Annotated in this window: 45 protein-coding genes; 26 read left to right on the top strand and 19 right to left on the bottom strand. The window is 36.5% G+C overall.

What is annotated here, in order from left to right; genetic code table 11:
* Nucleotides 1-55 precede the first annotated feature (55 nt).
* From GFU89_RS05995 to GFU89_RS05980, 4 genes are all read left to right on the top strand, one after another.
* Entirely contained in the window at nucleotides 56-3,403 is a 3,348-nt protein-coding gene (locus tag GFU89_RS05995) for a methylmalonyl-CoA mutase family protein (protein ID WP_318846293.1), read from the top strand.
* A 175-nt stretch (nucleotides 3,404-3,578) separates the two neighbouring features.
* Nucleotides 3,579-3,779, top strand: coding sequence for a hypothetical protein (locus GFU89_RS05990; RefSeq protein ID WP_318846292.1), 201 nt, complete (start codon nucleotides 3,579-3,581; stop codon nucleotides 3,777-3,779).
* Nucleotides 3,780-3,858: 79 nt separating this feature from the next.
* Nucleotides 3,859-4,914, top strand: a complete 1,056-nt coding sequence (locus GFU89_RS05985; protein WP_318846291.1) for a hypothetical protein — start codon at nucleotides 3,859-3,861, stop codon at nucleotides 4,912-4,914.
* A gap of 42 nt (nucleotides 4,915-4,956) precedes the next feature.
* Complete coding sequence (locus GFU89_RS05980; protein ID WP_318846290.1) at nucleotides 4,957-5,667, top strand: diphthine--ammonia ligase; 711 nt, start codon at nucleotides 4,957-4,959, stop codon at nucleotides 5,665-5,667.
* A 35-nt stretch (nucleotides 5,668-5,702) separates the two neighbouring features.
* Here the strand turns inward: GFU89_RS05980 and GFU89_RS05975 are convergent, their stop codons facing one another.
* On the bottom strand, nucleotides 5,703-7,112 hold the full coding sequence (locus GFU89_RS05975) for a pyridoxal phosphate-dependent decarboxylase family protein (RefSeq protein ID WP_318846289.1): 1,410 nt from the start codon (nucleotides 7,110-7,112) through the stop codon (nucleotides 5,703-5,705).
* Nucleotides 7,113-7,287: 175 nt separating this feature from the next.
* On the opposite strand from GFU89_RS05975, the gene GFU89_RS05970 reads away from it, so the two are divergent.
* Complete coding sequence (locus GFU89_RS05970; protein WP_318846288.1) at nucleotides 7,288-8,400, top strand: serine hydrolase domain-containing protein; 1,113 nt, start codon at nucleotides 7,288-7,290, stop codon at nucleotides 8,398-8,400.
* A 66-nt stretch (nucleotides 8,401-8,466) separates the two neighbouring features.
* On the opposite strand, the gene GFU89_RS05965 is transcribed toward GFU89_RS05970, so the two are convergent.
* Nucleotides 8,467-9,186, bottom strand: coding sequence for a hypothetical protein (locus GFU89_RS05965; protein WP_318846287.1), 720 nt, complete (start codon nucleotides 9,184-9,186; stop codon nucleotides 8,467-8,469).
* Nucleotides 9,183-9,506, bottom strand: a complete 324-nt coding sequence (locus GFU89_RS05960) for a PadR family transcriptional regulator (protein WP_318846286.1) — start codon at nucleotides 9,504-9,506, stop codon at nucleotides 9,183-9,185. Before GFU89_RS05960 ends, GFU89_RS05965 begins: the two co-directional genes overlap by 4 nt.
* Before the next feature lie 79 nt (nucleotides 9,507-9,585).
* Between GFU89_RS05960 and GFU89_RS05955 the strand changes: the two genes are divergently transcribed.
* Nucleotides 9,586-10,110, top strand: a complete 525-nt coding sequence (locus tag GFU89_RS05955; RefSeq protein ID WP_318846285.1) for a 2'-5' RNA ligase family protein — start codon at nucleotides 9,586-9,588, stop codon at nucleotides 10,108-10,110.
* A 30-nt stretch (nucleotides 10,111-10,140) separates the two neighbouring features.
* Here GFU89_RS05955 and GFU89_RS05950 read toward each other — a convergent pair whose 3' ends face one another.
* Together GFU89_RS05950 and GFU89_RS05945 are read right to left on the bottom strand one after the other, a co-directional pair.
* Nucleotides 10,141-11,499, bottom strand: a complete 1,359-nt coding sequence (locus tag GFU89_RS05950; RefSeq protein WP_318846284.1) for a M64 family metallopeptidase — start codon at nucleotides 11,497-11,499, stop codon at nucleotides 10,141-10,143.
* Nucleotides 11,500-11,501: 2 nt separating this feature from the next.
* Entirely contained in the window at nucleotides 11,502-11,993 is a 492-nt protein-coding gene (locus GFU89_RS05945) for a hypothetical protein (RefSeq protein WP_318846283.1), read from the bottom strand.
* Between the two features lie 102 nt (nucleotides 11,994-12,095).
* Between GFU89_RS05945 and ruvC the strand changes: the two genes are divergently transcribed.
* The 5 genes from ruvC (at nucleotide 12,096) to GFU89_RS05920 (ending at nucleotide 15,631) form a co-directional block, all read left to right on the top strand.
* Nucleotides 12,096-12,650 (top strand): crossover junction endodeoxyribonuclease RuvC, encoded by a 555-nt coding sequence (gene ruvC, locus GFU89_RS05940; RefSeq protein ID WP_318846282.1) that lies wholly within the window; start codon nucleotides 12,096-12,098, stop codon nucleotides 12,648-12,650.
* A 151-nt stretch (nucleotides 12,651-12,801) separates the two neighbouring features.
* Nucleotides 12,802-13,872, top strand: a complete 1,071-nt coding sequence (locus GFU89_RS05935) for a DUF4407 domain-containing protein (protein ID WP_318846281.1) — start codon at nucleotides 12,802-12,804, stop codon at nucleotides 13,870-13,872.
* Nucleotides 13,873-14,045: 173 nt separating this feature from the next.
* On the top strand, nucleotides 14,046-14,639 hold the full coding sequence (locus GFU89_RS05930; RefSeq protein WP_318846280.1) for a phage tail protein: 594 nt from the start codon (nucleotides 14,046-14,048) through the stop codon (nucleotides 14,637-14,639).
* Between the two features lie 5 nt (nucleotides 14,640-14,644).
* Nucleotides 14,645-15,337, top strand: coding sequence for a T9SS type A sorting domain-containing protein (locus GFU89_RS05925; RefSeq protein WP_318846279.1), 693 nt, complete (start codon nucleotides 14,645-14,647; stop codon nucleotides 15,335-15,337).
* Nucleotides 15,338-15,421: 84 nt separating this feature from the next.
* Entirely contained in the window at nucleotides 15,422-15,631 is a 210-nt protein-coding gene (locus GFU89_RS05920) for a KTSC domain-containing protein (protein ID WP_318846278.1), read from the top strand.
* Between the two features lie 54 nt (nucleotides 15,632-15,685).
* Here GFU89_RS05920 and GFU89_RS05915 read toward each other — a convergent pair whose 3' ends face one another.
* From GFU89_RS05915 to GFU89_RS05875, 9 genes are all read right to left on the bottom strand, one after another.
* A complete protein-coding gene (locus GFU89_RS05915; protein ID WP_318846277.1) occupies nucleotides 15,686-17,551 on the bottom strand; it encodes a GEVED domain-containing protein in 1,866 nt (621 codons plus the stop codon).
* Between the two features lie 347 nt (nucleotides 17,552-17,898).
* Nucleotides 17,899-19,359, bottom strand: coding sequence for an IMP dehydrogenase (gene guaB, locus GFU89_RS05910; RefSeq protein ID WP_318846276.1), 1,461 nt, complete (start codon nucleotides 19,357-19,359; stop codon nucleotides 17,899-17,901).
* A gap of 188 nt (nucleotides 19,360-19,547) precedes the next feature.
* Entirely contained in the window at nucleotides 19,548-20,252 is a 705-nt protein-coding gene (locus GFU89_RS05905; protein ID WP_318846275.1) for a hypothetical protein, read from the bottom strand.
* Nucleotides 20,253-20,277: 25 nt separating this feature from the next.
* Complete coding sequence (locus tag GFU89_RS05900; RefSeq protein WP_318846274.1) at nucleotides 20,278-20,781, bottom strand: DUF4252 domain-containing protein; 504 nt, start codon at nucleotides 20,779-20,781, stop codon at nucleotides 20,278-20,280.
* Nucleotides 20,782-20,792: 11 nt separating this feature from the next.
* A complete protein-coding gene (locus tag GFU89_RS05895) occupies nucleotides 20,793-22,085 on the bottom strand; it encodes a DUF4252 domain-containing protein (RefSeq protein WP_318846273.1) in 1,293 nt (430 codons plus the stop codon).
* 16 nt (nucleotides 22,086-22,101) lie between these two features.
* Complete coding sequence (locus tag GFU89_RS05890) at nucleotides 22,102-22,779, bottom strand: hypothetical protein (protein ID WP_318846272.1); 678 nt, start codon at nucleotides 22,777-22,779, stop codon at nucleotides 22,102-22,104.
* Complete coding sequence (locus GFU89_RS05885) at nucleotides 22,754-23,263, bottom strand: sigma-70 family RNA polymerase sigma factor (RefSeq protein ID WP_318846271.1); 510 nt, start codon at nucleotides 23,261-23,263, stop codon at nucleotides 22,754-22,756. The genes GFU89_RS05890 and GFU89_RS05885 overlap by 26 nt, the downstream gene beginning before the upstream one ends.
* A gap of 100 nt (nucleotides 23,264-23,363) precedes the next feature.
* A complete protein-coding gene (locus GFU89_RS05880; RefSeq protein ID WP_318847152.1) occupies nucleotides 23,364-24,524 on the bottom strand; it encodes a GlmU family protein in 1,161 nt (386 codons plus the stop codon).
* A gap of 104 nt (nucleotides 24,525-24,628) precedes the next feature.
* Entirely contained in the window at nucleotides 24,629-24,880 is a 252-nt protein-coding gene (locus GFU89_RS05875) for a type B 50S ribosomal protein L31 (protein ID WP_047489008.1), read from the bottom strand.
* A 184-nt stretch (nucleotides 24,881-25,064) separates the two neighbouring features.
* Between GFU89_RS05875 and GFU89_RS05870 the strand changes: the two genes are divergently transcribed.
* The 5 genes from GFU89_RS05870 to GFU89_RS05850 all read left to right on the top strand — a co-directional run bounded on the left by GFU89_RS05870 (nucleotide 25,065) and on the right by GFU89_RS05850 (nucleotide 30,180).
* Nucleotides 25,065-26,474, top strand: coding sequence for a hypothetical protein (locus GFU89_RS05870; RefSeq protein ID WP_318846270.1), 1,410 nt, complete (start codon nucleotides 25,065-25,067; stop codon nucleotides 26,472-26,474).
* Complete coding sequence (locus GFU89_RS05865; RefSeq protein ID WP_318846269.1) at nucleotides 26,474-26,800, top strand: nucleotide pyrophosphohydrolase; 327 nt, start codon at nucleotides 26,474-26,476, stop codon at nucleotides 26,798-26,800. The genes GFU89_RS05870 and GFU89_RS05865 overlap by 1 nt, the downstream gene beginning before the upstream one ends.
* A 71-nt stretch (nucleotides 26,801-26,871) precedes the next feature.
* Nucleotides 26,872-28,098 (top strand): 3-phosphoshikimate 1-carboxyvinyltransferase, encoded by a 1,227-nt coding sequence (locus GFU89_RS05860; RefSeq protein WP_318846268.1) that lies wholly within the window; start codon nucleotides 26,872-26,874, stop codon nucleotides 28,096-28,098.
* Between the two features lie 75 nt (nucleotides 28,099-28,173).
* Nucleotides 28,174-28,854 carry a hypothetical protein gene (locus GFU89_RS05855; protein WP_318846267.1) on the top strand — a complete coding sequence of 227 codons (681 nt, stop codon included), beginning with the start codon at nucleotides 28,174-28,176 and terminating at the stop codon, nucleotides 28,852-28,854.
* A gap of 327 nt (nucleotides 28,855-29,181) precedes the next feature.
* The gene (locus GFU89_RS05850; RefSeq protein ID WP_318846266.1) at nucleotides 29,182-30,180 is read left to right on the top strand and encodes a phosphatidylinositol-specific phospholipase C; all 999 of its coding nucleotides are present in this window, start codon (nucleotides 29,182-29,184) and stop codon (nucleotides 30,178-30,180) included.
* A 137-nt stretch (nucleotides 30,181-30,317) separates the two neighbouring features.
* Here the strand turns inward: GFU89_RS05850 and GFU89_RS05845 are convergent, their stop codons facing one another.
* The 3 genes from GFU89_RS05845 to GFU89_RS05835 form a co-directional block, all read right to left on the bottom strand.
* On the bottom strand, nucleotides 30,318-32,144 hold the full coding sequence (locus GFU89_RS05845; RefSeq protein WP_318846265.1) for an alkaline phosphatase: 1,827 nt from the start codon (nucleotides 32,142-32,144) through the stop codon (nucleotides 30,318-30,320).
* 124 nt (nucleotides 32,145-32,268) lie between these two features.
* On the bottom strand, nucleotides 32,269-33,777 hold the full coding sequence (locus tag GFU89_RS05840) for a RagB/SusD family nutrient uptake outer membrane protein (protein ID WP_318846264.1): 1,509 nt from the start codon (nucleotides 33,775-33,777) through the stop codon (nucleotides 32,269-32,271).
* A gap of 26 nt (nucleotides 33,778-33,803) precedes the next feature.
* The gene (locus GFU89_RS05835) at nucleotides 33,804-36,692 is read right to left on the bottom strand and encodes a TonB-dependent receptor (RefSeq protein WP_318846263.1); all 2,889 of its coding nucleotides are present in this window, start codon (nucleotides 36,690-36,692) and stop codon (nucleotides 33,804-33,806) included.
* A 395-nt stretch (nucleotides 36,693-37,087) separates the two neighbouring features.
* Here GFU89_RS05835 and GFU89_RS05830 point away from each other — a divergent pair, with 395 nt between their 5' ends.
* From GFU89_RS05830 to GFU89_RS05785, 10 genes are all read left to right on the top strand, one after another.
* On the top strand, nucleotides 37,088-37,882 hold the full coding sequence (locus GFU89_RS05830; protein WP_318846262.1) for an SDR family oxidoreductase: 795 nt from the start codon (nucleotides 37,088-37,090) through the stop codon (nucleotides 37,880-37,882).
* A 101-nt stretch (nucleotides 37,883-37,983) separates the two neighbouring features.
* The gene (locus tag GFU89_RS05825; RefSeq protein WP_318846261.1) at nucleotides 37,984-39,588 is read left to right on the top strand and encodes a hypothetical protein; all 1,605 of its coding nucleotides are present in this window, start codon (nucleotides 37,984-37,986) and stop codon (nucleotides 39,586-39,588) included.
* Nucleotides 39,589-39,795: 207 nt separating this feature from the next.
* Complete coding sequence (locus tag GFU89_RS05820; RefSeq protein ID WP_318846260.1) at nucleotides 39,796-42,954, top strand: SusC/RagA family TonB-linked outer membrane protein; 3,159 nt, start codon at nucleotides 39,796-39,798, stop codon at nucleotides 42,952-42,954.
* Between the two features lie 20 nt (nucleotides 42,955-42,974).
* Nucleotides 42,975-44,495, top strand: a complete 1,521-nt coding sequence (locus tag GFU89_RS05815) for a SusD/RagB family nutrient-binding outer membrane lipoprotein (protein WP_318846259.1) — start codon at nucleotides 42,975-42,977, stop codon at nucleotides 44,493-44,495.
* A gap of 82 nt (nucleotides 44,496-44,577) precedes the next feature.
* Nucleotides 44,578-46,923 carry a phosphocholine-specific phospholipase C gene (locus tag GFU89_RS05810; protein WP_318846258.1) on the top strand — a complete coding sequence of 782 codons (2,346 nt, stop codon included), beginning with the start codon at nucleotides 44,578-44,580 and terminating at the stop codon, nucleotides 46,921-46,923.
* 189 nt (nucleotides 46,924-47,112) lie between these two features.
* Nucleotides 47,113-47,691, top strand: a complete 579-nt coding sequence (locus GFU89_RS05805; RefSeq protein ID WP_318846257.1) for a hypothetical protein — start codon at nucleotides 47,113-47,115, stop codon at nucleotides 47,689-47,691.
* 103 nt (nucleotides 47,692-47,794) lie between these two features.
* Complete coding sequence (locus tag GFU89_RS05800; RefSeq protein ID WP_318846256.1) at nucleotides 47,795-48,601, top strand: WxL protein host-binding domain-containing protein; 807 nt, start codon at nucleotides 47,795-47,797, stop codon at nucleotides 48,599-48,601.
* Nucleotides 48,594-51,347, top strand: coding sequence for a hypothetical protein (locus tag GFU89_RS05795; protein ID WP_318846255.1), 2,754 nt, complete (start codon nucleotides 48,594-48,596; stop codon nucleotides 51,345-51,347). Before GFU89_RS05800 ends, GFU89_RS05795 begins: the two co-directional genes overlap by 8 nt.
* Complete coding sequence (locus GFU89_RS05790) at nucleotides 51,344-51,868, top strand: hypothetical protein (RefSeq protein WP_318846254.1); 525 nt, start codon at nucleotides 51,344-51,346, stop codon at nucleotides 51,866-51,868. Before GFU89_RS05795 ends, GFU89_RS05790 begins: the two co-directional genes overlap by 4 nt.
* Before the next feature lie 9 nt (nucleotides 51,869-51,877).
* Nucleotides 51,878-52,447: a hypothetical protein gene (locus GFU89_RS05785; RefSeq protein ID WP_318846253.1), complete on the top strand. Its 570-nt coding sequence runs from the start codon at nucleotides 51,878-51,880 to the stop codon at nucleotides 52,445-52,447.
* A gap of 140 nt (nucleotides 52,448-52,587) precedes the next feature.
* On the opposite strand, the gene GFU89_RS05780 is transcribed toward GFU89_RS05785, so the two are convergent.
* On the bottom strand, nucleotides 52,588-54,483 hold the full coding sequence (locus GFU89_RS05780; protein ID WP_318846252.1) for a SusD/RagB family nutrient-binding outer membrane lipoprotein: 1,896 nt from the start codon (nucleotides 54,481-54,483) through the stop codon (nucleotides 52,588-52,590).
* A 15-nt stretch (nucleotides 54,484-54,498) separates the two neighbouring features.
* Nucleotides 54,499-57,396: a SusC/RagA family TonB-linked outer membrane protein gene (locus GFU89_RS05775; RefSeq protein WP_318846251.1), complete on the bottom strand. Its 2,898-nt coding sequence runs from the start codon at nucleotides 57,394-57,396 to the stop codon at nucleotides 54,499-54,501.
* Nucleotides 57,397-57,671 lie beyond the last annotated feature (275 nt).

Raw genomic sequence — 57,671 nt, 5'->3', positions numbered from 1 at the left:
CCAGGTTCTTTTTTTATTGTTATATTTGAAAACTTAGAAACTTTCTAGAATTTTTATGGAAACCCAAAAATATACTCCAACCAACAAGGTAAGAATCGTAACTGCTGCCTCATTATTTGATGGGCATGATGCTGCGATCAATATTATGCGTCGTGTTATTCAGGGAACAGGATGCGAAGTGATCCATTTAGGACACGATAAATCAGCAGAGGAAGTTGTCAATACAGCGATCCAGGAAGATGCCAATGCTATTGCATTAACTTCATATCAGGGAGGTCACAATGAATATTTCAAATATATCTATGACCTTTTGAGAGAAAAAAATTCACCTCAGATCAAAATTTTTGGCGGCGGCGGCGGTGTAATCTTACCCGAAGAAATCGAAGATATCATGTCTTACGGAATCGACAGGATTTATTCTCCAGACGACGGCCGTGAACTTGGTTTGCAGGGAATGATTGATGATTTGGTTAAAAGATCAGATTTTGCAACAGGGAAAGATGTAACAGCAAGTGATTTAGATTCAATTAGTTTTGAAAACTCTACAAGTATTGCTAAAATTATTTCTGCTGTTGAAAACTTTTCAGAAGACAAACCTGAATTAGTAAAAGCCATTGACGAAAAATCAAAAGATTTAAATATTCCGATTATTGGTATCACAGGAACTGGTGGTGCGGGTAAATCTTCTTTAACAGACGAATTGGTAAGACGTTTCTTACGTTCCAATACGGATAAAAAAATTGCCATTATTTCTATTGACCCTTCGAAAAAGAAAACCGGAGGTGCATTATTAGGAGACAGAATTCGTATGAACGCGATTAATGATTCCAGAGTGTATATGCGTTCGATGGCGACGAGAGAAAATAACGTTTCAGTTTCTCCGTTCATCCATTCAGCTTTGAATGTTTTGAAATTGGCTCATCCTGATGTCATCATCCTTGAAACTTCGGGGATTGGACAGTCTGGTTCAGAAGTTTCAGACTTTGCCGATGTTTCTATGTACGTAATGACTCCTGAATATGGAGCTTCTACACAGCTGGAAAAAATCGATATGTTGGATTATGCAGATTTAGTTGCTTTAAATAAATCTGATAAAAGAGGAGCTCTTGATGCCCTTCAGGCGGTAAGAAAACAGTTCCAGAGAAACCATTTGCTGTGGGAAAGCCCATTGGATGAAATGCCGGTGTATGCTACAAAAGCTTCACAGTTTAATGATCACGGAACAACTGAATTATACAACAGATTAGTTTCTAAAGTAAACGATAAATTTGCTGATTTAAATCTACAAAGTTTTGTTGAACAGGAAGTTACAGACGAAGTAACCATCATTCCTCCAAAAAGAGTGCGTTACCTTTCTGAAATTGTAGAAAACAATAGACAATACGATGCTACTGTTGAAAAACAAGCTGAATTAGCAAGAAAAATGTATCATATTGAAGGAGTGAGACATTTCCTTTCCAATGAAACATTAGACGCTGAATATCAAAAAGCGGAAAAAGATCTTCAACAGGAAAATATCGACTTCCTAAAAACTTGGGACGATACGAAAAAAGCGTTCCATGCAGAGTTCTACTCTTATTTCGTGAGAGGAAAAGAGATTAAAGTTGAAACTTCAACAGAATCTTTATCTCATTTAAGAATTCCAAAAATTGCATTACCAAAATACAACGATTGGGGTGACTTGATCAAATGGAAAGGACAGGAAAACCTTCCGGGAGGATTCCCATATACTGCAGGAATTTATCCTTTCAAAAGAACAGGTGAAGATCCAACGAGAATGTTCGCTGGAGAAGGAGGCCCTGAAAGAACCAACAGAAGATTCCACTACGTGTCTGCAGAAATGCCTGCAAAACGTTTATCCACAGCTTTCGACTCAGTAACATTGTATGGACAGGACCCAGCTTTACCACCAGATATTTATGGTAAAATTGGAAACGCGGGAGTTTCAATTGCGACGTTGGATGATGCTAAGAAATTATATTCAGGATTTGATTTAGTGAATGCATTAACTTCGGTTTCAATGACGATCAACGGTCCGGCTCCGATGTTGTTAGCTTTCTTTATGAATGCAGCTATCGATCAAAATGTTGAAAAATATATTATTGAGCATAAATTAGAAGCTAAAGTTGAAGCTGTTTTAAAAGCAAAATTTGACGACAAAGGTTTAGCAAGACCAAAATATAATGGAGAATTACCTCCATCAAACAATGGTTTAGGTTTAAAATTATTGGGAATCACCGGAGATGAAATTATTCCTGCTGATGCGTATGCTGAAATTAAAGCTAAAACAATTGCTACCGTTCGTGGTACCGTTCAGGCTGATATTTTAAAAGAAGATCAAGCTCAGAATACTTGTATTTTCTCTACTGAATTTGCCTTGAGATTGATGGGTGACGTTCAGGAATATTTTATCACAGAAAAAGTAAGAAATTTCTATTCGGTTTCTATTTCAGGATATCACATTGCTGAAGCAGGAGCCAATCCGGTTTCTCAGTTGGCATTTACTTTAGCAAACGGGTTCACTTATGTGGAATATTACTTAAGCCGTGGAATGGACATCAATGATTTTGCTCCAAACTTATCTTTCTTCTTCTCTAATGGTATCGACCCTGAGTACTCAGTAATCGGACGTGTAGCAAGAAGAATCTGGGCAAAAGCAATGAAAATAAAATACGGAGCAGACGAAAGAAGTCAGATGTTGAAATACCATATCCAGACTTCAGGACGTTCTCTGCACGCTCAGGAAATTGATTTCAATGATATCAGAACCACTCTTCAGGCGCTTTATGCAATCTATGACAATTGTAATTCACTTCACACCAATGCTTATGATGAGGCGATCACAACTCCTACTGAGCAATCTGTAAGAAGAGCAATGGCAATTCAGCTGATCATCAATAAGGAATTAGGATTGGCTAAAAACGAAAATCCACTTCAAGGTTCATTTATTATTGAAGAATTAACGGATCTTGTGGAAGAAGCTGTGTATGCAGAGTTCGACAGAATTACGGAAAGAGGTGGAGTTCTTGGAGCGATGGAAACGATGTATCAGCGTTCTAAAATTCAGGAGGAATCAATGCATTACGAATGGCTGAAACACACTGGTGAATATCCAATCATCGGGGTAAATACTTTCTTAGGGAAGGATGGTTCGCCAACGGTACGTCCGGGAGAGGTTATCCGTTCTACTGAGGAAGAAAAGCAGGTTCAGATTGAAACATTACATAACTTCCAGAAATCTAATGAAGCTAAATCTGAGGAAGCTTTGAAAACATTGCAACATGCAGCTATCAACCAGCAAAACTTATTTGAAGTAATGATGGATGCTGTAAAATACTGTTCTTTAGGACAAATTACCAACGCTTTATTTGAAGTGGGTGGTAAGTACAGAAGAAATATGTAATCCTTAACTGGACAGACATTTTTTATAAATCAAACCTCAAAGAAATTCTTTGAGGTTTTTTTGTATTTTTAATATGAAAAAAATCTAAATTTTGGCCGGTTTGTTTATAATGTTTGTTAAAAATTAAAAATAAACTGCTCTGACCCTATATATTTGCCACCAAAAAAAAATTCAAATGAAAACATATATTAAAATTATTTCGGTGTTTAGTCTTTTTATGGCCCTAGGTTCTTGTAAAACCTCTACTGTAGATACCTCTCATAAAAGCGACATGACTAGAAATGTGGAAGAACTACAAAAAAGAGAACAGGCAGAAAAGGAAAAACTTGATATTACAAGCCCCTTCAATAACTATGGAAAGCCTGCTTCAAAATAAGTAAATCTTATTGATAAATAATAACTCCTGATGTATTTCAGGAGTTTTTTGTATTTTTAGGTTCAATAACTAATTACCCATGAAAAAAACAGCAGTGAAAAGTTTCAATAAATCCCTTTTCTTAGTCCTCATTTTTCTTACATCTGCTTTATGGGGCCAGAAACGTACCGAACCATTTACCATAAGCCTTTCCAACCATAAGCTAGAGAAAAGCTATTATAAAACGATAAAACTTATTGATAAAAGAGAAGACACTACTTCTTTAGGAATCGTACAACAGGGAATGTTGAACGCCAAAGCTAAAGTAATTCCCACCTCCAGTATATCAAGCCAATTTCAGAGTATTCTGAACAGCATCAATGGAGATGATACCGAAGACGGAACAATGGTTCTGTACCTGAAGCAACTCTACTTTGCAGAGGTTACAGCGAAACTCAGTGAACATGGATACTGCTATTTTCAGGGATTTTTATTTTCAAAAAATAATGATGGAACCTATTCTTTAATGGATCAGACTGATACAGTAATTGATATCAAAGCAACTGATGTTACCACAAAAACTCTTGAAAAAGGGAGCGAAATGCTTGTAGATTTCATCAGCAAAAATGCATCTAAAAAGCCTGAAACCAACACCCATTATACGATGGAGCAAGTCATGAACTTTGATGATACAGCCAAGCAGTCAATCAACTTTTACAATTCACCTCAGCTGAAAGACGGAGTATATAAAAATTATAACGCTTTAAAAAATCAACAGCCGGACCAGGAAATTACAAATGTCAAATTCTACGGCAATGCTCCAAAAATTGTAAGAATCTATGAAATGGCAGACAGCAAAGAAAAAGAAATTAAAAAAGACGATATTTATGCTGTTGTGTATAAGGGAGAACCATACATCTACCTTTCCATAGAAAACCTTTTTACCAAAGCGGTAAAAAAAGATAATGATTACTACTTTATCGGAAAAATCAGGTCAAATCCTAATGCAGGAAGCATGATGGTAACCGGAGCTGCATTTTTTGGAGCAATTGGTGTTCTGATCATGACCAATCCGGCCTATCCTTTTGAAATGAAGATTGATTACTTCAATGGTGGATTTATTCCAATCAAAGAAATTCAAAACAAAAATTATTAAGCCATAAAATCTCCTTATTTTTGGGAGATTTTTATTTTTACAATGAAACCAAAAGCTTTATTCAACTGGAGCAGCGGAAAAGATTCTGCCCTGGCTCTCTACAAAATACAACAGGAAGATCAATATGAAATTTCTACACTGCTTACAAGTATTAATGAAGAATTTCAAAGGATTTCCATGCATGGTGTTCATGTTTCTCTGTTGGAAAAACAAGCTGAGAGTCTCGGAATTCCATTGATTAAAATGGAACTGCCTAAAGAGCCTTCAATGGAAGAATATCAGCAAATCATGAGTAAAACAATGACCGGAATTCAGGCTCAGGGCATTACCCATTCCGTTTTCGGAGATATTTTCCTGGAAGATCTGCGAAAATACAGGGAAGACCAATTAAATACCATTGGTATGAAAGCCGTATTTCCCCTTTGGAAACAAGATACCTCCAATCTCATCCGTGAATTTTTAGATCTTGGTTTTAAAACTATTGTAACCTGTGTGAACGGAACTTATCTGGATAAAAGCTTTGCCGGACGAATTATTGATCAGAAATTTATAGATGATCTCCCTGAAAATGTAGATCCATGTGGAGAAAACGGAGAATTTCACACCTTCACTTTTGATGGGCCTATTTTCAAAAATCCGGTTCAATTTGAAATCGGGGAAACCGTCAAAAAGACGTATCCTAAACCTAAAGCAACACCCGAAGAGGAAGACAGCGAATATGTTTTCTGGTTTTGTGACCTGCTGTTAAAATAAGCCTGTGAATATTTATCCACAGGCTTTTCAATATATTATTTTATTTCAGTAATAATTTCATTCATGAGATCAAATACCTGTCTGATATCTTTTTCACCGGTCATCCAGTTTACAAAAGCAGCTCTTATTCCTTTATGCTGATTATAAAAAGTAGGCGTCATAAAGACTTTTCCAGTATTATTAAGCTTTTCAAGAAATTGTCCTACCTCATCCTGTTTTGCATGATCTTTTAATGTAAAACAAACCGTATTCAATCTTACCGGAGCCAGCAGTTTAAAATCATCACTGTTTTCTATCAGCTCTCCAAACTGCTTTGCCCATGCTATATTCTTATCTACAATCTCCTGATACCCTTTTTTACCATAAGCCATAAGAGAGAACCATGCCGGAAGTGCCTTTAGCCTTCTTGAATTTTCGGGAAGAAAATTTAAATAGCTAAAATTATCCAACGGATCACCCAGATAAGGAGCATTGGAGTTCTGAAAAGTTTCTACCTGTAAAATCTTATATTGATCTTTAATCAAAAATACAGCACTTTCATAAGGTACATTCAGCCATTTGTGACAGTCTACTGTAATACTGTCAGCATATTCCCAGCCCTCCACAAGATGTTGATGAGTTTCCGAACACGCTGCAAAACCACCGAAAGCAGCATCAATATGCCACCAGAAATTGTATTTTTCTTTTAATCTGCTGATCGCTTTGAAATTATCAAAATCCACCGTATTTACTGTTCCACCACTTGAAATCAATATAAATGGCTCACCATTAAGCTTCAGAATGTTTTCTTCCAGATCTTTAATATGAATTGCTTCGCGGTTTCCTTCTTCCGTTTTAATCTTAATGATATTACTGCTGCCAAGTCCCAACAGTGACAATGATTTTATAGAAGATGAGTGAGGTGTGGCTGTAAGTACCTTTATCGTTCCGGAAACGCCTTCTTTCGCAATATCTCTCCCCTGCTCTTTTCCCAGCCATTGACGCCCCACAGCCAAACAAGTAAAATTAGACATCGTAGCTCCTGATACAAAACCACCCAGAAAGCTTTCCGGAAGCTGAAGAAGTTTCAGCAAAAGCTGTATGGTTTCCATCTCTACATTTGCGGAAATATCTCCCTGTCCTGTTACAGACTGGGTATTCTGATCATAAACCGTCGCCAGCCAGTCACCTGCTATGGATGCCGGTGTAGCACCTCCCGTTACAAATCCCCAATATCTTGGTCCTCCGGATCCAACCATGATCGATTCAAATTTTTCATTGAAAATCCGTAAAGTCTCTTCTGTTCCGAATCCGGATTCCGGGAGTTCCTGTTTTTTGGAAATATGGTGATTGATTATTGACGTAGGTCTCTCTTCAATGGAATTTAGATATTCCGTTCCTTGCTCTTTAACAATATTCAGTAGATACTCTATGTTTACTGAATCGCTTTTCAAATGTTCATTCATAATAATTGTGATCAATAATCTATATCAAAAGTATTAAATACTCCTTAAAGATGCATCAAATCTATATTAAATTGATCCTAAACCCCGTCCTAGCACGCAATTTGCATCCTTTACCGCTCTCTGAATATTTTAGTATCTTTAAGAGTAACAACCATCATTTAAAAATACAACACCTGTGATCAAAAATTTAGTATTCCTGACCCTATTCTGCGTTTTATTTTCTTGTACAACAACTGAGGCTCCAAAAGCTACTCCTGTTGATAAAAAAGCCATTATTGATTCTACTGTTGCAGCTTTTCAGAAAACACTTTTAGAACAACAGATTGATTCTACTTTCAAAAAATATCATTTCAATGGAAGCATTGCCGTTTTTAAAGACACCATTTCTCTTTACAGAAGGGAAAACGGATATTCTGATTTTAAGAAGAAAACTAAAATTGACAGCAATACCATTTTTGCCATAGGTTCGGTAAGCAAACAGTTTACCGCTGTTTTGGTCTTACTTCAAATGGAACAGGGGAAACTGAATGTGACAGATAAAGTTTCAAAATATCTGAAGGAATTCCAGACCAAAGAGTATGAAAACATTACCATTCATCAATTATTAAATCATACTTCAGGATTGAATATGGTGGGAGGAAAGCTGATGTTTAAGAGCGGTTCCGACTTCTTCTACTCCAACGATGGATTCAATACTCTTGGAAAGATTGTGGAAAAAGTTTCCGGAAAGTCCTATGCTGAAAATGTTCAGGAACTCTTTAAAAAAGCAGGAATGATACATTCTTCAACGGGAGATATTTTTAAAGGGAATAATTTTGCCAGTGCATATCTTGGTACACCTGCCAAATTCCAGGAAGTTCCCAACATGCCGAAAAGATTAGGCGGGCAGGAAATCGGAACTCCAGCTGGCGGAATATTATCTACGATTCAGGATCTTCATTCATGGAACAACGCTTTGTATGGCGGAAAAATTTTAAAGCCTGAAACCCTAAAGCTATTCATGGCAAAAAGCGCAGAAAGACGTCATGCAATCTTTGGAAAAATGGGCTACGCTTACGGTATCATGCTTAATATTGGCCAACCCAATTCTTATTTCCACAGCGGTTATATAAAAGGTTCTCCTTCATTAAACATTTACTATCCGGAAACCAAAACTTCCGTAATCATTCTATCTAATATTGCCGATGAGGAAAAAGGAAAAGGAGTGATCTTCAGACCTCATATTGAAGTAAAAAAGATCACAGATCATCTTGAGAACACTCTTACACACCTTAGATCACAACATTAGTTGAATGGTGTATTATAATTCCCCAATAGATAGGTGATATCATAATCAGGAATAATGGTGTATTATTTATGCAGGCTTAAGAAACTCTCTCATTTTCATCAAGTTCTTCTTGTGTTCTGTAAAATTAAATACAGCAAAAATAAGTGCTGTCTGCAATATAAACGGAAAAATCAGGGTCACTAAAGTCGAAAAAACTTCAGAATGATTATTTTCTCTGAAAAACTGATAAGCATAATTCCCGTTTTTCATAACAACCTGAGCCATTGAAAAAGTACAAACTACCATCGATCCAATATTCTGCTGATACATTGTATAAAGGCTTTTTCCCTTGTATTTGAAATCCGCTTTCAGGTATTTCCAGATCTTATAATTAAGAGCCAATACTAATACTGAACCCAATAAAAATGATCCGTTAAGCAGTTTGAAAAATAAATTATAATCGTCCTGATTTCTTGCGATAAAGATCAACAATAAGTTAATACCAAAAGCCAGCAGTCCTATCATTAAAGATTTTCTGAAAAGCCCGGCATATTTTTCCTGTATAATTCTTTTGGCAATCAGAGGGATTGTCGTTGGATAAAACAGCAGATAGTTAACTAGCTTAAATTCTCCGTTCCAGGATTCTTTTATTTTTAAAAAAGCTTCCTCAAAACTGATATTCTCATTAAACTGAAGATCTGAAATCTGGCTGATCATATGATCTCTGATTTCTACCAGAATATCTAATGAGAGCTGTTGAGCTATCAGATAATCCGTAATTTTATTTTCCTGTTCTCCGGTTATCATATATTGAATATGGTTTGTAGGTTTAATAAGTAACTTTTCATCTCAGTTTCTTTTTCTGCCTGTTGTGTTTTTCCTTTTTCAGTCAGCAGATAATATTTACGGTCTCTTCCGTTGATTTTCTGAATTTCAGAAATAATCATTCCGTCACTCTCCAGTTTGTGCAGTAATGGATAGAGTGCGCCTTCCGTCATTTCTAGCTCACCTTCCGTGAGTTCTTTGGCTCTTTGAGTAATCTGATACCCGTACATTTTGATTTCTTTGGAAAGAAGCTTCAAAATAATATTCTGCAGGGTACCTTTATAAAGACTATTCTTTTTCATAGAATGATTTATACCTTGCAAACATATGCATAATTTTCTTATGTATGTAAATTTAATATAAAAACTTTTAATTTGCTTTATGAAAAAAATGTACTTCATAGCAATTTTCCCTCCTCAGGAGATCATTGAAGAAATAAAAATATTTAAAGAAGATCTGGCAACGAATTATGCCAATTCCAAGGCTTTGAAAAATGAAGCCCATATTACATTATTCCCTCCTTTTTCAAGAGAAATTGAACTGGAGGAAGACATTCATGTTGCTTTTCAGAAAATCAATACGGAAATCACACCTTTTGAAGTAGAACTGGATGGCTTTGGAAGCTTTGCTAATCCTAAAAATCCTGTACTCTATATTCAGCCAAAGGAAAATATTCATTTAACTGAGCTTTATCATAGGGTAAAAGAGTATTTTAATTTTATCACGTATTCTTTTAGTCCTCACGTGACTGTAGGATTCAGGGATCTGAGTTGGGAAAATTACCTTAAAGCCTGGGAAAAATATGAAACAATGGAATATAAAACTAAATTCTTAGTTGATAAAATAATCCTTCTCCGTCATGATGGACAATGGGTTCCTATAGCAGAGAAAAAACTGGAAAAATAAAACCGGCTGCTGGAGCCGGTTTTGTTCAATTTATTCTTTTATGATTTTCTGGGAGAGAATCAGATTTTTGTTTTCTTTTACATTCAACAGATACGTGCCTGTCGGAAAGTTTTTAATATCAATCTTAATTCCGGCATCTTTAAATTCAAATCTGGATGGGATCAGTTTTCCGGAAGTATCATAGATTTCTACTTTTACATCTTTTGAAAAATCCTGTTTTCCTTTAATGAAAAATTCTCCGTCTGTAGGATTCGGATAAACACTGAACCGTCTTTCTTCAGCTTTTACTTCTGAAAGTTTAAGAGTAGATTTACTCAAAGTCCAGGAAACAGTAGTAACATGCAGAGTACTGTGGTTATCAACTTTCAAAAGCGGATTATTATCTACTACGGACAATGTTAAGGTATTATTTCCATTGTTGAGTTGCCCAGGAGTAATGATAACACTGCTCGCTGTTGACCCAAGTGTTGTTCCATTTAAGATCCAGGTGTTGACCAATGTATTAGGATTGGGAAGAATTTCAGTAGCTGTAAAAGTGACATTAGATGTAGCATCTACTGTAGTATTATTGGCAGGTGTATAGGAATCTATAGGGGACACTAAACTATGGATTTTTTCGATAATTGCCTCTTTACATACAGAGCAGAACTGCTGGTTAAGATACCTCATCTCACAACTCTGATGCGGACGGAACCAGCTAGGGCTTTCAGTATAGGGATATACACCTACTCCATTTAATCCTACCCAATTTTTCCATTTGATGGTTGCAGGATTAGAATTCTGTGTTTTATTGGGAGATTCCAGTGAACCTGAAAACCAATATTCATCAGCTAATTTTCCAAAGGAATGTCCTAGCTCATGCACTACAATTTCATTTGAAGATCCATTTAATGAAGCAAAGGCATACGTTCCTCCGCAGCCTCCATATTCTGTAGAATTCCCCAATACATAGGTGATATCATAATCAGGAATATTAGCAGCCAGCACCTGTCCTACTTTATTGGTTGTATTACTGTATATACATCTGTGAACTCCTACATCGAAAGTAGATCCCAGATAGTTGTTAGGATTGGTAACCGGGATTACAGGTTCGGTAACATCCGTTGCTGTCCCTGGGTGTTTCACTCCTGATTCTGTGGAAATCACCTTTACAGCATAGGCATTAAAGTAATTTTTATATTCTGTATAAGGACTTTTTGTAAAAAGATAATTGACTGTATTCTGAGCTGATGTTGTAAAAGCGGCTTGCTGTGCAGCGGTAAATCCGTCTCCTAAAACAGCAATAATAATCCTTTTACTGTTGTCTCCGTTCTGTAAAAGCGGAACAGTATCGAATGTCTGGGCAAAACAACTGCTTCCAACTAAAAGGGATAATAGAACTTTTTTCATAATTATAGTTTTTTGGTGAATAATAGTTGTACTCCATCATCAGTTGCCCTTTCAACCTTTACAGTCTGAACATTTTCAGAATAGGAAAAACGGGCACTGAATTCTGTGCTTTGAAGAGAAGCTTTATGTCTGGAAATCCCCTCTTTTTCATAAACTTCCAATTCAGGATTAAAAGGATCTCTTACAAGCTGTTTAGCAACTTCTTTCCCGTCTGATTCTGACAGCGTGATGATAAAGTCTCCTTTATGAGCTTCATTTCTTTCAAACGAAGAGATATGCTTCAATCTGCCATCCGCAATTTTAGTGTTCTGAAGGATCACTTTTGCATTCCCCGATTGATCTTTGTCTGCTTTGAAAAACAAATAAATAATACGATCGCCTTTTCTTGTCATAGTTTCAGAAAGCGATTGCCTGTTTTGAGTTAATCCATTCTCTTTCTGGAAGCTACAGAACAGAAAAACGGGAACAATGAGTACATTAAATACATTTTTCATAATCATTTTTGTTTAAAGGTACTAAAGTTTTAGATATAAATAAAAGTCATTTCCAATACTTTTTCACTCCTGAAAAACTTAGAAATTCCTATCTTTGGGGCAATGATTTCAGAGAAAATAATTTTAGGTATAGACCCAGGAACAGCCATAATGGGATTTGGTATCATCTCCGTAAAAAAAGGAAAAATGGAGATGGTTTCTATTCATGAACTGATCTTAAAAAAATATCCCAACCACGAAACCAAACTCAAATATATTTTTGAAAGAACGCTGTCTCTTATTGACGAGTTTCATCCTGATGAAGTAGCTCTTGAAGCTCCTTTCTTTGGAAAAAACGTACAAAGTATGCTTAAACTTGGGCGTGCTCAGGGAGTAGCTATGGCTGCCAGCCTTTACAGAAATATTCCTATCACCGAATATTCTCCAAAAAAAATCAAAATGGCCATCACAGGAAACGGAAACGCCAGTAAAGAACAGGTAGCAGGTATGCTTCAGAATCTTCTTAATTTAAAAGAATTCCCTACCAAATATCTGGATGCCTCCGACGGACTTGCCGTTGCGGTATGTCATCATTTCAATTCAGGAACTATAACGGACACAAAATCGTATTCCGGCTGGGAAAGCTTTTTGAAGCAGAATCCGGATAGGTTGAAATAATTTTTGCCTTTTCTTATATTCTTTCAAACTACTGTTTTAAACCTCTAAAAAACATTGTTTTACAAAAACCCGCACAATTACTTGGTAAAACATAATACTATCTTTTACATTGGTATGATTTTTAGTACTACCTTTGTATAAATTTTCAGTTATGAAAACAAACCAACAAACTATAAATCAAGGGACTCATAAAATAAACTGGTTCCAAAAGTTTCTGATGGTGTGTTCCGGCGGGAACATCCATATCTTAAGAAAGACTCCGAGTGAATGGAATAAGTTTTCCGGGATTGGAGGGATCGTACTTTTCACTGCAGTATTCGCTACTTTGTCTGCAGGCTATGCTATGTATACGGTATTCGACAATATCTGGGCTTCCATAGGATTTGGAATTCTCTGGGGGCTGATGATTTTCAATCTTGACCGTTATATTGTTTCTTCCATCAAGAAAACAGGGACCTGGTGGAATCAAATTCTGATGGCCATTCCCCGTCTTATCCTCGCTACATTTTTAGGCATTATTATTTCGAAACCATTAGAGCTTAAAATTTTTGAGAAAGAAGTAAACAAGCAGTTGAATACAATCATCCAAAGGAATAAAAAACAGCTTCAGGGTGAAATGAATGGAAGGATTCTTCAACAGAGTGGACCTTTTGAAACAGAAAAACAACAGATTTCAGGAAAAGTAGCACAGTATCAGAAAGCCTATGATTCTGCGTCAGTAGAACTTGAGAAGGAAATTTTGGGAAAACAATCGGGCTTAACCAGTGGAAAAGAAGGTTACGGACCGAATGCAAAGCGTAAACAGGAATTAAAAGAGCAACGCAGACAGGATCTTGAGAATTATCAAAAACAGGCATCTCCAAGACTTGAATATCTGGATAAAGAAATATCTAAGGTATATACCAACCTTGAAACTGAAAGAAAATCTACAGAGACATTTGAAGATAAATTCAATGGGTTTGCAGCAAGACTTCAGGCATTGGATGAACTGGGAAAAAATTCAGCGATTATAGGATTAGCAGCAGCTTTTATTATGGGACTGTTTATCTGCCTTGAAATATCTCCGGTTCTGGTAAAATTAATTTCCCACATAGGACCCTATGACTATCTTTTAGAAAAAACGGAAAATGATTTCAGATTGTATTCTAAAGAGAAAATTGAAAAAGGAAATGCTCTGACAGATTTCAGGATTGAAGATTTTAAAGATAATTTGAAAAATTAATTATCATATGTTTTGACTATTGAGTAATTTAAACATTAGAGAAAAAATCTATAAATAATTAATATTTAATTAATAAAACCAACCTTTCATTAAATTAATGAAAGGTTTTTGTTTTTATCATTGATTATATATTAAATATTTTCTAATTTTATATTACTTAAAACCTTGTCATCATGAAAAATTTATTTTTTGCATGCACGCTGCTGATATGCAGTGCATTTGCTCCTGCCTTAAAAGCTCAGGCATCAGAACCTTTTTTAGGGCAAATAGCCTTTGTACCTTATAATTTTGCACCAAAATACTGGGCAGAATGTAATGGGCAGATCCTGCCTATCGCTCAAAATCAAGCACTTTTTTCATTGCTAGGAACTACTTACGGAGGAAACGGAACAACCACATTTGCTTTACCTGATATGAGGGGAAGAGTACTTGTTCATAACGGACAGGCTCCAGGAGGACCAACGACTTATACAATGGGACAAACCGGAGGTGCTGAAAGTGTAACACTATTGATAACACAAATGCCAGCCCATAACCACACGGTAAATGCCGTAACGGCGGAAGGAAATCAGAATTCTCCAACAAATAATCTTCCAGCAGACACCAAAGTTCTTGATAAAGAATATTCCGATGCAGCCGCTAACACCATCATGAAAAGCACAATGGTAGGAAACACAGGAGGAAATCAGCCTCATGAAAACAGACCTCCTTTTATTACTCTGAAATGCATCATTGCATTAGCAGGAGTCTTTCCATCACAAAATTAATAGTTATGAAAATTCTTTATTTATTATGTCTGATAGCCGGAAGCTCAGCTTTTGCACAGACCATAACATTTAGTGGATGTCCTAATCTGTTTGATAGCCCGCCTAATACTTACGTTTTTAACAAAACGGGAATAGATGCTTTTAGTAAAAATATTTATATGACGACTCCTGTTGATGGCGGACAAGATTGTAGTGGGTTAGGTACCTGTGAGTTTAAAATCCAATGGAATAACACCCTTACGAGATGGGAATTTCTTGGCGATGAAGGAAACGGAACTTTTACTACTCCTTATCTGATTTATTATAATTCAACGGGAAACAATTCTGTTCCGATACCTCCAGGTAACAGCATCGGAAGTTGGGTTGAAAATACCGTAATGACCAACGGACAATGTGGCGGAAACCTTACTGCAGTCAATTCCACCATGACGGGTGACGTACAGACCACAACATTGGGAACTTCAGATCTTTCTAAAAATAAAATTCAGATTTTCCCAAATCCTGTAACGGATTTCATTCGTATTTCGGGAATTGATGACGGCCTCTCTATTCAAATTTACAATATGGATGGACGTCTTATAAAATCTGAAATGTTTGATTCAAAAATTGATGTCTCACAACTTATTCCAGGCGGTTATATTTTAAAGATAAATACCCGGAATTTTCAAACTCACCAATTTAAATTCGTGAAAAAATAATCTGCTATTTTAAAAAGAGTAAATCTTTGAAGCTTTCGGAATTTCCGGAAGCTTTTATTTTTCCTGACAAGGAACATTTTTTGTATGAACTGTAGTATGCCTTCAAGTGTTGTACATCATTTCATTTATTTCCCGGATACTGAAATATTGAGAATTATATATCAGTCAGGAGGAGTTTATGACTACCTTAAAGTACCACCTTACATCATAGAAAAATTCGGAAAGGCAAGATCTAAAGGACAATTTTTGAACAAAGTCATTAAACCAAAATTTAAATACCGTAAAATTGAATAAAAAAATGTCTCCATTTCGATGGAGACATTTATAATATATTAAACTTTGATCAATTTATTTGATGATCAATTTTGAAGTTTTAGAATCTTTTCCGTTAGAAACCTGAATCATATATACTCCTTTTTCTAATTGCTGCTCAACTTTGAAAATACCATTTCCTTCTTCAGTTGCAGATGGGCTTGCTACCAATCTTCCTGCCATATCAGAAATAGAAACTTTCAGGTTTTTACCATTTTTAGCTTTAATGAAGATTTTATCTCCTGTTGCTACTGGATTAGGATAAACTGTTAAATCATTATTATCAGCTTTTACTTCGTTTGTTCCTAAGTTCGTAACAAATTTCACTGTATAGTCCTCAACCTGTCCGTACATTAATTGTCCACAAGGAGTCATGTTAGGATTCTCATCATCTACAAGAACTCTCATTCTTAATGGTGTATTCAACACTACTGAAGCAGGAGCTGTAATCGTAGTGCTGTAAGTACCTATTTCCGTAACTGGATCAGCTATAATATTATCAGCAGAAGCTACAAGTTCAGAAGCTTCAAACGTTCCATTATTATTATAGTCAAGCCAAACTCTTAGATCATTATTTGAAGCTGATACATTTACCTGAAGGTTATGTGTTCCTGTTGCTGAAAGTTCTGTAGAGGTAGCCTTCAGACAGCTTGCTCCTGTATAATCTTCATAAAAACTTGCATTATTCTGCCAAAATCCAGTAGTAGCGTTATTAATAGCACCTAATTTTACTAAGGTTGGTCCCACAAAATAATTATCCGGATTGGTTACTCCGGTTGGATTACATGTAGCAGCAATAGGAGTTCCTATAGCAGCGGCTGCAGAAGGTGCTGTTGCTCCTAATGAAGTACTTAGAGATCCCCTCATTAAGAAGAAATAAAGAGCAGCTCTGTCATGTTGTCCATTGGTAAATTTAAATGCTATAGGATTGGTATAGTTCATCATGTTGTACTGTACTCCCTGATAGTTTGCTCCTGTACAATAATTCATATCATTGTTAGTAGGTGCAGGATCATTCAGTAAGCTTCTTGATCTTTCTGTATCGCACACCTGATCATCGTCTACAGCACAGTTATTAGTTGTTGCGGGACAAAAATTTGTGGTGGCATCTCCTTGTGGCGCATCAGGATCTGCATCTCCAAAAGTATGAAGTAATCCCATACTATGTCCAAATTCGTGAGCCAAAGTAATATCATCCTGTAATGTAACCACAAAAGATTTCATGAATGATTCGTAGTTAGCATCAGCATTCTGAGGCAACCCAGCCCAGCCCATAATACCATAGGTTCCACCACCATCTACTTTATTCATAATATAGATATTAAAATAAGATGCTTCCGGCCAGTGTGGAGCAATAGTCTTTACTTGTGCTGTAGTAACTCCATTAGCACCACTACGCTTTACTCCATAAGTATCATATCCAGTAAGAGCCCCTCCGTTATATCGAACAATCCCTGTAGTTGCATTACAGCTAGGATCCCTTTTAGCCAATACCAATTTAATTGGCATAGTAGCAGCATTACCAAAATCTGCTGGAATTCCCTGAGCCCACTGATAAGTACCTGCGTACATTTGATTACAATGATCCAACCATGCTTGAATTTGTGCATCACTCTTATTGTAAGCTGTACCAATAGCAGCACCTGTAGGTGCTATTACGTGTACAACCACAGGAATTTCATAAACTCCATTTACAATTTTGTATGCACTTCCATTCTTACCAGCAGCATCTTGATTACCGCTAATAATTTTGTTACGGATATTGCGAACCATTGCATCAATTTCCGCGTTCTGTCTTTGGTGTACTCTCTGTTCATTATCAAAGTCACACCAATCTTTTTTTTGCTGTGCTGATACTGAAAGGGATAGTAACAATGCCCCACAAAGGATAGTTTTCTTCATTACAATATTTCAAAAAATTAATAGATTAAAAATTTACAATTTCAAGCATCAATCAATAGTATTTATTATCAATAGTCAGTATAAAATTTAAAATTTTATTACAGTTAGTAGAAAAACATTTATAATTGTTACATTTTAAACCAAAAATAAAATTAACGTAATTACAAACAGTATCTAATTATTTTATATTATTACTAATAAAAGACAACAAAAACAATAAATAAATTAATCATCAAAAACAAAAATACAAAACTAACCCACTACCAATCAACATATTAAATCAAAATTGCAAAATAAAAAAACCGCACGAATTGTGCGGTTTTTACTATATAAATTCAATGATGATTTTATAAAGAATAATTCGGAGCTTCCTGTGTGATAATTACATCATGCGGGTGAGATTCTTTCAATCCGCTTCCTGTAATCATTACCAGTTTAGAATCTTTTTGAAGTGTTTCAATATCTTTAGATCCACAATATCCCATACCAGCTCTTAAACCTCCTGTCAATTGGAAAATTACATCTTCCAATTTTCCTTTATGTGGAACTCTTCCTTCAATTCCTTCCGGAACGAATTTTTTAGCTTCACTCTGGAAATATCTTTCTTTACCTCCTCTCTTCATAGCGGAAAGACTTCCCATACCCTGGTAAGATTTGAATTTTCTTCCCTGGAAAATAATTTCTTCTCCCGGAGCTTCATCTGTACCCGCTAAAAGAGAACCAAGCATTACCGCTCCTGCTCCACTTGCAATAGCTTTAACGATATCTCCTGAAAGTTTGATTCCACCATCAGCAATTACCGTTACATTTTGTGACTTAGCATATTCGTAAACGTTATAGATTGCAGATAACTGAGGAACTCCCACTCCTGCAACCACTCTGGTTGTACAGATAGAACCGGGACCTACACCCACTTTAAGTACGTTAGCTCCAGCTTTAATAAGATCTTCTGCAGCTTCTGCAGTTACAATATTTCCACCTACAACATCAAGGTTTGGATATGCTTTTCTGATTTCTGAGATTTTGTCTAAAACTCCTTTAGAATGACCGTGTGCCGAATCAATGGCTACGATATCAACTCCTGCTTTTACCAAAGCCTCAATTCTTGCTAATGTATCTTCTCCAACTCCAACTCCTGCTCCTACGATAAGGCGGCCGTTCTGGTCTTTATTAGCATTTGGATATTCCAATTGATTATCAATATCCTTGATGGTAATTAATCCTACAAGCTTATTATCTTTATCTACAATTGGAAGTTTTTCAACTCTATTTTTAAGAAGGATTTCTTTTGCCTTTTCAAGATTGGTATCTTTGTCTGAAGTGATCAGATTTTCTTTGGTCATGATCTCTTCCACTTTCATATCAAGATTTTCCTGATATTTCACATCTCTGTTGGTAATAATTCCAATCAGAACATTATCATGATCTACTACCGGAAGACCTGAAATCTTATATTTTGACATAAGACTTTTCGCTTCTCCTAAAATATGATCTTTAGATAAAGTTACCGGATCAGAGATCATTCCGTTTTCGGAACGCTTTACACGGTTTACCTGAGCAGCCTGCTCAGCGATTGTCATATTTTTGTGAATAAAACCTAATCCTCCAACTCTTGCTAATGCAATAGCCAGATCAGCTTCAGTAACTGTGTCCATCGCAGCAGAAACAATCGGAACATTCAGCGTGATTTTGTCGGTAAGTCTTGATTTTAATGAAACTTGGTTAGGTAAAACTTCTGAATAAGAAGGGACTAGAAGAACGTCATCGAAAGTGATGGCTGCCTCTACAATTTTGTTATGAATAGACATCTTTACTTTCTGTGCAAAATTAGGTTATTTTAGTGAGATATGAAAATCCTTTTTAATAGTTTAAATAAAAATTAATAATCAATAACTTAAATCAAAAAACCGCTCTTTTGTCAGAACGGTTACGGTACAAAATAATTGAATATGTAGAAACTACTTGTTAAATTTAATTAATATGGCTGTTAATAGGTCTATTTTACCGGATTTCCATTTTCATCTAATTTCTCAATATGGGTCTGATTATTTTTATCGATGTAAACTTTTAATCTTACTTTCCCTTTTGTATCACGGATAAAAATCCCTACATCTCCATTAGCCATTTTACCGGCAAAAAATCGCTCATATCCCAGCTTGCCTTTTTCCTGCAGTTTTGCAAATGCTTTTTTTGAAGCTTCCGGATTATTAATTTTTTTGATAGAATCTCCAGCCTTAATAATATCTTCCAACAGAAAATCATCCGGCCTGTCCCAGAGTTTTAAACCATAGACTCTTTTTTTATCATTCCCTGCTGATTCAGAATATTGCAGCTGCATAATCTGATCTGTATTTCTCTGGTCTACAGAATATGCCATCCCTGATTCTTTTTCATCACCATCATATACAAGGCCGCCACATTCGTCTCCCATAGAATTGAAGAAAATAAGTCCTGCTTCTCTTTCACGGGGTTTCATTTGTTTGTGATTCACCAATCCGGGGTGCTGGCGTTCCTTATTACTGATCACCATTTTTAAAGTTCCATCCTTCTCAACGATATTGATACGTTCTACATCTATTTCCTTAAAACGTTCGTTGGAAGATGAGTTTTTGAATGCGAGAAAGAAAAACATCGCACAGAGTATGGTAAGTACAACGGCATAGATTTTAAGGATACGGACTTCTCTTATCAGTTTTTCCATGCTGTGAATTTTAGGGGATTAATGATTATTTAACGGAAACAGAATTAATCATTTTTGAGATATCATCAGGAGTAAAGTTTCCTTTCACATCTACAAATACCATATCATTATTATTGGAACCTACGGTGATCAGCATATTTTTAATAGCGTCTCCTTCTTGTTTTACCCTTATATTGACGTTATCTCCGTCATGCTTTATGGTAGCCCATTCTTCATAATGATTGTCGTTCAAATATTGAGTATAATCATTCAGCATTTCCTTACTTCCGTTTGTTACGGTAAGAACTTTTATTTTTGAAGTTTTTTTTACCAGATTAATCGTTTCCTCACTTTCTCCATCTTCTCTTAAAGCCTTCTTAATATAAGATTTAGCAAGAGCCGTGGGTACATTAATACTTGCAAACCGGGCTCCTTTGAAATCATATTTTGAGTTCTGAAAAAAGTCGATATTCGGTTTTTCTGAAACGATGCATGATTGAAGCATACCCAGCATCAGAATAGCGAGAAAAAAATGTTTAAGAGTCTTCATAGGTTAGTTTTTTATTTGATTTGTCTTAAGCTTCCCCCTGAAATTTTATCTACTTTAGCATCCAGCTCAGGGTTTCCTCTCAACCTTACAGAAGCTCCTGAAGAAACACTTACTTTTAGTTTATCTGTAACCAGCAGAGAAAGACTTGCACCTGAGGTAGATTCTACCACTGCTGTAGCAACCTTAAGATCATCTGCTTTACAAGATGCTCCACTGCTGATATCAATTACGGCAGAGGCTGCCTCTCCGGATATACTCACACTTGCACCACTTGAAGTATCCAGGGCCAATTTTGGAGTCTTAATATCAACATCCAGTACAGAACCTGAGCTCACAGCTACTGCTGCTGTCTGATTCAGATTGAATGTTCCTTTAATAATAGAACCAGAGTCTGCTTCAATTGCCAAACTGCTTTCTGTAACAGGATTCACTGCTGTAAAGACACTTCCTGATGATGTTTTTATAGCGCTAATACTAGGAGCGGAGACATTGACATTAAGATTTTTAAATCTCAGGTTTCGAACCCCTTTATTGTCGACATATATCTTTAAAACTCCGTTTTCCACTTTTGTGATGACGTACTGAAGCTTATCTGCATCCGCAATTACTTTTACACTTCTTGTATTTTCCTGTTTATAGGTAACATTTACCCCTACGCTGGCATCTATTTTTGAGAATTCACCTACGTTTCTGTTATCTCCATTCAGGTAAGATGATGTATTACCCGAAGTGAGATCATTTCTAACGGAGGTGGTTACCGTAGAAGTAGAAGTGGTTGTTTCACCAGAATTAATGATCTTGTTTACATCTGATAATTTCATTTTTCCGTTAAGAATAAAAATAATATTCTCTTCTTTGGAATCTACGTTGAACACCAAATTTTCAAGATAGTTATCTTTCTCTTCTTCAGCCAAGAATTTCATAGAAGTTCCATCACTGCTCATAGACATCAGCTCGTTGAAGTTTAAAGATTTTAAGGCATTGTTTACTCTTGCCGTTTTATCTTCATTCATTTTTATATTGGCAAGATTCTCATCTTTTAAACGATCCGGAAAAGTGATTTTAGGGATAATCAGAATCTTAAGCCCATCCACTTCGTTCAAAATAGGTTTTATTTTTCCGATATAAGCATCATCAACATCAATGGTATTCAGTAGCTTGAACATCGGTTTTTTAATATTGATAGAGGTTACTCTTCCATTTTTTTCAAAATCCTGAAAAAGCTTGTCTAATTTCTCAGTCTGTGCAGAATAAGTTGCAAAGCTGCTTAGCATTATGGCTATTAAAAAAAATATTTTTTTCATGGGATTGTTCTGATTTTTAGTATTCGCTGTCAATATTTTCATTTTTCTGAGAAGATGCTACTGTTTTTTTAAACTCAGTTCCTAGTTTCATAAAGGAATATTTGGCAACATCTATGGCTTCTTTTTCACTGCTGATTCTTTTGCCGTTTACAATTACATAGGAGTCATTGTATGCAGATGCAGAATCATTTAAACTTTTGTTATTTGAGGTATTGCTGACATATCTGGGTCTTGTTTCCTTTTTAAGTCTTCCTCTTTTTGGAAGGATTTCATCCATTACATCCTTTTCTGCTACCTGATTATCCTGAAAAACAGAATCTTTTTTCACTCCGGAAATAGAATCAGTATGATTCAAAGCAACCTGTTCCTGGTGATCACTGTTTTCTTCAATGAATCTGGACTTTTGCTTTAAGATTTCATCTTTTACCAGTTTTTCTTTATCCTGTGCATCTTTATTATTGTTATTCAGGAAGAATCCGATACTGAAAACCAGCATCACACTGGCGGCCATCCAGAACCATTTAGGAAAGGAGGGTTTCTTCTTTTCTTCCAATGGAATAACAGGCGCAATATGCTGTTCAGGCTCTGCACCTTCTGCAGTCTGAAGAAAGTCTTCAAAACTCCAGTCCATTTTTTCTTCCTTGATATTCTGGAAGACTTCGTTGTATTTATCTTGTAATTGATCTTTTTTCATAGCTCATCAGTTGTGAGATTTGTTCTTTTACTTTTTGTCTCGCACGCATCAGGTTTACCCTTACTGCATTTTCCTCCATTTCCAGCATTTCAGAAATTTCGGAAACATCATACTCTTCTACATCTTTCAAGTGGATGACCATCTTCTGTTTTTCGGGGAGCTGATTGATAAATCCTATAATATATTCCTTAAGGTTATCAACTTCCATACTATAAAGCTCCGAGCGATGAAGCTGCATATCCGCAAAGCCGATCTTGACATCGTGATGCTTCAATCTGTTCAGGCATTCGTTCCGGACAGACTTCAGCGCATAGGATTTAAAATTCCCGAATTGCCCCAGCTCATCCCTCTTCTGCCAAAACTTTATCATGAGATCCTGTACTACATCTTCTGCTTCATCACTGCTCATGACAAACCGCTTCGCAAAACGATACATCTCGTCTTTGAGAATAAACACCGTATTCTTGAAAGTTTCTTGGGTCATGAGTTTTGTTTCTTATAGGTAAGACAATTGCCGTTACAGATCTATTACATCAAAAATAAAAAAACTTCAAAAAAAATTGAAGTTTTTTATTATAATCGAATTAATACGTATCAAAAATATGTTTCAAAATTGCTTTATCCTCTTCTGTTAAAGGGATTTTTCTCCTTGCCATGGCTCTTTCTGCCACTTCATATACTTTATCCAGCCTGAATTTTTCATCATCTTTCAATCCGCCCCATGAATAGTTTTCCACAAGGTTTGGCGGAAAACCTGGCTTGAATATATTGGAGGCTACCCCAATTACTGTTCCCGTATTCAATTGGGTATTGATAGCTGTTTTGGAATGATCTCCCATGATCAGACCTGCAAACTGTAGCCCTGTATCTTCAAAAGCTTTTGTTCTGTAGTTCCAGAGTTTTACGTGGCTGTAATTATTTTTAAGGTTGGAAGAATTGGTATCAGCACCGAAGTTGCACCATTCTCCTATGACAGAGTTTCCAACGAAACCTTCATGTCCCTTGCTTGTATAACCGAAAATGATAATATTATTCACTTCCCCGCCTACTTTACAATGTGGACCGATAGTGGTTGCGCCATAAATTTTAGCGCCAAGGTTAAACTTTGAATCTTCTCCAAGAGTGATAGGTCCACGAAGATGACAGCCTTCCATTACTTCAGCATTTTTACCGATGTAAATTTTACCGGTCTTAGTATTCAAAGTAGAGAATTCAATTTCGGCGCCTTCTTCGATAAATAAGTCTTTCTTATCACCTAAAAAGCCATTGGTTGAAGATAGTTCTTGTGAAGTTCTTCCTTTGGTAAGCAGATCAAAGTCAAAATCAATAGCATGATGATTGTAGGTAAACAGATCTTTTGGTCTTTTAAAGAAAATAAGATCTTCCTTGATATCTGTCATTTTTTCAATCTGATGGAGAGAAAAATCTTTCATATTGATTTTAGCAGCGATCAATTCGTCTTCATACACCAACGCTTCTCCCTGCTTAAGATCCTTAATCTGTTGAATTACAGTTTCTGTAGGAAGGAAATTCGGGACTAAAAAGAGACTTTCTCTTTCCTCCGGACTTTTAAATTTATCCTGAAGATACATTTCCGTAAAGTAGGAAATCTCTGTATTTTCCAGGATTTTCTGCCATCTTTCAGAGAATGTAAGAATTCCGCATCGCATTGCAGCAACGGGGCGGGTAAAAGTAAGCGGAAGAAAGTCTTCCCAATATTGTGCGTCTGAAAAAACTAACTGCATCATTCAGTTTTTAAGTTTAAGGTTTAAAATTCAAGTTTAACAAATTTACAATAAAAAAAGTCTCCCAAAAATTGGAAGACTTTAATATTTTAAGTGTACAAAAATTACTTAGCGAATTTTTTGTATTTGTTCATGAACTTATCAACTCTACCTGCAGTGTCAACTAGTTTTACTTTACCAGTGTAGAAAGGGTGAGAACTAGAAGAGATTTCCATTTTGATTAGAGGATACTCTTGTCCTTCATACTCGATAGTGTCTTTTGTTTCTGCAGTAGATTTGCAAAGAAACACCTCGTCGTTACTCATATCTTTGAAAACAACAAGTCTATAATTTTCTGGGTGGATTCCGTTTTTCATAATACTATTTTTAAAAAAATTAAGTTTGCTTCCGAAATAGTAATGGATATTTCTCTGCTAAATTTTAGGTTGCAAAAATACAACATTTTTTCTAATTTCCAAATACTAGATTCAATATTTTTTTATTGATAAGAAATTCAAAGTATTTTCGTTAAATTTGGAACTTACTTAAACTTCAATTTCAATGAAATTCAAATTATTACTGGCTTTTTCCTTCTGGATGTTACTTGTAGCAGTATCATGTAATAAGGATGATATTACGTTTGACAGCCCTACACAGCAGCTAAGGTTCTCAAGAGACACGGTATTCTGTGATACGGTATATCACCAGGTGCGTTCAGAAACCTACGTTGTAAAAGTATATAATAATGAAGATAAGGATATCATGATCCCAAGAGTAAATCTTGAAAAAGGTTCTTCTTCATTATATAGAATCAATGTGGATGGAAAACCGGGTTATGATTTTCAAAATGTTCCTTTAAGAAAGAAAGACAGTCTTTATATTTTTGTTGAAATTGCTCCTCAAGCTACCGGACCAGAAGCGATTGCTGAGGACAAAGTTATTTTTACAGGACCTGCAGGACAGCAGCATGTAACGCTATTCTCTGTGGTACAGGATGCTGAATTCTTCATTCAGACTCCCGGCAACCCGAATGTGATTACCAATTCCACTACATGGAATAATAATAAAGCAAAGATCATCTACGGAAATCTTACCATCAATCCAAGTGTAACCCTAGATATAAATCCTGGAACTAAAGTATATTTCCACAAAAACAGCGGAATGAAAGTTTCTTCCGGAGCTGTTTTAAATATCAATGGAACTCAGGCCGACCAGGTTATTCTTCGTGGTGACAGAAATGATCCTTATTATGATACGATTCCTAAAAACTGGAATTCTATCAAAATGGAAGCAAATTCTACACTTAAAATGAACCATGCAAGACTTTTCGGAGGAACAAGAGGTCTTGATATGAGACAAACCAATGCAACCATCACCAATTCATTCATCCATACTTTCTTTGAATATGGAATTTATGCTGTTGGTTCAACTGTGAATGCCAATAACCTTGTAATGAATAATTGCGGTTTATCATGTATCGGTATTTTCAGAGGAGGAAAGCACAGCTATACTCATGCTACGATTGCCAACTATTCCAGAACAATGAGTTCTTTTGACAGAGCAGGAATTTTTGCAGCCAATGAGTGGAAGAATGATGCGGGACAATCAGAACAGGGTGCTTTGCAGCTGCTCGATATAAAAAACAGTATTGTATATTCTGACAGAGATGACGCCGTTCATTTTGAAGCAACCCCAGGACAACAGTTTGAGTTCTTACTTCAAAATTCATTAATAAAATATACGAGTGCAACGGGAGCTGGCTTCACTTTTGACAACAATCCAAATGTGGTACAAACAACCAAAAATACTGATCCGCAGTTTGTCAATTATTTTATGGCTAAAATGAATTTAAGAGTAAAACCGGGTTCTCCAGCTCTTGGAAAAGGAAATGCAGCTGTTGCAGCAACAGTACCTTTCGATATCGTGAATGTATCCAGAACTACAAACCCAACACTGGGAGCTTATCAATAATGGAAATTACCCAATTACAGCAGCAGGTAGATGAATGGATCAAAACCATTGGTATAAGATACTTTAATGAGCTTACGAATATGGCGATGCTGACAGAGGAAGTAGGTGAAGTGGCAAGAATCATTGCCAGAAGGTACGGTGAACAAAGCGAAAAGGAAAGCGATAAAACGAAAGATCTTGGTGAAGAACTGGCAGATGTACTTTTTGTAACGCTTTGCCTGGCCAATCAAACCGGAGTGAATCTGCAGGACGCTTTTGACAGAAAAATGAAAATCAAAACTGACCGGGATAAAGACCGGCATCAGAATAATGAAAAATTGAAATAATTATCAATTATGAGTTATGAATTATAAATGAATTTGTAACTCATAATTTTTTTAATATCATGTAGATAATAATGAAGAAGCTAGAAAAATCAAAATTATCAGGAGAAAAAACAGTACAGATCAGCGGTTCGAAAAGCATTTCGAATCGTTTATTGATTCTGGAAAGTCTGTTCAGTAATATAAAAATTGGAAATCTATCTAATTCTCAGGATACTCAATTGCTAAAGAAAGCATTATCTGAGGATACTGAAGTGGTAGACATCCATCATGCAGGAACGGCCATGCGTTTTCTTACTTCTTATTATTCTATCCAGGAAGGGAAGACGACTATCCTTACCGGCTCGGGAAGAATGAAGGAAAGGCCTATCAAAAATCTGGTAAGTGCTTTGAGGGATCTTGGAGTAGAAATTGAATATATGGAGAATGAAGGTTTTCCCCCTTTAAAAATTACAGGAAAAAAGATCACCCAGACTTCTGTGAGTGTTCCTGCCAACATTTCAAGCCAGTTTATCACATCTCTGCTTCTTGTTGCAGGAAAGCTTGAAAACGGACTGGAAATTAATCTTGTAGGGGAAGTTACTTCAAGATCTTATATTGAAATGACTCTTGATATTCTGACAAAATTTGGAATTCAAAGCAGTTTTGAAGGGAATACCATCAAAGTAGAACCTTTCACTCCTGACAACAATGGAGAAGTAGTACATTATGAAGTAGAAAGCGACTGGAGTTCGGCTTCTTACTTCTACTCTATCTGTGCATTGGGAAAAGAAACCATCCACCTGAAAAGTTTTTACAAAGAGTCAACGCAGGGAGATTCTGCAATTGCCAACATTTATGAAAAATTCTTCGGGATCAAAACAACATTCTCTGAAGGTGAGCATAAACTAACACTGGAACCTCAGCCAGATTTCTCTTTTCCGGAAAAAATTATCCTGGATATGAATGACTGTCCTGATATTGCACAAACACTTTGTGTAACGGCAGCAGCCTTAAAAATACCTTTCGATATTTCGGGATTGGGAACTTTAAGAGTAAAGGAAACCGACAGACTTCTGGCCTTATATAACGAGCTTGAAAAACTGGGTACTGAAACAGAAATTACAGATTTAACCATCAAATCAATCCGTTTTGGTGAGCCACAAGACAACATCTCGATCAAAACCTATCAGGATCATAGAATGGCCATGAGTTTTGCTCCATTCTGTCTGATTAAGGAGCTTAACATTGAGGATGAAAATGTGGTAGAGAAATCTTACCCAATGTTCTGGGAAGATCTTGAGAGTATACTGACTCATTAATTAAAACTATAAAGTGTGGTAATTTGAAAAAGGATTTTTATTTCGAATTACCACATTTTAATTATACTTATAATAATGAAATTTGTCTTTCCCTTTTTGGTTATCTTATCTGTGACGAGCTTATCTGCTCAGAGTCTGAAAAATTTTTCGCTCCCAAAAGGATATACCCAAATCGCAGAAATCAAAGGTGATCTTGACAAAGACGGAAAAGATGAAACTGTCTTGGTATTCGATACAAATATAAAAGCATCAGACAGTCAAGATCTGGAAGGTACAAGTGATTATAAAAGAGTTTTCTATATTCTGAAAAACGAAAACGGCAGCTCTACCATCTGGAAAGAAAATTCCACAGTCCTTTTCTCAAGCGGATTCGGATTTTATCCTTCTGATAATGATCTTGGAATCAAAATAAAAAATAACTGTCTTATTATTGAACAACAGTTTTTCACCAATTCAAGGCATACCCAACACTATACACATACCTTCAGGTTTCAGAACGGAGATTTCTTTCTGATAGGTTCATACGATCATTTCGAAGACACCTGTGATTTCAGTTTTACGAATGAAATCAATTTTTCTACGGGTAAGGTGATAGTTGATAAAGCCTATTCTTCCTGTGATGACGAGACCAAAATACCTAAAAACTTTCATAAAGAGTTTACCCATAAACTTCAGAATTTGATCAGAATGAATGATTTCAAAATCGGGGAACATAAGTTCAAAATTCCCGGACTGAAGGAGGATTTCGTTTTTTAGGATGGAAGATTGAAACTGAATGCTGGATATTACTTTTTGCTTATTTTTAAACGCAAAGTAAAATAATTCTATCGTCATATTAAAGTGAGCTAAGAAACGGACTATGTCGTGGATGAAACTTGACTTATACATCCATTTAGAAAAAATCAATGAAATTGATTTCATCTTCCTCCATATTTCCGGATCAAAAAATAAACTTTGCGTTAATAAAAATCTGTCTTGCAACTTCCTGACTTTATACCAACTTAATTATCTATTAAAGTTAAATTAACTCCTCATGTTTTGATATATTCTTATTTTTAAGCTGCATTAAAAAATAAAAAAACTATGTTCAAACAAAACATGAGACGTTTTACAGCCATTACTCTTGGGGTTGTGACTGCGTCTATCTTTTTTTCCTGTTCAAACGACAGCATGATGGAAAGAGATTCCAATGAAAACAGTGTCGCTTCTTTGGCTAAAGCAAGTAATAAGGCTTCCTTATTACCTATCGCTATGAATAGCTGGATGTCTGGTCTTCAGGATAATATTTCAATTTCAAAAATCTCCATTCCCGGGACTCATGATTCAGGAGCACGCGTAGATACCCCTGTTGTATCAGGTACGGCTAAAACTCAAGACCTCAGCATTGCAGAACAACTTAATGCAGGAGTCCGTTTTCTGGATATACGTTGCAGACACATTGACAATGCTTTCGCTATTCATCACGGAGCGATTTATCAAAATCTGAATTTTGATGATGTGCTTAATGCTTGCTATGCATTCCTTAACAGTCATCCATCAGAAACAATTATTATGTCTGTGAAGGAAGAGTATGATGCATCCAACACGACCAGAAGTTTTGAGCAAACCTTCGACTCTTATGTACAGAAAAATCCTTCTAAATGGGATCTTGGAGCAAATATTCCTACATTAGGTTCTGTAAGAGGAAAAATCAAATTGTTGAGAAGATTTTCTTCAGGAACAACGAAAGGAATCAACGCTTCTCCGTGGGCAGATAATACGACGTTTGATATCAACAATTCCGGCGTACAATTGAAAGTTCAGGATTATTATAAGGTTACAAACAATGATGATAAGTGGAACGGAATTTCCAGTCTGCTTAATGAAGCCAAAAATGACACGAATGGTAAACTTTTCGTGAATTTCACCAGCGGTTATAAACCTGGAATCTTTGGAATCCCAAGTATTCCTACGGTATCCAACAATATTAATCCAAAGCTTAAAACATTCTTCCAGACTAATACTCAGGGATCATTCGGAATAATGCCGATTGACTTTGTGAATGCAGAACTGTCTGAATTAATCGTGAAGACCAATTTCTAAATTATTATTTGTTAGATATATTCAAAGGCGGTCTCTCTTTTGAGGCCGCCTTTTTTCAGATTAGATTAAAACAAAAAAGGCTGTTTCAAAAACGAAACAGCCTCTCTTTGTAAAAGTAGAAGTAGTAAAATCAAAAGTTATTTCTTAATTCCGTAAGCGGCCAATATCTTGTTGAAGATCTCCGTATTTTCGAACAATCCTGTAAATTCTTTAGAATTCGGTCCGTAAGCAAAAACACTTGACGGAATAGACGTATGATCATTAGTACTGAAGTTTCCGAATATCCAGCCATCTTTCAGGCTTCCATCCAGAAGAGTTAAGCCTCCGGTTTCATGGTCACCTACCACAATGACCAGGGTTTCTTTATTTTCGTCAGCAAATTTCATTGCTTTACCAACTACATGATCAAAATCCAGTAATTCTGTAACCAGCTGCTCGATATTGTTGCTATGGCCGCCACCGTCAGTTTGTGAAGCTTCTATCATCATAAAGAATCCGTTTTTATTATTCTTTAGATCATTTAAGGTAAGATCAAACGCATCAGCAAGCCAGTTTCCTCTTCCATTGGTTATTCTTTGTGAAGCCAGAGGATCAATAACCAAAGTACCGTTCTTTATTGTAGTGACTGATTTCAAGTCCTGAAACAGATCAATCTTCGCTTCTTTAAATTTCTGCAGATTTTCCTGAGATAATCCGCTTGTAGGACCACCGATAAGAATTTTAGCTTTTGAAGCCGCAAAATCTTTCAGAATAGGTTCTGAACTGTTTCTGTTATCTGAATGTGCATAAAAGTCAGCAGGTGTTGCATCTGTAACATCACCGGTAGAAATCAATCCGGAAACCATTCCTTTCTCAGCAATAATATCAGGAATTTGTGCGAGCGCTTTTCCCATATTGTCAACCCCTACAAAAGTATTTTTAGTTTTCACTCCTGTTGCAAATGCTGTAGAACCCGGTGCGGAATCTGTAATATAGGCATTGGATGAATTGGTCTTGGAGAGCCCTGTGGATTTCATGTTGAAAACATTCAACTTTCCTTTGTTGGCTGTAAAGGCAGCATAATATTGCGGCAAAGAAGTTCCATCCGGAATAAGAAGGATAACATTCTTTACTTTTTTTTCTACTCCGTCTGATGCATAAGTCGGGGTATAAGTGCTGTATTCTTTGGTATTTTTATAAAAGCTTTTCGGAATAGCGTTCATGAATTTTTTAAGATCAGGAATATGATCAGTATTGATATAATCTACTCCTATGTCCATAAGATTCACCCATGCATTCGGAAAATCGGGAGCTCCGTAAAAACGCATTGGTTTTTGCTGGGAATGTGCTTTTTCAACAGCAGTTTTAATCTTTGCGGTTTCTTCATCTCTTGGTATTCCTTTTCCGTTCCATTTTACCAATCCGGGAAGGTCTGCACTGAACATCCCTACTCTTTTTAACTGATCTTCAGAATAGTTTTTATCTAGGTCTCCATCAAAGAAAAGATAGTTCGGGTAGTTTTTAAAATCTGCCGGCTGAGGTCTTCCTCCGGTAATCACAATTTTAATTCCTGAATTTCCTGTGATCTCAGGATATTTCTTTAAGGTAGTGACCAAAGCAGCCAATGATGTTTTATAGTCTTGCTTAATATCAATCAGCAGCTGAAGTTTCTTACTGGCATCCGGATAGATATTCCCTTTGTTCAGCTTAATCTGTTTTGAAATATTATCGAGATAAAGATTTTCCAGGGTTCTGTCTGCAGAAAGTTCTTTTTCGGTATGAGCCACCCAAAGTTGACCTTTTACAAGAAATACATCTGCTTCTATAGAACCAAAGTTGGCATAATAAGCCTGCCAAAAAGGGATCTCCTGCATATAATCATTATGTGAATGTGCATTGCCAACATTGTAGTTTAAATAATTCTGTGCCTGATTTTTGGAAAAAACAGCCAGGGCCAATACAGCCAAAATTTTTGATAATTTCATTCGTATACCATTGTTATTTTTATAGGGCAAATAAGACATCCTAACCCTATACCTGTGAAAAAACTATATCATCACAGAACCTTCTGCAATGATATAGTGGCTTATATATAAAAGATTAAAAATGTTACCAGCCTTCATTTTGTTTAATGATCCCATGACTGTTTACGATTTCAGCCTGCGGAACGGCCCAAACATTATGTACAGCTGGATTAAAGTTTCTTGCTGCCCACACAACCTGTCCATTGATACCGTGCAGAGGCTTTGCATACGCTGCCTGTGCATCTCCCCAGCGTACAAGGTCTCTGTGTCTGTCTGCCCATTCACCTGCCAGTTCACAACGTCTTTCGTGTTTAAGATCAGCCATTGTACATCCGTTTTTCGGAGATAAACCGGCACGTACTCTGATCATATTGATTTCCTGGTCTGCAGATTTCCCCTGCATCAGTGAAGCTTCTGCTTTGATAAGGATCACCTCAGCATAACGCATGATAGGAACGGCAAGATCAGTACACGGATAATCTCCGTTAGCACTCACGTGACCACTGTTCAGCTGATATTTGAAAGCATCCATATATTTATTGAACTGGTATCCGGTAAGAGAATTGGAAGAAGCATATATTCTTTCTTTTCCATTGAAGGTAAATTTGTCCCCTACTTTTAGAATCGAAGCACTTCTTCTAAGATCTCCTGTTTCATATTCGTCATAGAGTTCTTTTGTCGGCTGGAAATATCCCCAACCGTTATATTCTCCCCATCCTTTATTTTCAAGCATTACGCCCGGAAGAATACTTCCCCATGATGTAAACTTGGGAGTTCCGGGAATAGACCAGATATATTCTGAACTGTAGTTATTATCTGCTTTGAAAACATCAGCAAAATTCCCTAGCAAAGCTCTGTTTCCTTTTGTCATCACTTCATTAGCCCAGAATTCTGCATTCTTCCAATCCTTCATAAACAAGTATACCTTTGCTAAAAGTGCCCATGCTGCAGCTTTATGGGGTCTGCCGTAATCTTTTGCAGGAAGTTCTGCCTGAGTAGGTAACAATTCTGCTGCTCTTTTCAGGTCGTTTACAATGTAGGTGTAGTTTTCCATCACATTGGCTGCTCTCGGAATCGGGTTTGGATCCGGATCTTTTGAACGGTCGATAATAGGAATTCCCGCTTTTTCATTTCCATAAGAGTAAGAAAGTTCAAAATACATTCTGCTGCTCATGAACAAAGCTTCACCCAGATATTTATTTTTAATGGCTTGTGAAGTCTGGATGTTATCAACATTACGGATCACACGGTTAGCTACTCCAATTACGTTGTATCTTTTGTTCCATTGAGTTTCAAGATCTCCTGCTGCGATGTAGTTACTGCTAAAGTTTTTTGCATTATCTGCTTCACTTTTTGCCCTTCCGGTTACCATATCATCACTGGCATTGATAAACCAAAACAGACCTCTTCCGTAAAACTCTCCGTCAAATAATGGTTTATACATGGCATTGGCTCCGGTAATCAGATCATTTTCCGTTTTCCAGAAACTGGCTTCAGTAGGCGTTCCTTCAGGCTGAACATCCAGCTCTCCTGTACACGATAAAAGCATTACGGATATTCCTGATATTAAAAATATTTTATTGAAAAATTTCATTTTTTTACTTTTTATTGGTTAAAAAATTACAATCCGATCTCCACCCCAAAGATGAATGAGCGTGCCTGAGGATATCTTCCGGTATCTACACCATAAGAATTCATTCCTACTTCAGGATCAAATCCTGTATATTTCGTTATCGTAAACAGATTGTTGGTGGTTACATAAATTCTCACTTTGTTCACATCCAGCCTGCTGTACAGTTCTTTTGGTAATGAATACCCAACGGTAAGGTTTTTCAGTCTTAAATAAGACCCGTCTTCCACATAGAAATCTGATACTTTGGAATAGTTACCACTTGGGTCTCCGTGTACAAGTCTTGGAATATCCGTGTTTGTATTCTGAGGAGTCCATGCATTCAGGATATCTTTATCCATATTGTAGTTCTGTCCTGTTCCTCCTGGGTTTAAAGAAATAAATTTCATCCCGTTGAATATTTTATTTCCGTATACTCCCTGGAAGAATAAATTCAGATCAAAGTTTTTCCATGTCATGTTATAAGAGAATCCGTAGGAGAACTTAGGATATGGGCTTCCAAGGTTTACAAAGTCATTATTGTTAAGTACGCCCGTATTTCCTTCTTTCTTCAGGAATTTAATATCTCCCGGCTTTGCATTCGGCTGGATAAGATTTCCGTTAGCATCTTTATAGTTGTTGATTTCTTCCTGCGTTTGGAAAATACCTCCTGTCTTGTAACCATAGAAAGAATATAGAGGATCTCCCACTTTTACTCGGGTTGGTTTCAATACACCTCTTACTCCATTATCGTTGATAAAGATCTCATCCACATTGGCAAGCTGCTTCACCGTATTTTTTAGTTGACTAAAAGTTCCTCCTATTGAGAAAGTGAAATCATCCGAAATTATTTTGTTGTAATTGATTCCTAGTTCGTATCCTTTATCCTGGAACAATCCTGCATTTACATACTGATTGTTATACGTTGCTGTACTTGGTAAGCTTACATTGAAGATCTGATCTTTAGAATTCTTGACGAAATAATCAAACTGTAAGGAAAGGCTGTTGTGAAGGAAAGAAGCATCTACCCCGAAGTTAGTCTGTTCAGATTTCCCCCATTTCAGATCCGGGTTTGGACGTGTAGTTGCATAATAAGCAATATTTTGAGTAGGATCCTGTCCGAAAATCACATTATTATCTCTGGTCATTAATGGGTTAACAGCTTGTGGTGAAATCCCTCCAAGGTTACCCAGAATACCATAACTTCCTCTTAATTTCAGACTTGAAAGCCATGAAATATCCTGCATAAAGTTTTCTTTGGAAACCACCCACGCACCGGAAACAGCATAGTAATTAGCAAAACGGTTTTGTTTCGCTACCAGTGAAGAACCATCACGTCTGCCCAATACGCTTACAATGTATTTTCCGGCATAATCATAGTTCACTCTCGCTAGGTAAGAAACCAAAGACTGCTTGTATCGGTAACTGGAAACATCTTTATTGGTATCTGCAGCATTCTGAAGATGTTGAAACACCTCAGCCTCACTTCTAAAATCATAGGCTTTTGCTACAAAACCTTCATCAATGGTCTTCTGGAAAGTGAATCCTCCCAGGAAATCAAAATTATGTTTTCCGGCAGTAATTTTATAGGTAAGCAACTGCTCTGCAAGGGCTGTAGATGAATTGTTGGATTGATACTCTAAATTATTGGTATCAAAAATTTTCCCAACTTCCAATACTCTGTAGGTAAAGTTTTTTACATCACCCAGTTTAAAGGTCTGTGAGAAGTTGGAACGAAATTTTAAATCCTTAGCTAAAGTAATTTCCGCATAGGGATTGATCAAAATCTCATGAGTAGGATTTCTGATACTGATCCTTTTAAGATAAGCCACCGGGTTGATCATATCTCCGTAACCTCCTGCCACATCAATTGGTAATCCGGAAAAAGCTCCGCTTGGCGTGTACACCGGAACGTTCGGCGGATAATACATCGCAGCCACTAAAGCTCCTGTATAACCACTTTTGGTATCTGCTGTATTTCCATCAGAGTAATTATAATACATATTTTCTCCGATCGTTAACCAGTCTTTTACTTTATGTTCAGAATTGACTCTGAAATTGTATCGTTTTGCCTGTGTATTCAATAAAATCCCTTCCAGGTTTCTATGGTTCATTCCCACAAAATATCTGGATTTATCACTTCCTCCGCTTAAGTTGACATTGTATTCCTGAATAGTTCCTGTTCTGAAAATTTCTTTCATCCAGTCTGTTTTGGTAATTCTACCGTCTGGATATTGGTTAGGATTAAAAGCAATGGGTAAGCTTCCCAGTTTCCCGGCATTTTCATATGCTTTGTACATTACATCCTGAAATTCTGCTGCATTAAGAGATTCTTTTAGTCTCCATGCCTGGTTCACACCATATTTTACATCAAAGTCTACGGTAAGATTTCCTTTTTTCCCTCTTTTAGTGGTAATAAGGATAACCCCTCCAGAAGATCTTGCACCATAAATTGCGGCAGAAGCATCTTTAAGCACAGAAATATCCTGAATATCGTTTGGATTAATAGATGGTGTTCCGTTAAAAACCACTCCATCTACCACATAAAGAGGAGTTTCTCCGTTGATTCCTCCCAGACCACGAATATTTACCTTAGGTGCTCCGTTAGGATCTCCACCTTCGTTCACTACAGTTACTCCGGGAGCTTTACCCTGAAGAACTTCTCCTACACCAGACAATGATCTGGAAGTAAGCTTATCCAGTGAAGCCTCCGAAACAGCGCCGGAAACTTTACTTTTTTTCTGTGTTCCGTATCCAACAACAACAATCTCGTCAATGGATTTTTCTTTTAAGCTGTCTTTTTTCTGAGCGAGGAACATCGGTGACGCTGATATTGCACCAATAAGTAATACCCTACCCGTTAAATAAGTTACTGAGACAGGGATTTTAAATACATTCATGATCTCCTTTTTGATTAGGTGCAAAATTAGAACAGTCCGCTCCCACCCCTCATTAAGGTTTCCTTATGTTTTTATTAAGAAATTTTAGCTTTTTATAGAAGCCACATACCATATAATAAAATTAAAACACTGTATTTCAATAATATAAGTAATTAAAAGTAATCATTCCGTTAATATTACAGGCATGATTGAGATTAACTTTATTTTAAGTTTGCTATCAAAGGATGACAATAGATCAAGAAATCATTAAAATTATTTCAGGAATAATAAATAACTGAGTTCATTTTTCTTTTTTTACATTTGCTGAAAATAGATTTTACTTTTGAACACAGATCATTAAAACCGTCTGAATGGCATCAGAAGAAAAATAAAAACAATAAAATCAGACAAATTCAATGACCATCATTATTACAGGAACCTCATCAGGAATCGGGTTTGCATTGGCCGAATATTTTGGTAAAAAAGGACATAAAGTATACGGATTAAGCCGCAAGCATACAGAAAGTAAGTATTTCAAATCTATACCTACTGATGTAACCGATAACACCGCTGTTCAGAATGCTATCGCTGAGGTTTTAAAAACAGAATCCAGAATTGACGTTCTGATTAACAATGCCGGAATGGGAATGGTAGGAGCAGTAGAGGATTCTACGAAAGAAGATATTTTAAAATTGTTCAGCCTGAATCTTGCCGGACCTGTACAGATGATGAGCGCAGTTCTTCCTAAAATGCGTGAACATAAATTTGGAAAAATTATCAATGTTTCCAGTATCGGAAGTGAAATGGGACTTCCTTTCCGTGGATTTTACTCAGCTTCAAAGTCTGCTCTGGACAAAGTAACGGAAGCGATGAGGTATGAAGTATACCCATGGAATATTGAGGTATGTTCTCTGCATTTGGGAGATATTAAAACCAATATTGCCGATAACAGAGTGATAACACAGGTTTCCCAGCCTTATAAAAATGTTTTTGATAAAGTTTACGCTTTGATGAATTCTCATGTGAATGACGGAACCGATCCTTTGGAAGTTGCAGAATACATTGAAAAACTTTTAGCAAAAAATAAATGGAAAGCTCATTATTATTTTGGTAAATTCGGGCAGAAAATCGGAGTTCCTTTGAAATGGATTCTTCCACAGGGAACTTACGAGAATTTGATGAAGAAATATAATAAACTGGATAAAAATTAGTTGATTGAAAGGGCGCATTGTCATTCTGAACGGAATGCAATACAGTGAAGAATCTTTTGTACTGAAGATTTCTCAACTCCCTTCACATTCAGAATGATAAATTGAAATTACTTTTAAAAATATTTTTTGTACTGTTCTGCGTTTTTACACAAGCGCAGAAGAAGCAGTATTGGCTCATTGATACAGAAACCAAGGTCAGGAAAAAAATAAAAGATTCCACTTCTGCGGTAAAATTTCTGGATTCATTAGCTCAGAATAATTATTTCTTCACCAAGCTGAAAGAGGTAAAAGTAAAAGGTGACAGCACCGAAATTTTCTTTGATAAAGGCAAGAATTTTAATGAAACTTATGTAAACCTTACCGATTCTCTTGTTCAGAAGCTAAAGATTCAGAAAGATTTTTTTACTAAAAATTTAGATTCCACCAAGAAAAGCATCAACAAAACTTATATTGATGACGGGTATTCTTTCAGCAGAATCAAATCTAAATATAAAGGACAGAAAAACGGCTACCCAATCGTAGAACTCGACATCAACAAAAATGATAAAAGAACGATCAATAATTTTGTCGTTAAAGGATATGAAAAAGTTCCCAAAAGATTCATCAAAAACCTGGAAAAGGAATTTAAAGGCAAAAACTACGATGACAAAAACCTTTTAGCCATTAATAAAACGTTTCAGAGCCATCCGTTTCTGACTCTTGAACGGCAGCCACAAACCTTATTCACCAAAGACTCCACAAGCATTTTTCTGTTTCTGGAAAAGAAAAAGACGAATACTTTTGACGGGGTAATTGGTTTCGGGAACGACAAAAGCTCCAAGTTTACGTTAAATGGCACCATGAATGTCAATTTCAGGAATATGTTCAACGGTTTTGAAACCGTCAATTTATACTGGCAGCGAAACCCTGATAAAGGACAAAATTTTGATCTTCAGGTGGATATTCCGTACCTGTTCAAATCGAATGTCGGGATGAACGCAAAAGTGAATATTTACCGACAGGATTCTACATTCGCCAATGTAAAATTCCTTCCCGCTTTTTATTATCATATCAACAACCGAAACAAAATCGGTTTAAGAGGAACATTGGAAGCCTCTACTATTATTGATACCTTATATGTTCAGGGAAAAGACTACAACAAAAACGGGATCGGGATATGGTTTGAAATGACTGAACCTACTGATATCGATCTTTTCCTTTACAAAACAAGGATCAATGCGGGCTATGATTTTTTAACAACAACCTATTCTAAAGATAATATTAAAGCTACACAAAACCAGTTTTATTTCTTTGGAGAACACAATTATCATATCTCAGGAAATCACTTCCTGAACATTAAGGGAGAAGGAGCCATGATGGATTCTAAAATAGAGTTCTCTGCCAACGAATTATACCGTTTTGGGGGCTGGAATTCAATGCGGGGATTCAATGAAAACTCCCTCGCCGCCGACTTTTACTATTATGGAAGTCTGGAATACCGGTATCTGATTGGCAATCAAGCCTTTTTTGATCTCTTTGGGCAGTATGGACAGCTCAATAATAAGTCGTTGAATGTAAAACCCAAGCTCTACAGTGTCGGGCTCGGTTTCAATTTCTTCATTCCTATCGGTCTGATGAGTTTCCAGCTGTCTAATGGTAACAAGTTTGGAAATCCTTTTAAGTTTAATGATATTAAAATCCATTGGGGAATCCTGAGTAGATTTTAGAAAACAACAGATTCTATCCTACCATTTCAGCTTGCTACCTTATATTAATATCTATATATAATAAAGCAAAATCCCTTATACAAAGGACATTTTTCATTTTACCTTTCTATTAATTCTTCATGTTAAAAAATATTAAATCGTATTTTTATTTTAATACATCATTAAAACACAGGTAACAGTGCTCTGCTAAATTTGCCTTCAAAAAAAATGAAGAAAACTCTAGCTACTTTTGCCGTTTTTTTACTTCCTCTTTATTTTTCCGCACAGGAAATCAATATTTCCGGAAATGTAAAATCAGAAAACGGCTCCAGTGTTTCCGGTGTGAACGTCACCGACAAAAACACAGGAAAGACTGCTACTACAGATAATAATGGTAATTTCACCATTTCTGCAAACCCTAAAGACATTCTTGAATTTTTTGCTCCTGATTTTTCTGTTTATACCGTTGAGGTTTCTTCAAAAAAACAGTATTCCATTGTTTTAAAAAAACCAAACGAAAAACAGATTGAAGGGGTTGTCATTACCGCATTAGGTATTGCCAAGAAGAAAGAAAAAATTGGTTATGCTACACAGGAAGTGGGAACCAAACAGTTTGAAACCATCACCACTCCAAGTATTGGTAACTTATTTTCCGGACAGGTAGCCGGTCTGAATGTTTCCAATCCAACAGGAATGCAGCAGGCACCACAGTTTACCCTAAGAGGAAATTCAAATGTGGTTTTTGTGATTGATGGAGTGATTGTGGAAAGAGAAGTTTTCCAGAATTTAGATCCAAACAACATTGAGAATATCAACGTATTGAAAGGAGCCACCGCTTCTGCACTATATGGTTCCAGAGGCCGTTACGGAGCCGTTTTGATTACAACAAAATCAGCTAAGAAGAAAGGATTCTCCGTAGAATTTTCACAAAATACCATGATTACGGGAGGATTTACCAATCTTCAGAAAACACAGACTGAATACGGGAACGGATCTCACGGAAAATACGAATTCTGGGACGGGGCCGATGGCGGTGTGAATGACGGAGATATGATCTGGGGTCCAAAATTCGTTCCGGGTTTACAGATAGCCCAGTGGAACAGCCCTATCAGAGATAAAGTAACCGGACAGGTAGTGCCTTGGTATGGAGCTGTGACGGGAACTCAATATGATAATAAAGCAAGATATGAAAGAGTTCCGATTGACTGGAAATACCATGATAACTTAAGTACTTTCTTAAAACCTGCGGTTATCAACAACAATAATTTCGCTATCAGCTATAGAGATAATAAAGACATATACAGGTTTTCAGGAAACTTTATGAACTATGATGACAGAGTTCCGAATTCTTATCTTCAAAAATATGGACTCAACTTTTCGTCTGAAAATCATCTTGGAGAAAAGTTAATCTTTAATACGAAATTCAATTTCAACCAGGCTTTTACGCCTAATATTCCTAACTACGATTACAACCCAAGCGGACACATGTATACAATCCTAATTTGGATGGGAGGCGATGTAGACGGGAGAGCCCTGAAAAATCACATGTGGATTCCAGGGAAGGAAGGAACAGCACAAGCCAACTGGAACTATGCGTGGTACAACAACCCTTGGTTCGGATCCGAGTATTATAAAAATCAGAACAGAACGAATATCATCAATGCACAGACTAGTTTAGAGTATAAAGCTACCCAGGATCTTTCGGTAAAAGGGAAAATATCTCTTGTGGAAAACCATAGCAAAACAGAAATATTAAGTCCTTATTCTTATTTCAATTACAGTGCGCCAAGAAGTGGAGGTTATATTCTGAAAGATAACAAAACATGGAATCTTAACTATGATGTTCTGGCGACTTACAAGAAAAAGATATCCGAAAACTTTGATTTCACCATCAATGCCGGAGGTTCAGCTTTCTATTTCAAAAACAATAGCAATGAAAGATCTACGGACGGATTGAGAACTCCTGAAGTATATACATTTGAAAACTCAATCGGAGCGCTTAAAAACTATACCTATCTGAAGGAAAAACTTATTTATAGTGCTTATTCCACGATTGACATCGGATTGTATAATGCGTTTTTCATCAATGTTTCAGGACGTAATGACTGGTCTTCTACGCTTCCCAAAGCCAACAGATCTTACTTCTACCCTTCGGCATCCATCAGTGCCGTTATTTCAAATCTGGTAAAATTACCAGAGTCTATCAATATGCTGAAGCTTTCCGCTTCATGGGCGAAAGTGGCGTATGACTTCCAGCCTTATTCTATCAGAAATTATTATCTGAATAACCAGGGAATCACTTTCAACGGAAATCCTACCTATTATTATCCTACCACTCTGAATGTAGAAAACTCTCTGAAACCTGAGCAGACAAAATCTTATGAATTAGGATTAAGCGCAGGCTTCTTGAATAACAGAATTACTTTAGATGCCACTTATTTCAGAACACTTGATTATAATAATATTCTTCAGTTTCCAGCGGCAGAATCATCAGGATTCACGTCACAATATGTAAACGGAAATGAATATACCACCAAAGGATTTGAAGTTTCTCTTGGTTTGGTTCCGGTAAAAACGGCCGATTTCAGTTGGAAAACTTTGATCAACTGGAGTACTTATGAACAAAAACTGACTTCCATTTATGATAATATGCCCAACTATCAAAACATTAAGTTGGGTGAAAGAATGGACAGCTATTACGATTATACATGGCAAAAATCTCCGGACGGAAAAGTAATTCTTGATGCCAATTCAGGAATGCCAACGAGAGCCAATACGCCAAGCAACTTAGGACATTTCAATCCGGACTGGACTTTCGGTTTCAACAATACCTTTAAATACAAAAAATTCACTTTAAACATCGGAATTGACGGAAGCATCGGAGGCGTGATGAGGTCGCAGGTTGTTGAAAAAATGTGGTGGGGAGGAAAACATCCTAATTCTGTAGCGTACAGAGATCTTGAATATGCCAATCCAGGAAAATATTATTTCGTTCCGGACGGCGTTAACTACAATCCAGCCACAGGTCTTTATACACCACACACGAAGGCTATCAGCTTCCAGGACTGGGCACAGAACTATCCATATCAGGCAAGGGTAACGCAGGATGAAAGTGAAGAGTTTGCAAACGTTTTTGACAGAACCTTCGTTAAGCTGAGATCTGTAGTATTAGAATATGATTTCTCTTCATTATTGAATCCTAAAGGAATGGTGAAAGGTTTCACCGCCAATATTTCAGCCTATAACTTAGCAATGTGGAAAAAATCTAAGAACCTGTACTCTGATCCTGATTTCCAGATCAGATCAGGAAGAAAGGAAGATATTGCCAATGATATTCAGGATCCATCCAGCAGATGGTTCGGAATCGGATTTAATCTTAAGTTTTAACTAAAAAGTACGTCAAGACAATGAAAAATAATATCAATAATGCAAAAGGGCAACAAGGTAAAACAGCAAAGTGGCTGATGAAATCTCTATTTGCTGCAGGACTTCTGACATTGGCTTCATGTGAAACCAGCCTTGATACTATCAATGAGAACCCCAATGACCAAGCCAGCGTTGATCCTAAAAACCTTCTGACTTACGTTGAAAAATACACGTTTCAGGTAAATGGTGATAATATGTATGCTTCAAGAATGATGATTGGTACCGATGGTGAGAATTCTTATCAGTATATGAAATGGAATGACACCTCATTTGAAGTGTATACAAAAGGACTCCTGAATACTGGAAAAATGATGCAGGAAGCAGAGAAAAGAGGAAATAAAAATTATCTGGCCATCGGAAAGTTTTTAAGAGCTTATCATTTTTTCAATATCAGTTTAAAAGTAGGAAGCGCTCCCTATTCCGAAGCGGCAAAAGGAGAATCTGGTATTACCCAGCCTAAATATGATACACAGGAAGCTGTAATGTCCGGAATTTTATCAGAATTAAAAGAAGCAAATGATCTTATTAATACCAATGACAAAATTGAAGGCGATATTGTGTACAACGGAGATGCTTTGAAGTGGAAAAAACTGATCAATTCTTTCCGTCTGAAAATTCTGATCACTTTATCTAAGAAAACGACAGTAGGAAATTATAATATTGCCACAGAATTTGCTTCTATCGCAGGAAGCCAGTCTTTGATGACTTCTATTGCGGATAACGGTGAGCTTAAGTTTGCTGACGCTGCAGACAGCAGATATTCGATGTTTAACAACAGTGGATATGGTTCCAGTTTATATATGGCGGATTATTTCATTAATATGTTCAAAGACAGACATGATCCACGTTTATTCACTTTTGCAGCACAGACTACCGGAGCTAAAGAGGCAGGAAAAGCCATCACAGATTTTACAGCCTACAACGGAGGAAATCCTACTTCTCCCTATTCTGACAATGCTGCTTTGATCACGGCTAAGAATATCTCTAAAGTAAATGACCGTTTTTATAAAGATCCTACCAATGAACCAGCTTCCGTATTAAGCTACTCAGAACTTGAGTTTATCCTTGCTGAAGCCACTGCAAGAGGCTGGATTTCAGGGTCTGCAAAAACCCATTATGACAATGCCATCAAAGCAAGTTTCAATTTTTATCAGACTTATGTAAAAAATCAGGGACAATATTTCTCAGGATTTGATGTGAATCAGTATCTGGCAACGTCTTTGGTTGTTTATAATAATACTGATCCTTTACAGACACAGCTGGAAAAAATCATGACTCAAAAATACATGACCATGTTCCATCAGGCACAATGGACTTCTTATTATGACTATTTAAGAACCGGATATCCAAACTATCCCCTGAAAACCGGAGTGGCAGCTCCTTTCAGATTCAGATATCCACAGTCAGAATACAGTTATAACAGCAGCAATTTAAAAGCCGCTCTGGCTGCCCAGTATGGTGGAAATGACAACATCAATTCTAAACCTTGGTGGCTGCAATAAAAATCTGATTATTTTTATATAAAACAAAGAAATCGCAGGAAAATCCTATTAACTTGCGGTTTCTTTCTTATTACGATTGAACATGAAAAGAAGAGAATTTTTAGAGAAATCAAGTCTTTTATTAGCTGGATTAGGAACATCAAGTGTTCTGCACCCTTCCATTTTAAAAGCGTTGGCCATTGATCCTGTTGCCCAGTCTACATTTTATGATGCAGAGCATGTGGTAATTCTGATGCAGGAAAACCGTTCATTTGATCATGCATTCGGTGCGCTTAAAGGAGTGAGAGGTTTTTTAGACAAAAGAGCATTTGTAAAACAGGATGGGCATTCCGTTTTCTTTCAAAAGAATGATGACGGAAAATATGCATCTCCTGCCCGACTGGATTTGAGAAATACAAAATCTACCTGGATGAGCTCACTGCCTCATTCATGGGCAGATCAGCAAAAAGCACTGAACAAAGGAAAATATGACCAATGGCTTCAGGCTAAAGCTTCAGGAAATAAAGATTACAAAAATATTCCGCTGACATTAGGATATTATAACCGTGAAGACCTTCCGTTTTATTATCAGCTGGCAGATGCATTTACCATATTCGATCAGTATTTCTGTTCTTCACTTACCGGGACTACTCCAAACAGACTGTTTCTTTGGTCCGGAACGTTGAGAGAGCAGCAAAACGGAAAAGTAAAGGCCAATGTTGTGAATGAAAATATTGATTATGACAAAGCAAAACAGGCCAAATGGAAAAGCTTCCCGGAGATTTTAGAACAGCAGAATGTTTCATGGAGAATTTATCAGAATGAAATCAGTCTTCCAAAAGGAATGTCCGGAGAACAGGAAGCGTGGTTGAGTAATTTTACTGATAATCCTATCGAATGGTTTTCAAAATTCAACGTTAAATTTTCAAAAGGGTATTATCAGAATATTCCTAATATCATAGCGTATCTGAAACAGGAAATTGAAAAAAATCCTAACCAGAAACAAAGACTGGAAAGCATGCTCGCTGAAGTTCAGGAAGATCAGGTAAAATATCATCCAGACAATTATTCAAAACTTTCAAAAGAGGAAAAAAACCTTCATGAAAAAGCTTTCACTACCAATGTAAATGACCCGGATTATTGGAAACTGGAAATCGGAAAGGATGAAAACGGAGAAAGACTGGTTGTTCCTGAAGGAGATGTACTGTTCCAGTTCAGAAAAGATGTAGAAGAGAAAAAACTTCCGCTGGTTTCCTGGCTGGTAGCTCCTGAACATTTCTCAGACCACCCGGGATCACCATGGTATGGTGCATGGTATATCTCTGAGGTTTTGAATATTCTGACCAAAGACCCTGAAACCTGGAAAAAAACAATATTCATCATCAATTACGATGAAAACGACGGATATTTTGATCATGTACTGCCTTTCGCACCACCAGTGAATCCGAGTCAGCCCGTTGATATGAACGGAAAAGAAGGAGTGGAATATGTAGACCAATCCCAGGAATATATGTCGAATCCTTCTTTAAAAAATTATGAAAAAATTGAAGGAACGGTTGGATTAGGTTACAGAGTTCCCATGATTATTGCTTCCCCATGGACAAAAGGAGGTTTTGTAAATTCCGAAGTATCAGATCACACTTCCGTGCTGCAGTTCCTGGAGAATTTCATCATGAAAAAATATAAGAAAAATGTTCATGTTGACAATATCAGTGACTGGAGAAGAGCAGTATGCGGAGATCTTACGTCTGCCTTTAATTCTTCCAGTGTAAAAGCTCCACAGATGAATTATCTGGATCAGAAAGAGTATGCTAAAACCATCAATGCAGCTAAAAATAAACCTGTTCCGGATCTGAAATGGTATTCTGAAAATGATCTTAACGGTAATTTACTTGAGATTCAGGAAAGAGGTTTGAAACCATCCAATCCACTTCCATATCATTTCCATGTCAATTTAGAAGGTGGGCAGATTAAAATGACCAATTTAAAAGAGAATGGAGTTCCATTATTAATCTATGACAGAACTCAATTCAACAGTACTCTTTATCATTTTTCATATGCTCTATATTCAAAACAAGAACTATCCCATGCTGTGCATTCTGGAGCCTATGATTACGAAATTTTCGGTCCCAATGGCTTTTTCAGGAAATTCAAAGGAAATAATAATGCTGAAACAGAGGTGATTTTGACAAATATCATTTCAAAAAACCAGGTTGAACTGACCATTAGAAATCCTAAAAAGGAAAATATTTCCATAAGCCTGGAAGATCTTTACACAAAAAATAAAAAAACAATTTCTGTACAAAAAACGGAAGAAAAAATAATTATCGATCTTGATAAATATAAAGGCTGGTATGATTTGAAATTAATGCTAAATGATCGTCTGTGGCACTTTGCAGGAAGAATTGAGACCGGAAAGGTTTCGGTTTCTGATCCGCACTGGGCGTAGAGAATACTTATAAAATTGATAAAATCCTGTACTTTAAAACGTGCAGGATTTTTTTGACTTATTCTATTAAAGAATACTTCAATTATAATGTATTACATAATGTAAATAATCATTAATATAAAAATTATAATATATTTTTTTCAAAGTATACTGAATTTTATTATATTCACTTAACTAATTATTTACATCATGAAAAAATTAAATTTAACGATTGCCATGTCTTTATTTGCGTTTGCTCTATCCGGAAATCTGAGCGCGCAAGACCTCGCGACAGATAACCATACGGTTACCATTTCTATTCCCGAAGTTGCTTTGGTAGATATTGAACCATCAGCTACTAAAAATATTACTCTTGGGTTTACAGCGCCTACTGAAGCAGGAAATCCTATCGTTCCAGCAACAGCCAACACTACTTTATGGCTTAATTATTCGTCCATTAAATCTGTTGCAGATCCTACCCGTAATATAAGTGTAACAATGAATGCTGTCATTCCCGGAGTTGATCTTCAGGTAACAGCAGCAGGACCTACGGGAGCAGGAGCAGGAACATTGGGAGCATCTACAGGTCTGTTGACATTAAGTGCTGCCAACCAGACTATCATTTCAGGAATCGGAAGTGCTTATACAGGAAATGGTGCCAATAACGGTCACAATCTTACCTATGCACTTGCTGCAGGAAGTGGTCCTGGAGGTGTAGCAGCGTACGCAGATTTACAGGCAACAGCCACTGTTACAACTACCGTTACTTATACAATATCAGATAATTAGAATTTAACCAAAATTCTTTTCTACCTGTCAAAAACAAGAAGAAGCTGACATTCAGTTTCTTCCTGGTTTTGTATTATTAATGATTAACTCCAAACTTTAAATAATGATGATGATAAAGCGTATTCTTCTTTTGATCACCCTGATTTTGCAGTTCAGCTTTTTACATGCCGGTATTGTGATTCTCAACGGGCTTACGCATTCTTATAAAATAGAAAACGGAAAGGTTTATAAAGGAAAAGTTGCCATTGAAAACACAGGCAGTAATCCTCAAAGTGTAAAAATATTTTTACAGGATTTTTCTTACCATGCTGACGGAACCATCAATTATTCTGCTTTGCGTACAAATAAGCGTACCAATGGGGAATGGATTAAACTCAATACCAATCTGATCACTCTGAAAGGTAAAGAAAAGACAGAGGTCTTCTATGAGATTACTGTTCCCAATGAAGCCATGGATCCCGGAAGCTATTGGAGCGTCATTATTGTAGAGCCGGTAGAGGATATCAAACCCAGCGACAGTAAGGTGGGAGTGAACATCACTTCTATTATACGGTACGCTATCCAGATCATTACAGATATTGAAACAGAAAAGGCCAAACCGGATCTTAAGTTTGAAAGTGTAAAAGTAGAAAAGCTGGAGGGAAAGCAAACCGTGAAGATTGCCGTAGCCAATAATGGTAATCTTTACTGCAAACCGACAACAGCCATTGAAATTTATAATCGTAAAACCGGTGAAAAAATAGGAACGTATTCAAGTTTAACAATGGGACTGCTTCCTGACACCTCCAAAACGTTTTACATTGATATCAGTAAAATACCGCCGGACAAATACAGAGCGGCTATAATTGCTACAGATGAAGAGGAGAATGCATTTGCACTCAATGTGGAATTAGAAGTAAAAAATGATTAGAATTTGGACTTTATTTATTATCCTATTATTATTCCCGATATTTATTTTTTCTCAGCAGCAATCTAATGGATTGTCCAGTAAAAAAGATAGTATATTACCGGGAATGTCAACTTCTATTCCTTTCACATTAGATAATAATTCGGATGAAAACAGGATTTATGAGATATCAGTCACGACTTCAAGTCCCTCTATTATTCCCATTTTAGCAAAAGGAGAATTTAAGATTGCTGCCCATGAAACTTCGGCTTATCTGGTACCCTTACGAATTGCAACAGAAACAAGCCAGGGCAATTATTCTGTAACATTGAATATTATAGACCGTAACAACGGCATTTCCTTTACAAAAACATCAAAAATAACAGTTTCAGGGAACAGAAATATTTCTCTTACGGCTCTGAATTCACCTGAGTACGTAAGGGCTGGAGAAACAATCCGGGCTGCTTTTCTTTTAAAAAACAATGGTAATATAACGGAGGATATTCATCTTGAAAGTAAAAATGCCATCCTTGATAATGAATCCTCATTAGTATTAGAACCCAATGAGTCAAAGATCATTACGATACACAAAATAACCAACCCTGAACTCAGTCAAAATGAATTTCAGAACCTTAATCTTTCGGTATATTCAAAAGGGAACCTTAAGGAAGCGCAAAGCGTTTATGTAAGTACTCAGATTATATCCGTAAAACCATCTGAAAACGATATTTATCACAGACTTCCTGTTGCCCTTTCATTATCTTTTGTCGGAATGCAGAATATGGGGGTTTATAATGATGGCTTTCAGGGAGAAATTTACGGAAAAGGAACGCTGGACAAAGACAATAAAAACCAGATCGAATTTCGGGCAGTTACCCACAATCCTGTAGATCTCAATACATTTACCCAATATGAGGAATATTTTGTGAATTATAAGCGGGATAATTTCTTTATTCATCTTGGTGATAAAACGTATTCTTCATCTTATTTAACAGAGTTTGCAAGATATGGCCGCGGGGCAGAAATCCGGTATGATTTTAATAAAGTGAGCCTGGGCGGTTTCTATAATCATCCCAGGTTTTTCAGAGATATTAAGGATGAATTTAATATTTACTCTGCCTTCAAAATCAGAAAAGAATCAGAACTTTCGGTCGGATACCTTTACAAAACTCCAAGAAAGGAGGAGATCCGATACGGAGATTTAAGATTGGATTCTGAAGCTCATCTTCCTTATGCCAAAGGAAAATTCAAGATATCAAGGAATATTAATATTTCCGGAGAATTAGCCTACAGTGCTACCAAAAAAACGGATGGAACAGCTTATATGCTTCAGGCTGATGCTATTTTCGAAAAGTTCAACGGAAGTTTAATGTACGTAAAAGCAAGTCCTGAATTTGCAGGATATTTTACGAATACAAATACCTTTAACGGAAACGTTAACTACAAAATTTCCAGAAAGCTCAGTGCTTTTGTCAACTATACACAGGATGCTAAAAATTTCCAGAGAGACACCCTGTTTTTAGCTGCTCCTTACAGACAGTATCTGCAATATGGAGTACAATATAAATATCTCTCAAATGGTTCTGTGATCCTTAATAGCGGGTATCAAAAATATCAGGATCGTCTGGAGCCCAGACAGTTTGATTACTATGAACTTTTTTTCAAGGTGAGTATTGATCAGCAGGTAGGAATGTTTCAAGTGAATCTTGAAGGGCAGTTTGGTAAAACAGACAATTATCTGACTGGGTTTAGCGGTAATTCAAGTTTTTATTCTGCTAATCTTTCATTTCAAAAATTCAGAACCTATTTTAATGTATTCGGAAGCTATGCCATCAGCTCAAGATATCAGCTGCAGAATCAGAAACAGCTTTATTACGGAGCAAGAATTTACAGCCGATTTTCTGATAAGACTACTTTAAGTATTTTTTATCAGAACAATTATATGCCGGAAGAATATTTTAAAGACAGAAATTTATTTGAACTTCTTTTCCACCAGCAGCTATTTCCCGGAAATGAAATTGATCTTTCCGGCAGATATTCATTACAGAGAGGAGAGATTGGGGATAAAGATTTTATATTTTCCATGCGCTATACATGGCGTCCCAATGTTCCGGTACAGAAAACGGCTGAATATATTTCGCTGTCCGGAAATATCAGTAATCTTGGGATAAAAAAGACAGAAGGAGTAAGATTAATGCTTGGAAGTTATCTGTCCGTTACCGATCAGGAAGGAAATTATTTATTCAAAAATGTGATTCCTGGAAATTATTTTCTGGAAATTGACCGTTCAACAACAGAGATCAATGATATTCCCACGCTGGCGTTTCCGGCAGCCCTTTCTCTGAGTAATAAGGACAATATTTTTAATTTCGGGTTAACAACGGCTGCCAATGTTCAGGGGCATATTCAGTTTGTAGAAACAGAAGATAAAGATCAGACAGCCCTATCTGAATTACTTGCTAAAAAAGAGAAAAAGAAAAAAGAAAGTATTATTATAGAAACTACGGGTAAAGACCAGACCTATCGTAAAATATGTTTTATAGGTGAAGATTTTGATTTTACTTATCTAAGGCCCGGAGACTGGACTGTTAAAGTCTATCGCAACGGTCTTGATAAACGTTATAAAGTCTTGAACGATAAATTCCAGTTTACCCTAAAGCCTTCAGAAACAAAAAAATTGAGTATTCATGTTGTCAAGCAGCAAATAGAAATAAAATACCAGCAGGAATCCTTAAAGGTAGGATATAATGAAATAAAAAAGAAGAAATGATTTTGATCCGTTCGCTATTGTTATTAGTGTCTTTTATCTTGTCAGGAGTTCTATACTCCCAGACTACGGTCACCATGACTTTACCTACCGTAACTTTAATGGATATTGAGCCTACAGGAAATTTTACGCTCAATTTTACAGCCCCTACTGAAGCAGGAAATGCGCTTGGTAATCCAACTCCCAATACTTCGAAATGGGTCAACTATACATCTGCAATTGCACCCGGCGGGCTTACCAGAAAAATTACAGCATCAGTAAATAAAGTTATTGCAGGAGTTAATATAAGATTACAGGCTGCTGCCGCTTCCGGAGCAGGAGGAGGAACATTGGGAACTTCTGCAGGACAGGTTACCCTTACCACGACTCCTGTCACAATTATTAGTGGCATTGGAGGTGCTTTTACAGGAAATGGGGCCAATAATGGCCATAATCTCACTATTTCTCTAACAACTAATACGTATGCTAATTTATTGGCACAGGCTAATACAGCTGTTGTAATTGTCTACACCATCACAGAATAAAATTGAAAAATGAAAATTAACAGCCACTTTTTCAGGGAAATCAGCTTAAAAAAATATCTATGTATTATTCCTTTAATAATCAGCAGTTATTTGGCGGGGCAAACAATAACTGTAGGCGGAAGTAATTGGACTGTAAGTGTACCCACTATTACGGAAGCTGGAACAAACTATGCGGGAACTTATCAGAGTGCTACTAATTTAATAACATTGTCTGGTAATTTGCCAGGATCATTTCTAAACCTTCTTACCAGTGGTGCTGCCAGAGTAAGTGTACACCATACCCCTACAACATGGAATAGCAATCTTCACCTTTATGCCAAAAGAAGTGGTGGAAGTACAAGTATAAGTGGACTTTGTGTTCTCTGCACAGCAACAATAAACGGAGGTACAACTTATACAGAAATACCACAAGCTGTAGCTACCGCATTTTTTACCATCAATTTTACCGGAGTTTTGGGACTAGGTAACAGCGTATCATACACAGGCATTAATGCACAGTTGCAAATAAGCGGAGTTTCTGTAATCGTGCCCGCAACAACTTATAGTACACAGGTGGTTTTCACAATTGGAGCAAATTAAAAATACTTCAAAGCGATCCAGATATTTATCGTAATTAATTCAACAATCCATCTAAAGATATATTCAGTCAATTTGTATCAATAAAAAACAATCCTTTTCTGATTTTGAAAAGGATTATTTTTTATTGTATTTAAAATTAATTAATGTTTGGCCCACCAAAGAGGAGTCAGTACAGCATCTGTACCCCCAAGTAATTGTACCGCTTTATCATATCCAGGCTGATCTGTATTTCTGAAAGTACTTGGATATCTTAATCTCTGAGGGAAATTCTGAATAGAATTCGTCATATAATTCCCTGAGCTCAGATTAGGAAGGTTGGCCAATGGAGTTTCGATGGCAGGGTTTTCAAAAAACGGCAGCCCAAGTCTTCTCTGATCATTCCAGGATTCTAACGGTAACCAAGGCGTATTGGCAATATATTTCTGGGTAATAATCTTTGTCAGTTTATCATTCTTTACCGATCCATTTTTATAAATCGTATTTACAGGATATTTAATGTCTACAGAAACTAAGTTCCCGCTTACAGGATCTTTATATTTCATTGTATGGCTTACTCCCGGCTCTGTAATATGACTGTAAGACACAGAAGTACCATCACGGTTATAATCCGTAGAAGCAATATATTGACCATAGAATTGTGAAACTCCATTATAAACAAAGCTTTCCTGAATTCCTTTATTATAGGCAGCTTCATCACTCATTGGAACTGCCCAGCCTTTCAATGCAGCTTCCGCCAAAAGGAAATAAGTTTCCCAGCTTGCAAAAAATATTCTTGCATTCGTACTTTCCCGATACTGCTTACCCAAAGCCGGCATACATCCTACTACATTTCTCAAGCCGTTTCTCTGTCCTTTTGCCCCCCAATTTCCAATGGTATAGGCATTCCAGGTATTTACCGTGTTTATTGTTATTTTAGAATTATCTTCAAACGTAAGATCTCCATGATTGGTAGTTGCCTGATTGGTATACGTTGGATACAATGAGTAAACCGGGCTTGTAAGATCCCCCGGAATATAAAACGTTTTATATGCTCTCGGATCTATTTTATTGGGTAGTCCGTCCAACCAATATCCTGCACTTGGATCATTGGTCATTGTAGTGAACTGTTGGTCATATTTTATACCAATATAGTCAGATGCTTTTACCTGCGTATGTTGAGCTCCCGGTAATTGGTCTGTGGAATTGACTCCTCCTAAACCAATGTATACATTATTAAGGGTTGCTGATAAGATCTGGGAATTCCATTCTCTTGACATTACACCTGTTAAGGCATCCCATCCTGATTTTTCAGCCACTTTAAAATTATCTGCACTTGTAGCTATAAACGTATTTGAATTAGCCGCTGCTTCAAATTCTGTTTTTGCTTTTGCGGGATCTACTTCTGCAATTCTCATAGCAATTCTCATTCTCATAGAGTTGGCATACTTTACCCACTGAGTCCAGTTAAAACCATACACCATATCATAGGCATTAGCATTTGATGGTACTCCTTGGGTGGTGTCCATTTTTGCAATGGCATCTTTTAATTCTTCCAAAATAAAATAATACACTTCTTTTTCAGAATTGAAAGTAGGATTCGTTCCCTGAAAAGCCTGAATAGGTTGAGGTCCGAAATTATCCGAAAATTCACTCATTAAATAAGCTCTCCAGATTCTGGAAATCTGAATGATATTGTCATAATAAGGTTTTCCTTGTCCGGCCGCCTTTTTTTCATTAGCCAATTGAATAGCCGCATTCGCGTTATTCAGCCATTCTGATACGTATTTCCAATATTCGGAAGTCCAGGAATCGTCATAAGTTCCACCCGCAATTCCTGTTGATAAATGCTGTCTTGCTGCTGTTTTCCAGTATAAAACAAAAACACGTTCTGCAATATTAGGATCTTGCTGAGCACCGAGAATTGAGTTATTTAAGAAATATTCAGGTTCTGCTTTATTAGCGTCTACGGCAAACGGGTTATTATTGATGTCTTCAAAATCATTGCATGAAGTACATAGTAAACCGATAGTAAATAATGATAAGATATATTTTTTCATTGTTTCAGTTGTTAATTAAAAGCCTAAAGTGATTGTAAATAGATAAGATCTTGAAGTGGGAAAAGCAAGGTTTTCAAATCCTGTAGCATTAGAATTTATTGCGAATACAGATTCCGGATCAATTCCTTTTGCTTTACTATAGATCATCCATACGTTATTTGCCGTAAAAGCAACCTTAGCACTCTGTAAGGCTAATTTTTGGAAAATACTTTTAGGAAAATTATAGGTCAGCTGAATATTTCTTAAACGAATATTGGTAGCATCATAAATGTTTTGTTCTGTAATTCCTAAATTTCCAGCTGTTACAGCTCCCCAATAATCCTGTTGAGTAATTTCTTTGGTATTTGCTGTATAACCGCCATTTCCCTCCACTACTGCATCTAAAATCATATTATCACGTTTTCCTCCGGGCGCAGTATCTGCAGCAAGTCCATTCGCTTGTAATGCAGCTTGCGTTGCGGAGAAAAATTTACCTCCGATTCTTCCGTCAATTAAAAATGAAAGTCCAATATTTTTATATACAAAACTGTTTGTGAAACCAAACAAAGCTCTCGGAGTTTGATCTCCAAGATAATATTGATCAGAAGTAGCCCGCGGTAATCCGTTTTGATCCACAATCAGTTTCCCGTAATGAGGACTGCTGGCATCTTCTACTCTTAAAAATTTCGTCCCATAAATGGCTCCGTAAGGTTTTCCTACTTCCGCGAAGAATGCAACGTTATCAAAACCTGATAAAGGATATTTTGAAATATTTCCATCAATTTTATCGATGTTGCTTTTTAAAGTTGAAAAATTGGCATTGACATTCCATACAAAACTTTCCTTCTTAAAGATATCCGTATTCAATACAAATTCAAACCCTTTATTATGCAGCCCTCCTGAATTAATTTTCTTTTTCTCATATCCTGAAAGAGGATTTATTGGTAAATCTATCAGCTGCTCTGTTGCATTATTACTGAAATAACTTATATCTAAAGAGACTCTGTCAAAAAACTTCATATCTGCCCCGATTTCAAAACTTTTAAGCTTCTCAGCATGAAGATTTGAATTAAAAAGAATTTTATTTCTTGTAAGCACTATATGGCCGCTTGGATCTGTGGAAGCGGTATAGGTATTATATAACTGTTGGGGTGGTAAAGAATTTCCTGTAACTGCGTAAGCCGCACGAAGCTTAGCAAATGTTAAGGCATTTAGAGTTGTACCATTTAATTTCTTTAACATATCTGTTAAAACTAATGAAGTGCTCACAGAAGAATAAAAATAAGATCTGTTATCAATATTCAAAGTAGAAGACCAATCATTTCTTGCCGTAGCATTCAAAAACCAATATCCGTCATAATTAATTTCAGCAGCAGCAAATACTGAATTAATTTTTTTCCACATATCAACTTCAGTCGTCGTAACAGAAGCAAGGTCACTCGTATTAGATGTGCTGAAAACATTAGCCAGAATAAGATTTTGTGTGGAAAAATATAGGGCCTTATCCCTGCTTTCCATCATCTGCCCATAAACGGAAAGCGATCCACCCCATTTGTCAACAATATTATCTTTTTTAGCATTAAGACTTACGATATAATTATTTTCATAAAACTTTTCCTGACCGGTGGAGTAAGAATTATTACGGCTAGACCCCGTCCAAACCCTTGCATCAGTATTTAAAGAATAGAAATCTGTTCCTAGCCTTACATCTGCGCTCAGCCAATTATTAAATTGATATTTAAGATAACCGTTTAATAGAAATCTATCCTTTTTATCAGCATTCAATGCATTATAAGCTGTCCAATAAGGATTAATTCCATTTGAGGTTATCCAGCGTGACTTCACTTCATTTTGCATTTGCCCCTCACGATAATCCCTTACATCAACATTTTGAGGCATTAAAAGGATTGATGGATAGTAATTTCCATCACCTCGTCCTGCAGATGGTCTATTTGTACCTTTAACGCTCATATATTGAGCTTTCATCTCAGTTGTCCATCTTTTATTAGCTCCAAAATTAGAATTCATTTTTGCCATAAAATTGAACCTTTCATATTTTGAATTCGGAATCTGGCTATTACTGTTTAAATAATTAGCAGATGTGTACAAGCTTGATCCTTCGCCTAAGTTCTCCTGGAAGCTCAGGGTATGCTGCGCATTAGTTCCTGTTTTAAAAAAGTTTTTTAAGTTATCATGAACCGTCATATTTGAACCGTCAAAAGCAGGTCCCCAGGAAGTTGTATTGTCAACCCCTTGTGGATTGGGCAAACCATTACTTCCTTGAGCAAAGCTATGCTGCAAATCAGGTTTCATAAAAATATTTTCAAAACCTAAGCTTGTAGAATATGTAATTCCTAACCCTCCCTTTCTTTTACCAGTTTTTGTAGTAATCAAGATAACTCCGTTTCCACCTCTGGAACCGTAAAGAGCAGAAGCAGCACCACCTTTTAAAACGGAAAGACTTTCAATGTCATCCGGATTGATATCACTTAAACCATTTCCCATATCAAGATCCGGATTCCAGAAATCATTGTTAGAGTCTTTTCCATTCTGCTTAACCTTTGACCCTAAGCTATTACTTAACGGAACTCCATCCACTACAATAAGCGGCTGATTATCTCCGGTAAAAGAATTAAACCCCCGCAGGTTAATCTTGGAAGAAGAACCTGGTCCAAAACCTCCTTTAATGACTTGCAATCCGGCCACCTTTCCTACTAATGCATTGGTCATGTTATTTTCTTTAGCATCAACAAGGGTTTGGCCTTTTACGTCCTGGAAAGAATATCCAAGCGCTTTTTTTTCTTTTTTTACACCATAAGCTGTAACAACTACTTCATCAATCTTTGACGCTTTAGTTGAATCGCTTTGTGCATACAATCCACCGAAAAAGAATAAGGATTGGAGCAGTCCAACCTTAAAAATGGTTTTTTTCATAAAAATTAGATTTGGTATATACTTAATAATATCACAAGATATTTCAACAAATAAACGTAATTCTTATTAAATTAATACACAATCATTAATTATTTATGCTAAATACATCAATAAGACTAACACCATCATTCTAATATTTTTTTAATCAATACCTATTAAGTCATTACTATGTATTGAAAGCTTTTGATACTTAAGTGATTGAGTAAATTCAATTAGCTTATAGCCCAAGCTTAGTACTTCTTGGCATTGAATTGAAGAAAAAGATAAAATAGAAT

This window comes from Chryseobacterium sp. JV558 (assembly GCF_033712365.1).
In the GTDB taxonomy this organism is placed as follows: Bacteria; Bacteroidota; Bacteroidia; order Flavobacteriales; family Weeksellaceae; genus Chryseobacterium.
This window is presented reverse-complemented; position numbering and strand designations above follow the sequence as displayed.

Bases quoted from the DNA above. Each gene is read 5' to 3' on its own strand.
- GFU89_RS05995 (WP_318846293.1), top strand. From the start codon at position 56: ATGGAAACCCAAAAATATACTCCAACCAACAAGGTAAGAATCGTAACT.
- GFU89_RS05990 (WP_318846292.1), top strand. From the start codon at position 3,579: ATGAAAACATATATTAAAATTATTTCGGTGTTTAGTCTTTTTATGGCC.
- GFU89_RS05985 (WP_318846291.1), top strand. From the start codon at position 3,859: ATGAAAAAAACAGCAGTGAAAAGTTTCAATAAATCCCTTTTCTTAGTC.
- GFU89_RS05980 (WP_318846290.1), top strand. From the start codon at position 4,957: ATGAAACCAAAAGCTTTATTCAACTGGAGCAGCGGAAAAGATTCTGCC.
- GFU89_RS05975 (WP_318846289.1), bottom strand. From the start codon at position 7,112: ATGAATGAACATTTGAAAAGCGATTCAGTAAACATAGAGTATCTACTG.
- GFU89_RS05965 (WP_318846287.1), bottom strand. From the start codon at position 9,186: ATGATAACCGGAGAACAGGAAAATAAAATTACGGATTATCTGATAGCT.
- GFU89_RS05960 (WP_318846286.1), bottom strand. From the start codon at position 9,506: ATGAAAAAGAATAGTCTTTATAAAGGTACCCTGCAGAATATTATTTTG.
- GFU89_RS05955 (WP_318846285.1), top strand. From the start codon at position 9,586: ATGAAAAAAATGTACTTCATAGCAATTTTCCCTCCTCAGGAGATCATT.
- GFU89_RS05950 (WP_318846284.1), bottom strand. From the start codon at position 11,499: ATGAAAAAAGTTCTATTATCCCTTTTAGTTGGAAGCAGTTGTTTTGCC.
- GFU89_RS05945 (WP_318846283.1), bottom strand. From the start codon at position 11,993: ATGAAAAATGTATTTAATGTACTCATTGTTCCCGTTTTTCTGTTCTGT.
- ruvC (WP_318846282.1), top strand. From the start codon at position 12,096: ATGATTTCAGAGAAAATAATTTTAGGTATAGACCCAGGAACAGCCATA.
- GFU89_RS05935 (WP_318846281.1), top strand. From the start codon at position 12,802: ATGAAAACAAACCAACAAACTATAAATCAAGGGACTCATAAAATAAAC.
- GFU89_RS05930 (WP_318846280.1), top strand. From the start codon at position 14,046: ATGAAAAATTTATTTTTTGCATGCACGCTGCTGATATGCAGTGCATTT.
- GFU89_RS05925 (WP_318846279.1), top strand. From the start codon at position 14,645: ATGAAAATTCTTTATTTATTATGTCTGATAGCCGGAAGCTCAGCTTTT.
- GFU89_RS05920 (WP_318846278.1), top strand. From the start codon at position 15,422: ATGAACTGTAGTATGCCTTCAAGTGTTGTACATCATTTCATTTATTTC.
- GFU89_RS05915 (WP_318846277.1), bottom strand. From the start codon at position 17,551: ATGAAGAAAACTATCCTTTGTGGGGCATTGTTACTATCCCTTTCAGTA.
- guaB (WP_318846276.1), bottom strand. From the start codon at position 19,359: ATGTCTATTCATAACAAAATTGTAGAGGCAGCCATCACTTTCGATGAC.
- GFU89_RS05905 (WP_318846275.1), bottom strand. From the start codon at position 20,252: ATGGAAAAACTGATAAGAGAAGTCCGTATCCTTAAAATCTATGCCGTT.
- GFU89_RS05900 (WP_318846274.1), bottom strand. From the start codon at position 20,781: ATGAAGACTCTTAAACATTTTTTTCTCGCTATTCTGATGCTGGGTATG.
- GFU89_RS05895 (WP_318846273.1), bottom strand. From the start codon at position 22,085: ATGAAAAAAATATTTTTTTTAATAGCCATAATGCTAAGCAGCTTTGCA.
- GFU89_RS05890 (WP_318846272.1), bottom strand. From the start codon at position 22,779: ATGAAAAAAGATCAATTACAAGATAAATACAACGAAGTCTTCCAGAAT.
- GFU89_RS05885 (WP_318846271.1), bottom strand. From the start codon at position 23,263: ATGACCCAAGAAACTTTCAAGAATACGGTGTTTATTCTCAAAGACGAG.
- GFU89_RS05880 (WP_318847152.1), bottom strand. From the start codon at position 24,524: ATGCAGTTAGTTTTTTCAGACGCACAATATTGGGAAGACTTTCTTCCG.
- GFU89_RS05875 (WP_047489008.1), bottom strand. From the start codon at position 24,880: ATGAAAAACGGAATCCACCCAGAAAATTATAGACTTGTTGTTTTCAAA.
- GFU89_RS05870 (WP_318846270.1), top strand. From the start codon at position 25,065: ATGAAATTCAAATTATTACTGGCTTTTTCCTTCTGGATGTTACTTGTA.
- GFU89_RS05865 (WP_318846269.1), top strand. From the start codon at position 26,474: ATGGAAATTACCCAATTACAGCAGCAGGTAGATGAATGGATCAAAACC.
- GFU89_RS05860 (WP_318846268.1), top strand. From the start codon at position 26,872: ATGAAGAAGCTAGAAAAATCAAAATTATCAGGAGAAAAAACAGTACAG.
- GFU89_RS05855 (WP_318846267.1), top strand. From the start codon at position 28,174: ATGAAATTTGTCTTTCCCTTTTTGGTTATCTTATCTGTGACGAGCTTA.
- GFU89_RS05850 (WP_318846266.1), top strand. From the start codon at position 29,182: ATGTTCAAACAAAACATGAGACGTTTTACAGCCATTACTCTTGGGGTT.
- GFU89_RS05845 (WP_318846265.1), bottom strand. From the start codon at position 32,144: ATGAAATTATCAAAAATTTTGGCTGTATTGGCCCTGGCTGTTTTTTCC.
- GFU89_RS05840 (WP_318846264.1), bottom strand. From the start codon at position 33,777: ATGAAATTTTTCAATAAAATATTTTTAATATCAGGAATATCCGTAATG.
- GFU89_RS05835 (WP_318846263.1), bottom strand. From the start codon at position 36,692: ATGAATGTATTTAAAATCCCTGTCTCAGTAACTTATTTAACGGGTAGG.
- GFU89_RS05830 (WP_318846262.1), top strand. From the start codon at position 37,088: ATGACCATCATTATTACAGGAACCTCATCAGGAATCGGGTTTGCATTG.
- GFU89_RS05820 (WP_318846260.1), top strand. From the start codon at position 39,796: ATGAAGAAAACTCTAGCTACTTTTGCCGTTTTTTTACTTCCTCTTTAT.
- GFU89_RS05815 (WP_318846259.1), top strand. From the start codon at position 42,975: ATGAAAAATAATATCAATAATGCAAAAGGGCAACAAGGTAAAACAGCA.
- GFU89_RS05810 (WP_318846258.1), top strand. From the start codon at position 44,578: ATGAAAAGAAGAGAATTTTTAGAGAAATCAAGTCTTTTATTAGCTGGA.
- GFU89_RS05805 (WP_318846257.1), top strand. From the start codon at position 47,113: ATGAAAAAATTAAATTTAACGATTGCCATGTCTTTATTTGCGTTTGCT.
- GFU89_RS05800 (WP_318846256.1), top strand. From the start codon at position 47,795: ATGATGATGATAAAGCGTATTCTTCTTTTGATCACCCTGATTTTGCAG.
- GFU89_RS05795 (WP_318846255.1), top strand. From the start codon at position 48,594: ATGATTAGAATTTGGACTTTATTTATTATCCTATTATTATTCCCGATA.
- GFU89_RS05790 (WP_318846254.1), top strand. From the start codon at position 51,344: ATGATTTTGATCCGTTCGCTATTGTTATTAGTGTCTTTTATCTTGTCA.
- GFU89_RS05785 (WP_318846253.1), top strand. From the start codon at position 51,878: ATGAAAATTAACAGCCACTTTTTCAGGGAAATCAGCTTAAAAAAATAT.
- GFU89_RS05780 (WP_318846252.1), bottom strand. From the start codon at position 54,483: ATGAAAAAATATATCTTATCATTATTTACTATCGGTTTACTATGTACT.
- GFU89_RS05775 (WP_318846251.1), bottom strand. From the start codon at position 57,396: ATGAAAAAAACCATTTTTAAGGTTGGACTGCTCCAATCCTTATTCTTT.